Annotated in this window: 63 protein-coding genes and 1 pseudogene (1 of these 64 cut by a window edge); 27 read left to right on the top strand and 37 right to left on the bottom strand. The window is 56.2% G+C overall.

Annotation, left to right across the window (positions count from 1 at the left end):
* Positions 1-120, bottom strand: partial view of a cysteine--tRNA ligase gene (gene cysS / locus C7476_RS06575; RefSeq protein ID WP_114429110.1) — the 5' portion only. Its footprint begins 1,329 nt before the window's first position; 120 of the gene's 1,449 nt are visible here — the first part of the coding sequence; its start codon is at positions 118-120; its stop codon lies off the left edge, out of view.
* A gap of 375 nt (positions 121-495) precedes the next feature.
* Between cysS and C7476_RS06570 the strand changes: the two genes are divergently transcribed.
* Positions 496-663, top strand: a complete 168-nt coding sequence (locus C7476_RS06570) for a transcriptional regulator (protein WP_112527813.1) — start codon at positions 496-498, stop codon at positions 661-663.
* Here the strand turns inward: C7476_RS06570 and C7476_RS06565 are convergent.
* Together C7476_RS06565 and C7476_RS06560 are read right to left on the bottom strand one after the other, a co-directional pair.
* Positions 640-1,254: a LysE/ArgO family amino acid transporter gene (locus tag C7476_RS06565; protein WP_114429109.1), complete on the bottom strand. Its 615-nt coding sequence runs from the start codon at positions 1,252-1,254 to the stop codon at positions 640-642. The genes C7476_RS06570 and C7476_RS06565 overlap by 24 nt on opposite strands.
* 35 nt (positions 1,255-1,289) lie before the next feature.
* Positions 1,290-2,054 (bottom strand): SOS response-associated peptidase, encoded by a 765-nt coding sequence (locus C7476_RS06560; RefSeq protein WP_114429108.1) that lies wholly within the window; start codon positions 2,052-2,054, stop codon positions 1,290-1,292.
* Between the two features lie 102 nt (positions 2,055-2,156).
* On the opposite strand from C7476_RS06560, the gene C7476_RS06555 reads away from it, so the two are divergent.
* The 7 genes from C7476_RS06555 to C7476_RS06525 all read left to right on the top strand — a co-directional run bounded on the left by C7476_RS06555 (position 2,157) and on the right by C7476_RS06525 (position 6,478).
* Positions 2,157-2,588 (top strand): NUDIX hydrolase, encoded by a 432-nt coding sequence (locus tag C7476_RS06555; protein ID WP_114429107.1) that lies wholly within the window; start codon positions 2,157-2,159, stop codon positions 2,586-2,588.
* 80 nt (positions 2,589-2,668) lie between these two features.
* Positions 2,669-3,037: a TIGR02301 family protein gene (locus C7476_RS06550; protein WP_114429106.1), complete on the top strand. Its 369-nt coding sequence runs from the start codon at positions 2,669-2,671 to the stop codon at positions 3,035-3,037.
* Between the two features lie 102 nt (positions 3,038-3,139).
* A complete protein-coding gene (locus C7476_RS06545) occupies positions 3,140-3,397 on the top strand; it encodes a hypothetical protein (RefSeq protein WP_114429105.1) in 258 nt (85 codons plus the stop codon).
* A gap of 13 nt (positions 3,398-3,410) precedes the next feature.
* The gene (locus C7476_RS06540) at positions 3,411-4,220 is read left to right on the top strand and encodes a dihydrolipoyllysine-residue succinyltransferase component of 2-oxoglutarate dehydrogenase complex (RefSeq protein WP_114429104.1); all 810 of its coding nucleotides are present in this window, start codon (positions 3,411-3,413) and stop codon (positions 4,218-4,220) included.
* A 100-nt stretch (positions 4,221-4,320) separates the two neighbouring features.
* A complete protein-coding gene (locus C7476_RS06535; RefSeq protein ID WP_114429103.1) occupies positions 4,321-4,779 on the top strand; it encodes a carboxymuconolactone decarboxylase family protein in 459 nt (152 codons plus the stop codon).
* Between the two features lie 58 nt (positions 4,780-4,837).
* Positions 4,838-5,635 carry a sigma-70 family RNA polymerase sigma factor gene (locus C7476_RS06530; protein WP_425373958.1) on the top strand — a complete coding sequence of 266 codons (798 nt, stop codon included), beginning with the start codon at positions 4,838-4,840 and terminating at the stop codon, positions 5,633-5,635.
* A 54-nt stretch (positions 5,636-5,689) separates the two neighbouring features.
* Positions 5,690-6,478, top strand: coding sequence for a PhzF family phenazine biosynthesis protein (locus tag C7476_RS06525; RefSeq protein WP_245426183.1), 789 nt, complete (start codon positions 5,690-5,692; stop codon positions 6,476-6,478).
* Here C7476_RS06525 and C7476_RS06520 read toward each other — a convergent pair.
* Positions 6,466-7,800, bottom strand: a complete 1,335-nt coding sequence (locus C7476_RS06520; protein ID WP_114429100.1) for a dihydroorotase — start codon at positions 7,798-7,800, stop codon at positions 6,466-6,468. The two genes, C7476_RS06525 and C7476_RS06520, sit on opposite strands and share 13 nt — an antisense overlap.
* Before the next feature lie 76 nt (positions 7,801-7,876).
* Here C7476_RS06520 and ygfZ point away from each other — a divergent pair, with 76 nt between their 5' ends.
* Genes ygfZ through C7476_RS06495 form a run of 5 tightly spaced genes read left to right on the top strand, consistent with a single transcriptional unit; the run spans position 7,877 to position 11,386 of the window.
* Positions 7,877-8,728, top strand: coding sequence for a CAF17-like 4Fe-4S cluster assembly/insertion protein YgfZ (gene ygfZ, locus C7476_RS06515; RefSeq protein WP_114429099.1), 852 nt, complete (start codon positions 7,877-7,879; stop codon positions 8,726-8,728).
* Between the two features lie 12 nt (positions 8,729-8,740).
* Positions 8,741-9,385 (top strand): YfbR-like 5'-deoxynucleotidase, encoded by a 645-nt coding sequence (locus C7476_RS06510; RefSeq protein ID WP_114429098.1) that lies wholly within the window; start codon positions 8,741-8,743, stop codon positions 9,383-9,385.
* A gap of 4 nt (positions 9,386-9,389) precedes the next feature.
* A complete protein-coding gene (locus C7476_RS06505; protein WP_114429097.1) occupies positions 9,390-9,905 on the top strand; it encodes a tyrosine phosphatase family protein in 516 nt (171 codons plus the stop codon).
* 2 nt (positions 9,906-9,907) lie between these two features.
* On the top strand, positions 9,908-10,864 hold the full coding sequence (locus C7476_RS06500; RefSeq protein WP_114429096.1) for an NUDIX hydrolase: 957 nt from the start codon (positions 9,908-9,910) through the stop codon (positions 10,862-10,864).
* Positions 10,865-10,873: 9 nt separating this feature from the next.
* Positions 10,874-11,386: a cupin domain-containing protein gene (locus tag C7476_RS06495; RefSeq protein ID WP_114429095.1), complete on the top strand. Its 513-nt coding sequence runs from the start codon at positions 10,874-10,876 to the stop codon at positions 11,384-11,386.
* 3 nt (positions 11,387-11,389) lie between these two features.
* Here C7476_RS06495 and panB read toward each other — a convergent pair whose 3' ends face one another.
* From panB to C7476_RS27810, 6 genes are all read right to left on the bottom strand, one after another.
* A complete protein-coding gene (panB, locus tag C7476_RS06490; RefSeq protein WP_114429094.1) occupies positions 11,390-12,205 on the bottom strand; it encodes a 3-methyl-2-oxobutanoate hydroxymethyltransferase in 816 nt (271 codons plus the stop codon).
* A 22-nt stretch (positions 12,206-12,227) separates the two neighbouring features.
* Positions 12,228-13,073: a pantoate--beta-alanine ligase gene (gene panC, locus C7476_RS06485; protein WP_114429093.1), complete on the bottom strand. Its 846-nt coding sequence runs from the start codon at positions 13,071-13,073 to the stop codon at positions 12,228-12,230.
* On the bottom strand, positions 13,070-13,933 hold the full coding sequence (gene nadC, locus C7476_RS06480) for a carboxylating nicotinate-nucleotide diphosphorylase (RefSeq protein ID WP_114429436.1): 864 nt from the start codon (positions 13,931-13,933) through the stop codon (positions 13,070-13,072). Before nadC ends, panC begins: the two co-directional genes overlap by 4 nt.
* An 11-nt stretch (positions 13,934-13,944) precedes the next feature.
* Positions 13,945-15,504: an L-aspartate oxidase gene (locus tag C7476_RS06475; protein WP_114429092.1), complete on the bottom strand. Its 1,560-nt coding sequence runs from the start codon at positions 15,502-15,504 to the stop codon at positions 13,945-13,947.
* Between the two features lie 14 nt (positions 15,505-15,518).
* Positions 15,519-16,592, bottom strand: coding sequence for a quinolinate synthase NadA (gene nadA / locus C7476_RS06470; RefSeq protein ID WP_114429091.1), 1,074 nt, complete (start codon positions 16,590-16,592; stop codon positions 15,519-15,521).
* A gap of 230 nt (positions 16,593-16,822) precedes the next feature.
* A complete protein-coding gene (locus C7476_RS27810; protein WP_147274625.1) occupies positions 16,823-17,041 on the bottom strand; it encodes a hypothetical protein in 219 nt (72 codons plus the stop codon).
* A 135-nt stretch (positions 17,042-17,176) separates the two neighbouring features.
* Here C7476_RS27810 and C7476_RS06465 point away from each other — a divergent pair, with 135 nt between their 5' ends.
* Positions 17,177-18,415, top strand: a complete 1,239-nt coding sequence (locus C7476_RS06465; RefSeq protein WP_114429090.1) for an MFS transporter — start codon at positions 17,177-17,179, stop codon at positions 18,413-18,415.
* Between the two features lie 56 nt (positions 18,416-18,471).
* On the opposite strand, the gene C7476_RS06460 is transcribed toward C7476_RS06465, so the two are convergent.
* The 12 genes from C7476_RS06460 to rpoZ all read right to left on the bottom strand — a co-directional run bounded on the left by C7476_RS06460 (position 18,472) and on the right by rpoZ (position 28,695).
* Positions 18,472-18,759, bottom strand: coding sequence for a PTS sugar transporter subunit IIB (locus C7476_RS06460; protein WP_112551247.1), 288 nt, complete (start codon positions 18,757-18,759; stop codon positions 18,472-18,474).
* A 30-nt stretch (positions 18,760-18,789) separates the two neighbouring features.
* A complete protein-coding gene (locus C7476_RS06455; protein WP_114429089.1) occupies positions 18,790-19,251 on the bottom strand; it encodes a PTS sugar transporter subunit IIA in 462 nt (153 codons plus the stop codon).
* Between the two features lie 20 nt (positions 19,252-19,271).
* Complete coding sequence (locus tag C7476_RS06450) at positions 19,272-20,678, bottom strand: PTS galactitol transporter subunit IIC (RefSeq protein ID WP_114429088.1); 1,407 nt, start codon at positions 20,676-20,678, stop codon at positions 19,272-19,274.
* A gap of 183 nt (positions 20,679-20,861) precedes the next feature.
* Positions 20,862-21,611 (bottom strand): DNA repair protein RecO, encoded by a 750-nt coding sequence (recO, locus tag C7476_RS06445; RefSeq protein ID WP_114429087.1) that lies wholly within the window; start codon positions 21,609-21,611, stop codon positions 20,862-20,864.
* 155 nt (positions 21,612-21,766) lie between these two features.
* Positions 21,767-22,708, bottom strand: a complete 942-nt coding sequence (gene era, locus C7476_RS06440; RefSeq protein WP_114429086.1) for a GTPase Era — start codon at positions 22,706-22,708, stop codon at positions 21,767-21,769.
* Positions 22,708-23,418: a ribonuclease III gene (rnc, locus tag C7476_RS06435; protein WP_114429085.1), complete on the bottom strand. Its 711-nt coding sequence runs from the start codon at positions 23,416-23,418 to the stop codon at positions 22,708-22,710. Before rnc ends, era begins: the two co-directional genes overlap by 1 nt.
* 7 nt (positions 23,419-23,425) lie before the next feature.
* Complete coding sequence (gene lepB / locus C7476_RS06430; protein WP_114429084.1) at positions 23,426-24,208, bottom strand: signal peptidase I; 783 nt, start codon at positions 24,206-24,208, stop codon at positions 23,426-23,428.
* A gap of 78 nt (positions 24,209-24,286) precedes the next feature.
* Positions 24,287-24,691 carry a holo-ACP synthase gene (acpS, locus tag C7476_RS06425; protein WP_114429083.1) on the bottom strand — a complete coding sequence of 135 codons (405 nt, stop codon included), beginning with the start codon at positions 24,689-24,691 and terminating at the stop codon, positions 24,287-24,289.
* Complete coding sequence (locus C7476_RS06420; RefSeq protein WP_114429082.1) at positions 24,688-25,251, bottom strand: DUF2062 domain-containing protein; 564 nt, start codon at positions 25,249-25,251, stop codon at positions 24,688-24,690. Before C7476_RS06420 ends, acpS begins: the two co-directional genes overlap by 4 nt.
* A 76-nt stretch (positions 25,252-25,327) precedes the next feature.
* Positions 25,328-25,906: an orotate phosphoribosyltransferase gene (gene pyrE, locus C7476_RS06415; RefSeq protein ID WP_114429081.1), complete on the bottom strand. Its 579-nt coding sequence runs from the start codon at positions 25,904-25,906 to the stop codon at positions 25,328-25,330.
* Between the two features lie 9 nt (positions 25,907-25,915).
* Complete coding sequence (locus C7476_RS06410; RefSeq protein WP_112551241.1) at positions 25,916-28,135, bottom strand: RelA/SpoT family protein; 2,220 nt, start codon at positions 28,133-28,135, stop codon at positions 25,916-25,918.
* Between the two features lie 161 nt (positions 28,136-28,296).
* Positions 28,297-28,695, bottom strand: a complete 399-nt coding sequence (gene rpoZ / locus C7476_RS06405; RefSeq protein WP_114429080.1) for a DNA-directed RNA polymerase subunit omega — start codon at positions 28,693-28,695, stop codon at positions 28,297-28,299.
* Positions 28,696-28,994: 299 nt separating this feature from the next.
* Between rpoZ and C7476_RS06400 the strand changes: the two genes are divergently transcribed.
* Both C7476_RS06400 and C7476_RS06395 read left to right on the top strand, forming a co-directional pair.
* Entirely contained in the window at positions 28,995-29,570 is a 576-nt protein-coding gene (locus tag C7476_RS06400) for a LabA-like NYN domain-containing protein (RefSeq protein ID WP_112527748.1), read from the top strand.
* Positions 29,567-30,235: a uracil-DNA glycosylase gene (locus tag C7476_RS06395; protein ID WP_425373952.1), complete on the top strand. Its 669-nt coding sequence runs from the start codon at positions 29,567-29,569 to the stop codon at positions 30,233-30,235. Before C7476_RS06400 ends, C7476_RS06395 begins: the two co-directional genes overlap by 4 nt.
* Positions 30,236-30,329: 94 nt before the next feature.
* Here C7476_RS06395 and smpB read toward each other — a convergent pair whose 3' ends face one another.
* The 4 genes from smpB to C7476_RS06370 form a co-directional block, all read right to left on the bottom strand.
* Complete coding sequence (gene smpB / locus C7476_RS06390) at positions 30,330-30,818, bottom strand: SsrA-binding protein SmpB (RefSeq protein WP_112527746.1); 489 nt, start codon at positions 30,816-30,818, stop codon at positions 30,330-30,332.
* A 76-nt stretch (positions 30,819-30,894) separates the two neighbouring features.
* Positions 30,895-31,776, bottom strand: a complete 882-nt coding sequence (dapA, locus tag C7476_RS06385; RefSeq protein ID WP_114429079.1) for a 4-hydroxy-tetrahydrodipicolinate synthase — start codon at positions 31,774-31,776, stop codon at positions 30,895-30,897.
* A gap of 1,150 nt (positions 31,777-32,926) precedes the next feature.
* On the bottom strand, positions 32,927-34,813 hold the full coding sequence (locus tag C7476_RS06375; RefSeq protein WP_114429077.1) for a calcium-binding protein: 1,887 nt from the start codon (positions 34,811-34,813) through the stop codon (positions 32,927-32,929).
* 263 nt (positions 34,814-35,076) lie between these two features.
* On the bottom strand, positions 35,077-35,361 hold the full coding sequence (locus C7476_RS06370) for a GIY-YIG nuclease family protein (RefSeq protein WP_114429076.1): 285 nt from the start codon (positions 35,359-35,361) through the stop codon (positions 35,077-35,079).
* Between the two features lie 1,073 nt (positions 35,362-36,434).
* Here C7476_RS06370 and C7476_RS06360 point away from each other — a divergent pair.
* Both C7476_RS06360 and C7476_RS06355 read left to right on the top strand, forming a co-directional pair.
* Complete coding sequence (locus C7476_RS06360; protein WP_114429074.1) at positions 36,435-38,555, top strand: lytic transglycosylase domain-containing protein; 2,121 nt, start codon at positions 36,435-36,437, stop codon at positions 38,553-38,555.
* A gap of 4 nt (positions 38,556-38,559) precedes the next feature.
* The gene (locus C7476_RS06355; protein ID WP_114429073.1) at positions 38,560-39,444 is read left to right on the top strand and encodes an alpha/beta fold hydrolase; all 885 of its coding nucleotides are present in this window, start codon (positions 38,560-38,562) and stop codon (positions 39,442-39,444) included.
* 46 nt (positions 39,445-39,490) lie between these two features.
* Here C7476_RS06355 and C7476_RS06350 read toward each other — a convergent pair whose 3' ends face one another.
* The 3 genes from C7476_RS06350 to C7476_RS06340 all read right to left on the bottom strand — a co-directional run bounded on the left by C7476_RS06350 (position 39,491) and on the right by C7476_RS06340 (position 42,397).
* On the bottom strand, positions 39,491-40,150 hold the full coding sequence (locus C7476_RS06350; protein WP_114429072.1) for a hypothetical protein: 660 nt from the start codon (positions 40,148-40,150) through the stop codon (positions 39,491-39,493).
* A 279-nt stretch (positions 40,151-40,429) separates the two neighbouring features.
* Positions 40,430-41,095: a BON domain-containing protein gene (locus tag C7476_RS06345; RefSeq protein WP_114429071.1), complete on the bottom strand. Its 666-nt coding sequence runs from the start codon at positions 41,093-41,095 to the stop codon at positions 40,430-40,432.
* A gap of 171 nt (positions 41,096-41,266) precedes the next feature.
* The gene (locus C7476_RS06340; RefSeq protein ID WP_114429070.1) at positions 41,267-42,397 is read right to left on the bottom strand and encodes a porin; all 1,131 of its coding nucleotides are present in this window, start codon (positions 42,395-42,397) and stop codon (positions 41,267-41,269) included.
* Here C7476_RS06340 and C7476_RS06335 point away from each other — a divergent pair.
* The 3 genes from C7476_RS06335 (at position 42,390) to C7476_RS06325 (ending at position 44,234) form a co-directional block, all read left to right on the top strand.
* Positions 42,390-42,803: a hypothetical protein gene (locus C7476_RS06335; protein WP_114429069.1), complete on the top strand. Its 414-nt coding sequence runs from the start codon at positions 42,390-42,392 to the stop codon at positions 42,801-42,803. The genes C7476_RS06340 and C7476_RS06335 overlap by 8 nt on opposite strands.
* Positions 42,800-43,129 (top strand): DMT family transporter, encoded by a 330-nt coding sequence (locus tag C7476_RS06330; protein ID WP_114429068.1) that lies wholly within the window; start codon positions 42,800-42,802, stop codon positions 43,127-43,129. The genes C7476_RS06335 and C7476_RS06330 overlap by 4 nt, the downstream gene beginning before the upstream one ends.
* Before the next feature lie 82 nt (positions 43,130-43,211).
* Entirely contained in the window at positions 43,212-44,234 is a 1,023-nt protein-coding gene (locus C7476_RS06325) for a porin (protein ID WP_114429067.1), read from the top strand.
* A 17-nt stretch (positions 44,235-44,251) separates the two neighbouring features.
* On the opposite strand, the gene C7476_RS28100 is transcribed toward C7476_RS06325, so the two are convergent.
* Entirely contained in the window at positions 44,252-44,422 is a 171-nt protein-coding gene (locus tag C7476_RS28100; RefSeq protein WP_181872368.1) for a hypothetical protein, read from the bottom strand.
* On the opposite strand from C7476_RS28100, the gene C7476_RS06320 reads away from it, so the two are divergent.
* Both C7476_RS06320 and C7476_RS06310 read left to right on the top strand, forming a co-directional pair.
* Positions 44,415-45,449, top strand: a complete 1,035-nt coding sequence (locus C7476_RS06320) for a porin (RefSeq protein ID WP_114429066.1) — start codon at positions 44,415-44,417, stop codon at positions 45,447-45,449. The two genes, C7476_RS28100 and C7476_RS06320, sit on opposite strands and share 8 nt — an antisense overlap.
* Positions 45,450-45,915: 466 nt before the next feature.
* Positions 45,916-46,719, top strand: a pseudogene (locus C7476_RS06310) (tyrosine-type recombinase/integrase); the annotation flags it as partial.
* Positions 46,720-46,917: 198 nt separating this feature from the next.
* Here the strand turns inward: C7476_RS06310 and C7476_RS06305 are convergent.
* On the bottom strand, positions 46,918-48,096 hold the full coding sequence (locus C7476_RS06305; RefSeq protein WP_114429433.1) for a GAF domain-containing sensor histidine kinase: 1,179 nt from the start codon (positions 48,094-48,096) through the stop codon (positions 46,918-46,920).
* Positions 48,097-48,391: 295 nt separating this feature from the next.
* Between C7476_RS06305 and C7476_RS06300 the strand changes: the two genes are divergently transcribed.
* Positions 48,392-48,721, top strand: a complete 330-nt coding sequence (locus C7476_RS06300; protein ID WP_114429063.1) for a hypothetical protein — start codon at positions 48,392-48,394, stop codon at positions 48,719-48,721.
* A gap of 16 nt (positions 48,722-48,737) precedes the next feature.
* On the opposite strand, the gene C7476_RS06295 is transcribed toward C7476_RS06300, so the two are convergent.
* The 3 genes from C7476_RS06295 to C7476_RS06285 form a co-directional block, all read right to left on the bottom strand.
* Complete coding sequence (locus tag C7476_RS06295; RefSeq protein ID WP_147274624.1) at positions 48,738-49,241, bottom strand: DUF2380 domain-containing protein; 504 nt, start codon at positions 49,239-49,241, stop codon at positions 48,738-48,740.
* Between the two features lie 408 nt (positions 49,242-49,649).
* Positions 49,650-49,811: a hypothetical protein gene (locus tag C7476_RS28095; RefSeq protein WP_181872367.1), complete on the bottom strand. Its 162-nt coding sequence runs from the start codon at positions 49,809-49,811 to the stop codon at positions 49,650-49,652.
* Between the two features lie 148 nt (positions 49,812-49,959).
* The gene (locus C7476_RS06285) at positions 49,960-50,700 is read right to left on the bottom strand and encodes a cation efflux transmembrane domain-containing protein (RefSeq protein ID WP_114429060.1); all 741 of its coding nucleotides are present in this window, start codon (positions 50,698-50,700) and stop codon (positions 49,960-49,962) included.
* A gap of 65 nt (positions 50,701-50,765) precedes the next feature.
* Here C7476_RS06285 and C7476_RS06280 point away from each other — a divergent pair, with 65 nt between their 5' ends.
* Entirely contained in the window at positions 50,766-51,191 is a 426-nt protein-coding gene (locus C7476_RS06280) for a MerR family transcriptional regulator (protein ID WP_114429059.1), read from the top strand.
* A gap of 78 nt (positions 51,192-51,269) precedes the next feature.
* Positions 51,270-51,593: a YnfA family protein gene (locus tag C7476_RS06275; protein ID WP_114429058.1), complete on the top strand. Its 324-nt coding sequence runs from the start codon at positions 51,270-51,272 to the stop codon at positions 51,591-51,593.
* Between the two features lie 126 nt (positions 51,594-51,719).
* On the opposite strand, the gene C7476_RS06270 is transcribed toward C7476_RS06275, so the two are convergent.
* The gene (locus C7476_RS06270) at positions 51,720-52,679 is read right to left on the bottom strand and encodes a dienelactone hydrolase family protein (RefSeq protein ID WP_114429057.1); all 960 of its coding nucleotides are present in this window, start codon (positions 52,677-52,679) and stop codon (positions 51,720-51,722) included.
* 202 nt (positions 52,680-52,881) lie between these two features.
* Positions 52,882-53,472 (bottom strand): sulfocyanin-like copper-binding protein, encoded by a 591-nt coding sequence (locus C7476_RS06265; RefSeq protein ID WP_114429056.1) that lies wholly within the window; start codon positions 53,470-53,472, stop codon positions 52,882-52,884.
* Between the two features lie 304 nt (positions 53,473-53,776).
* Between C7476_RS06265 and C7476_RS06260 the strand changes: the two genes are divergently transcribed.
* Complete coding sequence (locus C7476_RS06260; RefSeq protein ID WP_114429055.1) at positions 53,777-54,556, top strand: class I SAM-dependent methyltransferase; 780 nt, start codon at positions 53,777-53,779, stop codon at positions 54,554-54,556.
* On the opposite strand, the gene C7476_RS06255 is transcribed toward C7476_RS06260, so the two are convergent.
* Positions 54,553-55,197, bottom strand: a complete 645-nt coding sequence (locus C7476_RS06255) for a 3'-5' exonuclease (protein ID WP_114429054.1) — start codon at positions 55,195-55,197, stop codon at positions 54,553-54,555. The genes C7476_RS06260 and C7476_RS06255 overlap by 4 nt on opposite strands.
* Positions 55,198-55,363: the final 166 nt, after the last annotated feature.

Below are 55,363 nucleotides of genomic sequence, written 5' to 3'. Positions count from 1 at the left end.
GTGCGCATAGTCATAGACGGTGGGGCCGCAGACATACATGCGCACATTATCCGGATCGATCGGCACAAAGGTCTCCTTCGTGCGCGTGAGCGTGTTGTACAGCTTCAGTTTCTGCGGCATGTCCTGGATCTCAAAATTCGGGGTTCATCGTCAAAACGCATATCATCGCGCTGGTCTGGCGACCGGTGCGTTTCGCATCTTTATCAGGATTTTTGAGACGAAAACGGCCGGGCCAGCGAGCGCTAGCTGATAATAATCCGACAGGTAATAATAATCGTTACGGGCGACGTTTTCATGCGGGCATTTATGATCGAGTGCGGGCAAATCGTCAAGCGCTCGCGCCAAAGAGGCGGTGTTGCATTTTTGCCGACTTTGCGATGGTTAATCCAAATTAACCGAATAGCCCTAAATCCTCCCGGAAAGTGCCTTTTTTCCGGCCAATTTGAACGGGAATCCTGATGCCTTAGACTTTAGGGGAATAAAAGGACCAAACCCATGACCGATGCACAGCAAACGGCAAAGCCGCGCGAAAGCGCCCGTGCCGACCATCTTACCTCACAATACCGCGCGATCGGGCCAGCCGCGATCCTCGCAGCCGTTCTAAGTACTGTTCGCCAACGCCCGCAATTGAAGTTTGCTTCAATTGTTCAGGAAACGGACTAACAGACTTAAACCAATGCCGGCCATGACGAGGCCGATCAAAACGTCAAGTACGCGCCACGCGGCCGGCTTCGCAAAAATCGGCTGCAATAGCCTCGCGCCATAGCCGAGGCCGAAGAACCAAATGAAGGACGCAAGTGCCGCGCCTGCGCCGTAGGCCGCACGGTTCCAACCTTCAAAGCGTGCCGACAGGCCGCCAAGCAGAACTACGGTATCAAGATAGACATGCGGGTTGAGAAAGGTCAGCGCCAGAACGGTGCCGATCGCAACCTTAAAATTGCCGTTGCCGGTGTTCGCAGCTTTCAGTACCTCGGGGTGGAGCGCGCGCCGAAAGGCAATTGAAGCATACCAGAACAAGAATGCGGCACCGCCTAGTGTCACGACCGAGATGAGTGTGGGTGACTGTGCGATCAGGGTCCCAAGGCCAGCGACGCCTGCCGTAATCAACAGGGCGTCGGACAGAGCGCAAATAAGGCTCAAGAGGAAGACATGCTCTCGCAGCAGTCCTTGCCGCAATATGAAAGCATTCTGCGCGCCGATAGCGATAATAAGGGACGCGCCAAGAAGGAAACCGGAGAGAGCGGCTGAAAACATCGGGTAGATATCCTGGAGAATAGTGGATTTGGGATCTAGAACAGTTTCATCTGGTTGTCAGGCTCTGGCGATTTGCCGCGTGTTGTTTTCTTCGGCTCTACCATGGTCTCGATGAACCTTTCCTGGATTTCCGGACCTGTATTGGAAAACTTGTTGACCTTGTCCGAGACAGGGATAGCCTCGAAGAAATCAGCCTGCGCCGGCTTCATGAGTTCGGCGACATGGCGCGGTTCCTGCGTCTTGCAATCGAGCCAACGCGCAAAATCTTTCTGTTCTATGATAACGGGCATGCGATCATGGATGAAACGCAAATCCTCGCTGGCGTTTGTCGTCAGGATTGCGCCCGTGTCCATTTCGGAGCCTTCTGCATTTGCCCACGGTTCGTAGAGACCCGCAAATGCAACGATTCCGCCGTTGCGGGGCCGGACCCAGTAGGCTTGCGACTTCCTCTTGCCGTCCCGCCGCCACTCGTAGAATCCCGAGGCAGGGATCAGTGCGCGGCGGTGACGCATCGCCACTTTGAACGATGTTTTCTCGATTGCTGTTTCGGAGCGCGCATTGATCATAAGTGGATAATTGGCGGTGTCTTTCACCCAGCCAGGAATAAAGCCCCACCGCACCAGAAGCGCTCTGCGATCGGGTCGGTTGCTGCCCGGCGGCGGTGTCTCGCCGGCCACCACCATGAGGATTGGCTGTGTCGGCGCGATATTATAGCGCGGAGGAAAAGGCTCGAGCTCCATGAGGGCGAGATACGCTTCAACGTCTTCAGGTGTTTCGGTGAGCGAAAAACGTGCGCACATATAGTCAATGCCCGATTTGTTTTGGAGTGGCGATCATCCGCATTTGCGATGCAGGGTCAAGGTGGCCTTGTCAAAACTTCTCTTACCACCTACCCCTGACGTATGGACCAGATTCCCCTCTCCGTCACTGTCGATGGCGTCTCGGCCGTTTGTATACGCGATCAGGCATTCTTGCTGGTTGAGAGAGCACGTGAGCCGTCAAAGGGCTGGCTGGCATTCCCCGGCGGGCGACGCGAGGAAGGCGAGACCCCGCAAGAAGCAGCAATACGCGAACTGCATGAAGAAACAGGCATAACGGCAACAGAAGTAACATACCTCACGACCGTCACCTTCGATTACTCGACACCGGAGTTTCCAGCGCCGAAAGCCTTCCGCCTGGCCGTCTTTCTGGCACTTGATCCAATGGGAGAAGCAATCGCTGCAGATGATGCAGCGGCCGTGCATTGGCTCCGGGTGGAGGAAATGACCGAATTCGACGTGACCGCGAGCGTTCTCGATGTCGTAAACGAATTGGCACTCGGATTTAAAAGCTGAGGGTATTAACCACAGACGCCTTGAAGATGCCAAGCTTTCGGGCAACAACCTTTTCGGGGAACTAGTCTCGGGGTTGTCGCGTGCGGCGTACAATAGTCATCACAGCGTTTTTGACGGCAATCGCCACGGCAGTGCCTGCTTATGCGGTCGACCCGCTTTACGAAACCAAGCTCCTGCGGCTGGCCGAGGTTCTCGGATCGATCCATTCGCTGCGTAATCTTTGCGGCGAAAGAAGCAACCAGTGGCGGGATCGAATGGATTCGCTGCTCCTGGCAGAGAATCCGGACCCGACACGCCGGGCCAAGTTGATCGCCAGTTTCAACCGCGGATACCGTACATTCAACGAAACTTATTCCACCTGCACGAGCCAGGCGATTGCGGCGATTGACCGCTACCAAATCGAAGGAACAAGGCTTTCTTCGGAGATCGTATCGGGCTATGGAAATTAACCAGGCTTTAACTGTTGAAGCCAATGAACCGCATTTTAAACAAAACGTATGGTATTGTTTAGCGGTAGTTTAAGAATTGGCTTCGGCCAAGGATGGTATATCATGAACATGACATCAACAGACCTTGATAGGTTGGTTGCAGAAGAAAAAAAGCTGGTTGCAATCGAATATCAGAATGAAGTCTGGGCTGATGGCACGCTTGAAGGTATCGAGCCTGAAATTATGGCTGAAGCTGCTTTTGCCACCGCATTGACCGAACTGATCCGTGATAACGGCGAACTGTCCGCATTGGCCTTGCTCGATGGCTTGCGTGAACGTATTTCTGCGGGTGAATTTTCATCGAATCGCATTCTGCAATAATTGGTGATCCTGCATGCCTGAAAAGCGCTTTTCCGCTTCCGCGATCGCCGGAACCTTTTTCCTAGCGGCGGCGGTTTGTGCTTTCTCCGTTCCGACTTTCGCTGTCGGCATCGATACGCCGATGCAGCTCGCCTTGAGCGAGATCAAGAAAGAAGAACTGCCCAAAGCCGCCGAACCTGCGAAGCCCGGTGCCGAACAGAAACCAGCTGGCGAAACGCAGACCCAACCCTCCTCTCCCGAAAAGCCCGACGCAACACCGGAGCAGCCTGCGCAGGCACCGGCAGCAACGGATGATGATGGCGCTGCTGCGCAAAGCAATAATCCTGCCATGCCGAATGCCAAGGAAGGCGCAGCAACGCCTCAGGTCGAATACGACGTCGCCAAACTGCCCTTCCCGGTGCAGAAAATGCGCGAGCTCATTCTGACTGCGGCCAAGTCCGGATCAATTGAAGCGCTCCGTCCACTGATCGGTTCAGGCGATGATGTCACGATGCTTTCGCTGACGGATATCGATGGCGATCCATTGGCCTATCTGAAAAGCCTCGCCGGCGATCCAGATGGCCATGAAATTCTCGCCATTCTGGTCGATGTGCTTGAGTCCGGTTATGTGCACCTCGATGCCGGCACGGCAGACGAACTTTACGTCTGGCCCTATTTCTTCGCCTACCCGCTCGACAAGCTCGATGCCAAGCAAAAGGTCGAACTCTTCCAGATCGTCACCGCAGGCGATTACGACGAGATGAAGCAATTCGGCACTTATGTATTCTATCGCCTTGGCATCACGCCAAAGGGGCGCTGGCGGTTTTTCGTCACCGGCGACTGATCTTACAAAGATTCATAAAAAAGTTTGCCGGGATGTCACGTTCGGCGGAGCTGTCTCGTCTTGTGTACAGGCAACTGAATGCCACATAAGGAGATAGACAATGAAACCAAGATTGAACCTCTACAATTTCCAAGAACTCATCAAGCCGATGCTCAAGATGGAAGAGAGCGTCGTCAGCAGCGGACTGGAAATAAGCCTTATCGAGCTCGTCAAGATGCGGGCTTCGCAGATCAACGGCTGCGCCTTCTGCCTCGACATGCATTCGAAGGACGCTCGTAAGAAGGGCGAGACCGAGCAGCGCCTCTATTTGCTAAACGCATGGCGGGAATCGCCGCTCTATAGCGAACGCGAACGCGCAGCACTCGCCTGGACGGAAGCCCTGACGCTGATATCCAAGACCCATGCTCCGGACAGCGTCTATGACGTGCTGAAGCAGAACTTTACCGAAGAGGAGATCGTCAAGCTTTCCATGTTGATCGTAACCATCAATGGGTGGAATCGCCTGGCTATCGGCTTCCGCTCTGTCCATCCGGTAGAGAAAAACAGTGCCGCAGCCTGACAATAGCGCCGAGACGTTCAATCGCCTCAGACCGCGCCTGACTCGCATTGCCTACCGCATGCTAGGGTCAGTCGCGGAGGCGGAGGATATCGTCCAGGAGGGCTTCATTCGCTGGCATCAGGCTGACCGGTCTGATGTCCGCAGCGAGGAAGCTTTCCTCGTGCGTACCATCACGCGGCTTTGTCTCGATCATCTGAAGTCCGCGCGCGTTCGGCGAGAGACCTATGTCGGAAACTGGTTGCCGGAACCGATATTTGATCCGAGCGAGGACGAATCCGACAGCGATATTACCTTGACCTTGATGATGGCGCTGGAACGATTGTCGCCTCTGGAACGCGCAGCGTTTCTGCTGCATGACGTGTTCGGCCAAGATTTCAATCAGATTTCCGAAGCGATTAGTCGAGATCCAGCAACATGCAGACAGCTCGCGAGCCGCGCCCGCAGCCACGTCCAGAAAGCAAAACTGCGCTTTCCGGTTTCGGATGAGCAAGGCAAGAATATCGCCGCTGCCTTTTTCAAGGCATCCCGCAGTGGCGACATGCAGGCCCTGCAGTCCTTGTTGGCAGACGATGTCGTGCTCTACGCCGATGGCGGCGGAATTCGCTTCGCTGCGATCGATCCGATCCATTCAATGGCAAATGTCTGCCTGTTCTTCGGTGAGGTTTCGCGCCGGGCAGCCTATAGTTTACCGCCATTGGTGCACGAAGGACTCATCGACGGCCTGCCCGGGTTTGTAACGGCGGAAAGTGACGGCATTCCGCAAACCACTGCGCTTGAAATTGAGGACGGCAAGATCAAGGCCATCTACGTCGTGCGGAATCCTGAAAAACTTCGTCATCTCGACTTTGCGCATTGACCCTTGGCTGGCGTTCGCTAGCGTGGCGACCATCACCCTCCAAGGATCTTATCTATGCAATCATTGACGATGTATCAGGTGGACGCATTTACCACCGAACTCTTTAGCGGCAATCCTGCCGCAGTGCTTGTCCTTGATGATTGGTTGCCAGTAGAGACAATGCAGGCGATTGCCAGCGAGAACAATCTGGCCGAGACCGCCTTCGTGAAGCCCAATGCGAGTTGCTGGGATCTGCGCTGGTTCACGCCAGTGCACGAGGCCAACTTCTGCGGACATGCGACGCTCGCGACGGCGCATGTCCTTGCAAACGAGTTTGGCATAGAGGGCGAACTAGTATTTCAGACCAGGGTCGGCGCTTTGCGTGTCGACAGGAAGAACTCAGCATACCAGCTTGATTTTCCAAGTTTTCCGCCGGAACCGATTGACGAAATTCTTCCACTGCTGAACGAAATCACTGGAGGCGACCATTTGTCGGCATTTCAGAACTTCGAAAACGTCTTTGTTGTGTTGAAGAATGAGCAAGCGGTCCTCGACTTCATTCCGGATTTGCCGAAGATCACACAGATCGACCCATTTGGGTTCGTGATTACGGCAAGAGGCGACGAACATGACTTTGTTTCGCGTTATTTTGTTCCGCATGCGGGCATTCCGGAAGATCCGGTGACTGGCTCGATCCATGCGACACTCGTGCCCTATTGGGCAGGAGAACTGGGTAAACCCAGGCTTTCGGCGTTCCAGCGCTCGAAGCGCGGCGGACATCTGCTTTGTGAGCTCGAAGGTGACCGCGTGCTGATTACGGGGTCGGCCATCACCTTTATGAAGGCTCAGATTTATTTGCCCTGAAGCGCCTCGCCGAACAAGATAGGCTCGCCTTGGCCTGGTGTGACGATCTCACCTTCCCACATGACCTTGTTGCCGCGGATGATGGTGCCAACAGGCCAGCCGGTTACCGTCCTCCCGTCATAAGGCGTCCAGCCAGCCTTTGACCCGACCAGCGCGTTGGTGATGGTTTCGCGCCGTTTCAAGTCGACGACAGTCAAATCGGCATCGTAGCCGACCGCAATACGTCCCTTGCGAGCCATGCCGAACAGGCGGTTGGGGCCATGCGAGCTCAAATCAACAAAACGCTCGATCGACATACGGCCGGCGTTTACGTGGTCGAGCATGATCGGCACCAGCGTCTGCACACCCGTCATGCCGGATGGCGACGCCGGATAGGGCTTTGATTTTTCTCCCAGTGTGTGCGGCGCATGATCGGACCCGAGCACGTCGACAATCCCCTGCCCGATGCCCTTCCAGACGCCGTCGCGATGACGCGCGTCGCGTACCGGGGGGTTCATCTGCAGCAATGTTCCAAGCGCCGCGTATTGGCTGGCATCGAGGGTCAAATGATGCGGCGTTGCCTCGCAACTCGCTACGTCCTTGTGATCGCCGAGGAAATCGATCTCCTCCGCAGTCGAAATGTGTAGAACATGGATGCGCGCCCCAGTTTCTCGCGCGATGCGGACGAGACGCTGAGTACATTGCAGCGCCGCAACCTCGTCGCGCCAGATTGGGTGCGAAGACGGGTCGCCCGGAACGCGCAAGCCTTCGCGTTCGCGCAGGCGGAATTCGTCCTCCGAATGAAAAGCGGCACGGCGGCGGGTGTTTTTCAGGATAGAACGCACCCCCTCATCGTCCTCGACAAGGAGATCACCAGTAGAAGAGCCCATGAACACCTTGATGCCTGCAGCGCCAGGCAAACGTTCGAGCTCGGCGACATCATCTGCATTGTCGCGCGTACCGCCTACCCAGAACGCGAAGTCGCAATGCATGCGGTGGCGGCCACGCCGAACCTTGTCCTCCAGCGTTTCAGCAGTGGTTGTCAGCGGGTTGGTATTCGGCATTTCAAAGACCGCTGTGACCCCGCCGAGTACAGCGGAGCGCGAACCACTCTCCAGATCTTCCTTGTGTTCAAGGCCCGGTTCGCGAAAATGCACCTGGCTATCGACGACGCCCGGAAGGATATGCAAGCCAGTGGCGTCAATGATCTCGGCGGCTGAAGCGCTGCCAAGATTGCCGATGGCAGCAATGCGGCCGTTGGCGATGCCAATATCACGCAAGCCAACACCGTCCTGGTTGACGACAATCCCGCTCCTGAAAATCGTGTCGAACGTCTGAGCCATTTGCTTTCCACTCCAGCCTTGCGAACGCGTCCCTTGCGGATTACGTAACAGGGACAGGAAAGGCAAGGGTGATCGAATGCCACGGCTAAGTTTAAGTGGAAGAGCAGTCCTGAACGTTACGGGCGAGGATGCCGAAGATTTCCTGCAAAATCTCATCACCACCGATCTCGACACGCTGGAGCACGGCGATCTAAAACCTGGTGCCTTGCTCAATCCGCAAGGCAAGATCCTGTTCGAGTTTCTCGTTTCACGGAACGGCGGTGGCCTGCGGCTTGATACACTGCAGACCTCTGCAGATGATTTGTTGAAGAGGCTGACGCTCTATAAACTGCGCGCCAAAGTGCATATAGCCGTGGATTCAGAGTCACTTGTTCATGTTTCCTGGGAAAATGAGTCCGGCGCTTCAGAAGCAGATTCAACTGTACGTGACCGACGCTTTCCCCAAGCGCTCAACGTTGTGCGATGTTATGAGGGTGAGCCTTCATCAGACGTTCCAGAAACAATGTGGACTGCGCTGCGCATCGCTCATGGGGTGGCGGAAGCCCCACTGGATTATACTCTCGGCGATGCCTTTCCCCATGATGTTAATCTGGATCAGACCGGCGGCGTTTCTTTCAGAAAGGGCTGTTTTGTCGGTCAGGAAGTTGTCTCGCGCATGCAGCATCGTGGAACCGCGCGAAGACGTATCCTGATTGTGACGGGAGCCTCGGACCTGCCGGCTACTGGTACATCCATAACTGCCAACGAACGCGAGATTGGCACCCTCGGCAGCGTTGCAGGATCATCTGGCCTTGGCCTCGTCCGGATCGACCGCGTAAAAGATGCATTGGATAGCGGCATACCCATTCTGGCAGGAGATATTCCGATCCACCTTGCCATTCCGCCCGAACACCGGTTTACATTCCCCGAGGCGAAGCAAGAGGCCTGATCGGGGAATAGGATGCTGCGACCGGCAAAGCCGCAACCGAGCAATTTGAAGAAAACAGAATTTCGCGCCTGGCAGCGCATGCTCTCAGGGCGGCGACTGGATTTGCTTGACCCCTCGCCGCTCGATATTGAAATCGAAGACATCGCGCAAGGGCTGTCGCGTGTTGCACGCTGGAATGGTCAGACGGTTGGTGAGCACGCATTTTCGGTAGCGCAGCATTCGCTGCTGGTGGAAGAAATCTTCGGGAGGATCGCCCCGGAGGCGACGACGGAACAGCGCCTTATCACTCTCCTGCATGATGCACCGGAATATGTGATCGGCGACATGATTTCACCGTTCAAAGCCGTTGTCGGTGGGGATTATAAAAGCGTCGAATTGAGGCTGCAACACGCTATTCATCTGCGCTTTTCGCTCGCGCCCGTCGTTCACCAAACTTTACGTGCCCTGATCAAGCGGGCGGATGCGATTGCCGCCTATTATGAGGCGACGCGCCTTGCAGGGTTTGCGGAGAAAGAAGCGGTGCAGTTTTTCGGGCGTCCCCGCGGAATTAATCCAGAAGGTCTCGACTTGACGGCACTCGCGACCCAGAATGCACAAAATGCTTTTCTGCTGCGTTTTGCTATACTTAATGAGTCACAGGCACAGAGCCGGGGATAAGAACATGCCGCATATCGTTGTCTCTCCCTTGTCGCGTCTCGCTGAGTCTGTAACCCGTTTTGGCGCGCGTGATATGATCACGCTTATCAATGCCGATACGGTCGTGCCTCGCCCCGTAGAGATTCTGGAAGAGCGCCATCTGTTTCTTGGATTCAACGATATTCTTGAGCCTGCGGAAGGCATGACCCACCCTGTGTCCGAACATATCACGCAGCTGATCGCGTTTGGCCGACTTTGGGACCGCCAGGCACCCTTGCTCATCCATTGCTACGCTGGAATCTCGCGCTCGACCGCTGCAGCCTATATCACCGCAATTGCGCTTAACCCGGAGCTTGATGAAGAGCTCCTGGCGCAGAAATTGCGCCAGAATGCACCGTCTGCCACACCCAATGGCAGACTTGTAGCGCTCGCCGATGATATCCTCGTTCGCAACGGCAGAATGGTGGATGCCATCAACGCGATCGGTCGCGGTGAAGAGGCCTTTGAGGGCACGCCATTCATTCTTCCGCTGACGGTGTAGACGTGACGGGCACACCCAATGCCGTTGAAATCAATCTGAGCGCCGCCATTGTCGCCGTCGCCAATAATGATCCGCTGATCTTGACCACACCTTCCAGCGATGACAACGAGCGCGACGAACTGCCCTTCGGCCCGTTCAATCCGCTGTTGCATCGAACCTTCGAGACCGGACTGCGTGAGTGGGTGGCGGAGCAGACGCCTTTACGTCTTGGGTATGTTGAACAGCTCTACACCTTCGGTGATCGTGGCCGCCACAAAACCGCTGAAGATCGCGACCTGCACATCGTTTCAGTCGGTTATCTAGCGCTCACGCGCATAACCGATGACGGAGATTCGCTTCGCAGATCCGGCGCTCGCTGGCGCAGCTGGTACTCGTTCTTGCCTTGGGAAGACTGGCGCGTCGGCAAGCCCGCCATGATCGATGAAACGATCCGCCCCGCTCTGCATGCCTGGGCCGACAAGAGTGGGCTTCCCGCGCGGCTAAGCCGTTTCCGGCTCGCATTTGGAGACGATGGAATTATGTGGGATGAAGAGAGGGTGCTTGAACGTTATGAACTCCTGTACGAAGCGGGACTGATAGAGGAGGCAGCGCGCGATGGACGGGCGGAAGGCACGCATCTTTCGCGTGTCCTGGGACTTTCGATGAGTTTTGACCACCGGCGCATTCTTGCGACCGCCATCTCGCGGCTGCGCGCCAAGCTGAAATACAGGCCTGTGGTATTCGAGTTAATGCCCCCCACCTTTACCTTGACCGCACTGCAGGAGACTGTAGAGGCGATTTCTGGTCGCCACCTGCACAAGCAGAATTTCCGCAGATTGGTCGAGACAACAGAACTGGTCGAACCAACCGGCGCAGAACAAACGCAGGCGCGAGGCAGGCCGGCAGCGCTTTATCGGTTCCGGCACGATGTGCTCGAAGAGCGCAGCGTGGCGGGATTGCGCGTTGGTGGCAGGGGATAGGAGGAAGGGATGAACGACAAGCCGACATCGCTCAATGCCGAAGGAATATCCGAACCATTCGCATCGGAAAATGTTCCGTTGGAGGAATGGTCGAAAGGTACGCGCTATGGCACCAAATTTCGCTATCTCTCAGGATTTGGGGGAGCGAACCACGTTGGTGTGGCCCTGGAAGAACTCGCGCCGGGCAAAGAATCCAACATGAACCATTATCACATGCTCGAGGAAGAGCAGGCGTTTATCCTCGAAGGTGAGATGACGCTGCGGCTAGGCGACAAGACATATTTGATGAAGGCGGGGGATCACGTCTGCTTTCCGGCTGGCCAGAAAGTCGGACATTCATTTTACAACCACAGCGACACGCCCTGCCGGTTCATCATGATCGGCGAGAAAAACCCGAACGAAGTCGTTGTCTATCCCGAAACCGGACGCGTTGGTGTGAGATTACTGAGTGAAGGCTACGATAAAGCCGCCACTATGGAATACTGGCAAGGCGCCGATACCGAACAAAAGCCGCGCAACTAGCATCTACTTCGGCAGATAAACGTTCTCATCGCCCGGGAATTTTCGCGAACGGACGTCATCCGCGTAGGCTTTGACAGCTTCGTCGATAGCCGTACCGACGGCGCCATAGACCTTTACGAATTTGGGCGGCTTCGGGTTGTAGCCGAGCATGTCCTCAAGCACGAGGATCTGACCGTCACATTCGACTGACCCGCCAATTCCAATCGTGGGAATGGCGATCTCACGTGAAATCTCAGCCGCAAGCGGTTCCACAATTCCCTCAAGCACCACTGAAAAGGCTCCTGCGTCGCTGACCCCCTTTGCATCGGCCTTGATCAGCGGCCATAGCGCCGTGTCGCGACCTTGTGTCTTGAAGCCACCGAGCGTGTTGACGGATTGCGGCGTCAATCCGATATGCGCCATCACCGGTATGCCGCGCTCGATCAGGAAGCGGATGGTGTCAGCCATGCGCACGCCACCCTCCAGCTTGACTGCCCCGCAACCGGTCTCCTGCATGACGCGAGCAGCATTGCGGAACGCAATCTCGGGGCTCTCCTCGTAAGAGCCAAACGGCATATCGACCACGACCATCGCCCGCTTTGAGCCACGCACCACGGCACGGCCATGGGCGATCATAAGATCGAGTGACACACCGAGCGTTGATTCCATGGCGTAAAGAACCATGGCGAGACTGTCGCCAACGAGGAGAATATCAGCATGCTGATCGACGATGCGCGCAGTGTTGGCATGGTAGGAGGTCAACGCAACGATCGGCTCGCCGCCCTTGCGAATACGTATTTCCGGTGCGGTAACGCGGCGAGTGACGATTTCCTGACTCATTGCTCCTGCTCCCTCTTCCCGTTCAGCCGACAACGCGCTGGTCGATCAGACGCACCTTGCCGAAGCGGACTGTCAACAAAATGACGACTGGCTGTTTGAATTTTCCCGAAACCGGATCAAGCGTCCGCGCATCGCGGATGTCGACGGATTCGATCTCGCCACGCTTTTCGGTTTCCAGAACTGCGCGAATGGCATTGCGAATGGCCGATACCGAGCGCTGACCGCGGCCGACCAATTCCTCCGCATGCAACAGCGATTTCGCCAGGATGACAGCAGCCTTGCGGTCGGCAGGGGTCAGCATGGCATTGCGTGACGAACACGCGACGCCGTCATCTTCACGTACGGTGGCCACTCCGGTTATCTCGATCGGCATGTCGAGGTCGGCCACCATCCGGCGGACGATCGTCAATTGCTGGTAATCCTTCTCGCCGAAAAACGCATGGTCCGGCTGAACTATATTAAACAGTTTGGTGACGACAGTTGTAACGCCGCGAAAATGCCCGGGGCGTATCTTGCCGATCAGTATCCGCGACAGCACCGGGTTATCAACGATCGTATTGGCGCCTTGGCGGTAAATTTCCGCAACATCCGGCGTAAATACGTAATCGACACCCTCGGCCTCGAGCTTGGCAAGGTCACCTGCCATGTCGCGCGGATAGGAGGACAGGTCCTCATTCGGCCCGAACTGCGTCGGGTTGACGAAAATCGAAACAACAGTGACGTCGCAGGCATTTTTCGAATTGTGGACGAGTGTCAGATGCCCAATGTGCAAATAACCCATCGTTGGCACGAGACCGATGGATTTGCCTTTGAGGCGTTCAGATTTGAGGGCAGCGCGCAGTTCTGCAATGGTGGCGATGACCTTCATTTGATTTCGATGTCCAGTCCAATGTCCAGCGTTGGTGCTGCCATGGTAATTTTCGATGTCGAGATATAATCGACACCGGTTTCTGCAATCGCCTTGATCGTGTCAAACGCTATATTGCCGGATGCTTCCAGTTTCGCTCGGCCACCATTGATTTTCACCGCCTTTTCAAGCAGTTCCGGCGCCATATTATCAAGAAGAATCACGTCGGCAGCGACGGAAAGCGCCTCTTCAAACTGCTTGAGGCCGTCGACTTCCACCTCGATCTTGACGAGATGTCCGGCATAGGCGCGTGCGGCGAGAATGGCCTTTGCGACTCCGCCTGCCACTGCGATGTGATTATCCTTGATCAGGATAGCATCATCGAGCCCGAAACGATGATTGGAGCCGCCACCGCATTTCACCGCATATTTGGCGAAGGCCCGCATGCCGGGAATGGTCTTGCGTGTATCGCAGACCTTGGCGTTGGTGTGGGCAATCAAATCGGCGAATTTTGCGGTATAGCTTGCAATGCCGCTCAGATGCATGAGGAAATTGAGCGCGACGCGTTCGGCAGAGAGCATGGCACGGGCGTTGCCTTCGATGCGCGCAATGTCGTCACCCGGCTTGACCCTCGCGCCATCCCTGGCCAGCGTGGTAATTTTCAACTTCGGGTCCATCAACGCAAAGGCGGTGCAGGCAAAACCAATACCGCAGATCGCACCGGCTTCGCGACTGGAAAGCACTGCGTTGGCGACTGCATCCTCCGGCAGGGTGGCGTTTGTCGTGATATCCCCTGCCCGGCCAAGGTCTTCGAGCATGGCGGCACGTACGGCATCCTCGATCAGTAATTGCGGAAGAGACGGCGGGAAGGCTTTTTGCATATCTTCAGCCATCAGGCCAACTCCATCATTTCACTCACAGAAGCTTCGGCATCGGACAGTGTCAGAAATGTCCTGTGCTGCAACTCAGCACGTTTCTCTGGAAAGTCCGTGCGGAAATGGCCGCCGCGACTTTCCTCGCGTTGCAAAGCGCTGACGGCGACCAGCTTTGCCGTCGCCAATACATTCCGAAAGGCAGCATCACGATTGGCTTTGTCCAACTCAAGAATAGTCTTCAACCCTTGAAGCATGCCTCTGCGGTCACGGATAACGCCAAAACTGGCACTCATCGTCTTGCGGAGTGTGGTCATCGCTGCCGTATCCGCTTCGGCGGCCAAGTCGTCCCGATCGACCGAGCCTTTTGACCAATCTTCCGTATAATTCGCGTCACCCTTGCCGATCTTGGCGGCAATGCGCGCGGAGAACACGACGGCTTCAAGCAATGAATTGGACGCTAGCCGGTTTGCCCCGTGCGCTCCAGTCGAAGTGCATTCCCCGCAAGCCCAGAGCCCATCGATCGAGGTGCGCCCGTCGGCGTCTGTCAGAATGCCGCCCATGAAATAGTGCGCGGCAGGTATAACAGGTATGGGGTCGATAACCGGATCGATGCCGGCATCGCGGCAATACTTGTAGACCGTCGGAAACTCCTCGGCGAACGAGGCACCCACGGCCTTGGTGCAGTCGAGCCAGGCACCGCGACCAGCCATGACTTCAGCATAGATCCCGCGCGCCACGACATCGCGGGGACCAAGTTCCGCATCAGGATCCAGCTTGAGCATAAACCGTTCACCGGCTCGATTGATCAGCGTCGCACCGTGACCGCGGAGGGCCTCCGTCGCCAAGGGTGCCGGGTCTTTGTTCACATCCAGCGCTGTCGGGTGAAACTGCACGAACTCCATATCTGCCATCATCGCACCAGCCCGCGCTGCCATGCCGATACCCTCGCCGCGTGCCTCGGAAGGATTGGTGGTAACCGCATAGAGATGGCCGATGCCGCCGGTGGCGATCACAACCGCTTGTGAAGCCAGTTTTACCTGCGTGCCGCGCCCTGCTTCTGTTCGCGCGATGACACCGGTTACCGCGCCTTTCTCAATCATCAGGTCTTCGACCACATACCCTTCCATCACCCTGATAGATGGCGTGTTTTCAACCGTTTTCACCAGAGCCTGCATGATCGCACGCCCCGCCATATCGCCGCGTACCCTGACGATACGGCTTTCCGAATGCGCCGCTTCGCGCGATACCTGCAGCCTGCCTTCGAGATCGCGGTCGAACGGGACGCCGTAGCCGAGAAGATCGTGGACACGGGACGCCGCCTCGCTCGCCATCAACCGCGCAATGCTCTCATCGACGATACCGTCACCCGCGGCGACCGTGTCGGCGACATGCTTTTCCTTCGTATCGCCTTCCGAGACGGCAGCAGCAATACCCGCCTGCGCCCAGGCCGAGGATGCACCGCGGCCAATGGGTGCCGCCGCAAGCACAGTGACTGGCCGAGGAGCAAGTTTCAGTGCACAAAAAAGTCCGGCAAGTCCGCCACCGATGATGATGACGGGATCGGAATGAGTGGACATCAGCTTTTCTCGTCTCAGTTCTTCAGGTTGACCATACGCTCTACAGCGAGCCGCGCCTTTTCGGCGATCAGCGGATCGACGTGAATTTCTTCACGCATGTAGACCAGGCTTTCAAGAATGTTCGGCAATGTGATGCGCTTCATGTGCGGGCAAAGATTGCACGGCTTGATGAACTTTACGTCCGGTACTTCAGATTCGATATTGGAGGCCATGGAGCACTCTGTGACGAGCAGCACCTTGGCCGGACGATTGTCCTTCACATAGTCGATCATGCCTCGCGTCGAGCCGGTATAGTCGGCGATTGCCACCACTTCAGGCGGACATTCAGGATGAGCAATGATCTGGATATCCGGATCGGCTGCCCGATATGCGAGCAACTCATCCGCCGTGAACCGCTCGTGCACCTCGCAATGGCCTTTCCACGTCAATATCTTGACGTTGGTCTGTGCGGCGACATTCTGCGCGAGGAATTCGTCCGGAATGCACAAAACCCGATCGACGCCGAAGCTTTCGACAACCTGGACTGCATTGGCCGATGTGCAGCATATATCGCTTTCCGCCTTCACTTCAGCGGAAGTATTCACGTAGGTGACAATCGGCACTCCCGGATAGGTCTCGCGCAGCAAGCGTACATCAGCCCCGGTAATGGACTCGGCCAGCGAGCAGCCAGCGCGCATGTCCGGGATCAGCACAGTTTTGTGCGGATTGAGAAGTTTGGACGTCTCCGCCATGAAGTGTACACCGCATTGAACGATGATCTCTGCGTCCACGCGTGTCGCCTCTTTGGCGAGCTGCAGGGAGTCACCGACGATATCGGCCACGCAGTGAAAAATCTCCGGGGTTTGATAGTTGTGGGCGAGGATGACGGCGTTGCGCTGTTTCTTCAGACGGTTGATCGCAGCCACATAAGGTGCGTAGACCGGCCATTCGATCCGCGGGATATGGTGAGCGACACGTTCGTACAGATGCTCGGTTTCGGCAGCGATCTCCGGTGTATAGGAAAGATCCGGCATCTTGAGAACGCCAAAACGTTTCGCTGCAGTTTGACCGGACACACGGTCGGTCTTGATGCGGGCAGCGCTGGTCATATCCACTTCCTCCTGGACATTCTTTCACTCGGCAAGTTGGCCGAGTTTTGGTCGCTGGCCATTTATACTCACTTTGAGCATATTTATGACCAAAAGAAAAACGGCAGGGCCGTCGCGAAATACATAGGGGATTATTTTGCTGGCTTCAAGGTTGATAATCGAGCTTTTTGTGACTCACTGGCGGGAAGGATACGCTAGGTGCGGCCTTGACGACCTTTCCATCCCTGGAATTACCCTCCCCTGGACTGACGATAATCGTTGTAGCGGCGCTCTTGCAAATAGCGTCTCTGCGGGCTGTCGCCACCGATACGCGGTGTGCAATCGGTAAACACCGTTGCATCGCGATCACTTGGCCGATCGCACCAAACGAGTGGACTGACATTGCCGGAGTTGGCGCAACCGCCAAGTGTAATAGCGCCCAGCACCAGAATCGGTAGAACTATTCGCATAAAAATCAATCCTTTACTTACTCCAGGTCAGGACCCGAGCTACTCATCAAACTCATTTATGTACCAATCAACTCAATTCAATTGATTGGGATCACAAATGAGATAATCCTGCGGCTCCTGTAAAAGGAGACAGCCATGCCGCAGAACGAAGCAAGTGTCGTCGAAAAGTCCGGCGTGCCATGGCTCATCATCATTGCCGGCTGTCTCATTGCGCTTTTGACATTCGGGCCCCGCTCCGCGATGGGATTCTTCCAGCTGCCGATGCTTGCTGAGAAAGGTTGGGACAGAAGTACGTTCGGCATGGCCATGGCGCTGCAGAATCTGTTCTGGGGTGCCGGACAGCCATTCTTTGGCGCGATCGCCGACAAGTATGGCACGTGGCGCGTGCTGCTTCTGTCCGCGCTATTCTATTCGAGCGGCCTGGTTATGATGGCTTGGGCCACCTCGCCGGGCATTCTCTATCTCGGCGGCGGGGTCCTCGTGGGCCTTGGCATTGCCGCGGGTTCCTTTGGCGTCATTCTATCGGCCTTTGCGCGTAATGTTTCGGCAGCCAGCCGGACCTTCGTCTTCGGTATCGGCACAGCGGCAGGCTCCGCAGGCATGTTCGTCTTTGCACCGATTAGTCAAGGCCTCATCGATCGGTTTGGCTGGTCGGATGCGCTGGTCTATCTCGGCCTGGCAATGTTGATCGTTCCGGTCCTTGCCGTACCTCTGCGCGGCAATTCCTCAAGCGGCAGAACCAAGGAGGCTCAATACAAGCAGTCGATTGGCCAGGCATTGAAGGAAGCATTGGCACACAAGAGCTATCTGTTACTGACGACGGGCTTCTTCGTCTGCGGATTTCAGGTGGCGTTTATCACCGCACATTTTCCTGCGTATCTGGGCGACATTGGCATCGATGCTACCTACGCGGTACTGGCGCTGGCACTTATCGGATTTTTCAACATCATCGGTTCACTTGCATCGGGCGTGATCAGCCAACGCTATTCCAAGCCGAAATTTCTGGCGTTTCTCTACGTTGGTCGTTCGATATTGGTCACGGCCTTTTTACTTCTTCCGCAAACAGGAACTTCCGTCATTGTATTCGCGATCCTCATGGGATTGATGTGGCTTTCGACCGTACCACCGACAAATTCACTCGTGGCCATCATGTTTGGCACGCGCTATCTCGGCATGCTGGGCGGCATCGTGTTTTTCTCGCACCAGATCGGCTCGTTCCTGGGTGTCTGGCTCGGCGGCTACCTCTATGACCACTTCGGCAGTTATGATCCGGTCTGGTGGCTTGGAGTCGCACTGGGCATATTTGCGGCGATCGTCCATTGGCCGATTGAAGAGACTGCCGCGGCGCGCCCTGCCCTCCAGCCGGCGGAATAGACAAATCTGCCGTTCAAGCTAACGAACGGCGGATTTGTTGGTGCAGGTTTCCGGCCTCAGTCTCTCAGAACAGCTTCAATCTTGTCGAGCGCTTCCGCTTTACCGATGCCTGTCAGAAAAGCCAGTGTGGTGATGACAGGCTTGCCAAGATCCTTTGGCAGCTGTGCTGTTGTAACGACGAGATCGACATCATCGATCTGTCCTGCCACTTCCGTTGTCTTGCACTGCCTTGAATTGAAGCGGATACCACGCTCCTTCATTGCATCTTCGACCGCATGCGCAACCACTGTCGACGTGGCAATACCCGTTCCGCATGCAAAAAGCACGGTTTTCTGCCGAGTCATAAGTTCCCTCCCTAATTTTTTAATGCAAACCTATCGCAGAAGGCGGGACACGTCTTCCACCGATTTGGATAGAATCAGCGCCGAAATAATTTCAGGTGACTGAATTGTGCCTGCGATCTCCTGCAACATTTCAATTTGCTTGTCCTTGTCATTGAGGGCCATCAGGAAAACCACGCTGACCTGCAGCTTCTCATCCGGATCTTCCATATTGGAAAACGACACCGGTTCCACCAGCGTTGCCAGTGCCAAACCGGGCCTCAGAACATGTTCAGGATCCGTGTGTGGAACCGCTACGTTGTTATCACCGCCGAGCGGCAGGCCCGTAGGCAACATGACCTCACGGGCGATTACAGCATCGGCGAAGCTTGGTTTGACATATCCCAGCGCTGACAATCGATCTGCCAAGATGCGGATGACATCCTGGTCTGTCGCGGCCTTGAGCCCGAGGACAATCGCCCCGGGATCAAGATAGCTCATCAAGGCTTGCGCCATTCATCTACTCCACTGGTGCTCTAGTCGGTTTCATCTGTCCCGAGATCATCGGCACCTGCTGCACGCTCCCACGCCGCTGTGTTGCGTCGATAGGCCCAGAAGGCTCCGGCAATAACAATTGCCAGCACCGCAAGCCCTGCAGCGCCGAGATTCTGGATAAGAGCGATAACGACATAGGGTATCCACAGGAAGCCATCGACAACGCTGGTGATCTGCACTGCATTTGCGGGCATCTGGAAGCCAGACGACTGGGCCGCGGCGGTGAAGAGCGGCGCAAGGGCATTTGCGACGTAAAAGCCGACAGCCAGAGTGACAGTACCGACGATCACCATGCGGAAGACATTGCCTTTGAGAAGTGGCGCAGTCATGGCGACAAGGAACGGAATGACTGCGAGATCAGCAAACAGGATGACGCGGTTTCCAGGCAAAATGATCGACAAAATGATCGCGATCGGCACAAGAATAAGCGATGACGAGATTGCTGCGGGGTGGCCGATAAGGATGGCGGAATCGAGCCCCACCAGCAGTTCGCGGTCGCCGGTACGTTTACGCACGAATTCCTGCGCGGCATCGGAAACAGGTAAAAGGCCTTCCATCAGGATTTTCACCATGCGTGGCAGCAGCAGCATGACAGCTGCCAGTGTCATGCCGGTCTGGAGCACTTTCGTGAGCACTACGCCGAAATCACCAGCATTGTAATAGGCGATGATGCCAAGCACGAGACCGATGATCAGACCGAGAATGACCGGCTCACCGAAAACACCAAAACGCCGTTCGAAGGTTTCGGTGTTGAGCTCGATCTTGTTGATGCCGGGGATGCGATCGATGATCCAATTGAGCACGATCGCAATCGGAAGAATTTGCGCGGATGCCAGATGCGGCACGGAAATACCCGGGATTCCATAGAATTTTTGTACTGCCCTGGCGGACCAATCCGCAAACAGCAGGCAGAGCGCAACCATCAGCGCCGCAACGATCAAGCCGTAAGTGAGGCTGTTGGTTGCTGCGACGGCGAGCGAGCCTATAAATGCAAAATGCCAGAAGTTCCAAACATCGACATTCAACGTGCGGGTAAGGCGCGTCAACAGCAACGCTATATTGACCACAATGGCGATCGGGATGACCCACAGACCTACGGACGATCCAAAGGCGATCGCTGCGGCCGATGGCCAACCAACATCCACAATGTCGCGATGAATGCCAGTATTGGTGACGATCGCCTTGGCGACATCGCCAATCGACGTGAGCATCAGCCCGAGAACCAGATTGATACCGATGAAGGCGACGCCGATTGTAACGGCAGCCCGGAACGCCCTGCCCGGTCTCGCCCCCAAAACCAGCGCAATGATGAAAATTACAATTGGCAACAGAACGGTCGGTCCCATCGCGTCGACGGCGGCTTTCAAGCCGGTCAAGATAGTATCCATTCAATTCCTCCCCCGCAGTCCTCCTCGACCGCACATCACAGAACATTTGTATTCTGCAATGCATCAATGTGTATTCATATGCAATTTGCTAAGTCAACGCATGACTTTCGACAGAACACGGTTTGGCGAAATTCAGACCCAAAAGTTGCAGCTTTTCAACAAGTTTTAGATGAATTGGTTGGTCTAGGAGGGGCAAATTGCCGAATTCGACAATGATCTGGCAACAGCATTCAGAAAGCCGTCGCGTGCTTCAGGCGGCCTTTGTGCCCTGGGTTCCCAGACATGCCGGGTGAAGAAGAAGCTGGTCAGCCGGAACGCAGCGACGATTTCGGCAAGCGATGCAGCGCGCACGCTCGAGTTGACCATGAATGGTGGCATGGCGAGCAGCTTGTCCGCCCACGGCGCTCCCGCATCGCGTGAGACTGCACGTCCGGATTTCGGCGATACATAGGTCAGGTTCTGATCGGTGCCCGTGGAGGCGCAGCGTTTCAGATCCAGACCGAAACCCAGTTCCTCGAGCATCATCACTTCGAAGCGCACAAGCAGTTCGCCAGCGATCAATGTATCTTCGCAATGTTCGAGGATGATTGCCAGCGTTTCAAACAAATTCTGATGCGGATCGCGCTCGGGGAGCAACCGCAGATGCGACGCCGCGAGCTGCAGTCCGTAAAGCGCCACCGGCTGTTCGATCAATCGCGCAGCGGAAAAACTGACAGGCTCGACCTGCATCATGCCGAGATGTTCATCTATGCGCGCACGCCAGATGACGTCCACGCGATTACCCGCCTGCAACAGCGGTTGCATGCGACGAGAACGCCCACCCCGCACCAGTCCCATGTGGCGGCCGTGTTCGCGCGTCATCAATTCAAGGATAGCACTGGTTTCCCCGTGCCGCCTTGTTCCAAGGATGATACCTTCGTCACGCCATTCCATTTAGAGACCCTTGCCAATCCACCCCGATGGCGATCTGATGCAGTTTTCTGCGCTCCCGGTGCTCACGGACCAATAAGTCCGCTGCGCTCCGGTTCTCGAAAATCACACCAACTGACTCATCGGGCTGAATTCTCAATAGTCTCTCAAGACTGGCGCTATGAGTTGGGGAATTCAAGGCCCATTTCGCGGTAACGCTCAGGGTCATTGCCCCAGTTGTCGCGAACCTTGACGAAAAGGAAGAGATGCACCTTCTGCTCGAGGATTTCCATCAATTCCTTGCGCGCGGCCTGGCCGATGGCTTTGATTGCTTGCCCCTCGTGTCCCAGAACAATTTTCTTCTGGCTGTCGCGCTCGACATAGATCACCTGCTGAATGCGAACAGAGCCGTCCTTCTTTTCTTCCCAGCTCTCAGTCTCGATGTGCGACGAATAAGGCAGTTCATTGTGCAAGCGCAGATAGAGCTTTTCGCGGGTGATTTCTGCTGCAAGCATCCGCATGGGCATGTCGGAGATCTGATCCTCCGGGTAATACCACGGACCTTCTGGCAAATTGTCGGCAAGGTATTTCAACAGATCCTTGCACCCATAACCCTTCAGCGCTGAAATCATGAAGGTCTTGTCGAAGTTGACCTTTTCATTGGCCTTTTGTGCCAGTTCCAAAAGCTTCGGCGCCTCGATACGATCCACCTTGTTGAGGACGAGGATTACCTTGCGTTTCTTCTCATGGAGACTGCCGAGAATGGCTTCGGCCTCTTCGTCGATCCCTTGCTCGACATCGATGAGCACCAGAATGAGATCGGCGTCCTTGGCACCGCCCCAGGCAGTCGTGACCATTGCGCGGTCCAGACGGCGTTTTGGTTTGAAGATACCGGGTGTATCGACCAGCACCATCTGCGTCTGCTCGTGAATGACGATACCGCGCACAAGTGCACGCGTCGTCTGCACCTTATGGGTAACGATCGACACCTTGCTTCCGACCAGCTGGTTGACCAGCGTTGACTTGCCGGCATTCGGCGCGCCAATCAAAGCGATAAAGCCCGAGCGGGTAGGAACATCGGGCTTTGCATCAGCTTCTGTTGTCTGTTCTTGTTCGGTCATTATGGTTCTTCTTCCTGCGTTTTCTTACGAACGCCTTGACGATAAAGCAACGCAACCGCGGCTTCCTGTTCGGCAATGCGCTTCGAACGGCCCATGCCGGTCGCGGGATCGAAGCCTTTGACGTCGACCTTCACCGTAAACTGTGGATCGTGATCGGGGCCTGTGCGGTCGACCACGCTGTAAAATGGCTGAGCGCCATTCTGCTGGTGCGCCCATTCCTGCAATTCCGTTTTCGGATCGCGCTGCGCCGAATTGATCTCGCGCGAGCGGGCATCCCAATAGTGCTCGATAAAAGGTTGCGCCGCTTCCAGTCCGCCGTCCAGATAAATCGTGGCGATCAGCGATTCAACCACGTCGGCGCGCAAGCTTTTAAGCCGTTTGTCCGCAAGGCCCTTCACGTCGGAGCCAGTACGAATGAACTCATGCAGACCAATCTCGTCAGCAACTGACGCACAGGTATCGGCGTTGACGAGGGAATTCAGCCGCAAGGACAGTTCTCCTTCCGTCGCGGTTGGATAGGCCCTGAATAGCAGTTCGGCGATCACCAAGCCGAGAACGCGATCGCCCAGGAACTCGAGGCGTTCATAGTCGGACCCGGCTGACGGGCGTGCGCTTGCATGTGTCAGTGCACGCTCCAGACGACCGAGATCGCGAAAAGTATGCCTGGTTTTTTCCTCCAGTCGGCGAACGGCGTCGGCGGACAGGCTCATTGGCTCATCAATTGTTCTGGACGGAGTTTGGAGCGCCGTTGACGCTATGCAGAAGGCGGCCGAAGCGAACGTCCGAGGGCCAGCGCCAAATCTCTAACGGACTTGCTTTATCGGCGATCGAGAAGAAGATGAGGTTGGCGCGGCCAACGAAATTCTCAAGCGGCACATAGCCCACGTCAAAACGGCTATCGCTCGAATTGTCCCGGTTGTCGCCCATCATGAAGTAGTTTCCCGCTGGAACGATAAACTCCCGCGTGTCATCGCCGAGGCCATTCGGCGTCAGATCAAGCGTATCGTAGGTGATGCCGTTCGGCAGCGTTTCACGATAAACGTCGACGGGCCGGTTGACTTCCGTCACGTCGGGATTGTCGATCTGGCCAACCTTCTCGCGCGGTACGGCCATGTCATTGATGTAGAGCACACCACCACGCATCTGGACCTTGTCACCCGGCAGTCCGATAACGCGCTTGATGAAGTCCAGCGACGTGTCATTGGGCTTGCGGAACACGGCGATATCACCACGTTTTGGCTCTCCGCTCCAGATGCGGCCCGAAAACAGATCTGGTGCAAAGGGAATTGAATATTTGGAGTAACCGTAGGAGAATTTCGAGACGAACAGATAATCGCCTTCAAGCAAGGTCGGCCTCATCGAGCCCGATGGGATGTTGAAGGGCTGAAACAGCAACGTCCGGATGACCAGGGCGAGCAGCAGCGCCTGCACGATGACGCTGATCGTCTCACCAAGACCACCAGAATTCTTCACAACAGCTTTGTCGCTCACGTGTCTCATATCTCCAAAAATCAATGTGCCCCCTCTTAACCGCTGAACGCGCGGGGGGCAATGCCGCTCAATGCCGTTTGATTACGGCTATTCTTCGATTCTCTGCGCTTCGATAATCACAAATGCTTGTGCAAGGGGAAAATCATCGGTGATGGTCAAATGAATTCGTGTGGAACAGCCGGCGGGAGTGATTGCCGAGAGCCGTTCCGCCGCTCCATTTGTAAGTTGCATGGTGGGTGCACCGCTGGGCAGGTTGACGACGCCCATGTCGCGCCAGAACACACCGCGTGACAGACCTGTGCCCAGAGCCTTGGCGCAGGCCTCCTTCGCAGCAAAGCGTTTGGCATAAGAAGCTGCACGCTCTTTGCGGCGGTCAGACTTGGCCTGTTCAATCGGAGTGTATACCCGCTGCACAAAGCGACTGCCGTGCCGTTCGAGCGTCTTTTCGATACGCCTGATATCGATCAAATCGCTGCCGATTCCAATGATCATGTCGGCTCAATCGCCTTTTCCAGGCGGAATGCAGCCTTGTGCCGCCGATGCTGGAACTTTGCAACTGTCCAGCGTACCGGAAAATAGATAAGGAGCGCTGCGACGAGACCGAGCGGAACGGCTCCGATCAGCATGGGCTTGATCAATGGTTGCCACAGAACGAGAAAATCCAGATGCCTGAGCATTGCGCCGAGATGCGGAGGCAAGGGTTCCCCAGTCAGACTGCCACTCAGAACGAAACGCCCGACTTCCAGCGTCGCGGCCCAGATGAAAGGCAGTATCAAAGGATTGCCCAGAGTTGTCCCGATAACTGCCGCGGCAACGTTGCCTCCGATCAACCAGGCTATGGTCAGGGCAACAGCGATATGGATGCCGAGAAGCGGAATGAATGCAGCGAAGATGCCGCATGCAAAACCAGTCGCGATAGCGTGGGGTGTCGCTCGAAGTCTTAGGACGCGCTTGCCGAAATAGCGTAAAGACCGACCGACCGAACGGCGGGGCCAAAGTGCCACGCGCAGCCGTTCCCGCAGGCAAGGTTCTTTACGCCTCTTGAAAAGCATTTCTATTCAAGTCCCTCTGCACCAAAGCAACCTATACTTTGAATGTGTCAAATGCGCTTTGGTTCATTTAGTTCATTCAGATGTTGCGACTACCGGGCTTAACAGGCGGAATTGCGGCAAGTTCAGGCGGAAGGTCGTCAGCAGGATAGGCCGGCACTTCATATTCCGCCAGCGCTATCAACGGCACTCCCACATCACTTTTTCCAGCGGACCGGTCGATAATGCACGCTGCTGCCAGCACATTCGCGCCCAATTCCTGCAGGCAAGTCACAGTTTCACGGATCGAAAGCCCTGTCGTCACGATATCTTCAACAATGACGACGCGCGCGCCCTTGGCAATATCAAAGCGACGAAGCTTGAAAATACCATTTTCACGCTCGACCCAGATCGCGGGAACACCCAGATGCCGTGATGTCTCGTAGGCAGGAATGATACCACCGATGGCAGGACCAACCACATAATCAATCTGGTCAAGTCCGGCGCCGTTGATTTTTTCCGCGAGGCCGCGGCAGACACGTTCCGTCTTGTCAGCATGCATGAAGACGCGGGCTTTCTGCAAGAAGATCGGGCTGCGCAAACCTGATGTCAGGATGAAATGGCCCTCCAAGACCGCCCCTGCTTCGCGAAACACTTCCAGAACCTCGTTTGTATTCATTCCGCCTCTCTATCCGCTAACGCGCTGCGCATCGCTGACGCATTTGCTCTCTTTAAGTTTTGATAATATCCGGTTGAGATGTTTGAGATTCCACACTTCGAGATCAACGATCATCTGCGTGAAATCCGGGGCTGTACGGACCATCGAAAGATTATGGATGTTTGTCTCGTTCTCAGCAATGATCTGCGCAATTTCAGCTAGCGATCCCGGCGCATTGATCGCCGAAATGTTTATGCGGGCCGGGAAACGATCGCGGCGGCTCTCATCTATATCCCACCGAACATCGATCCAACGCTCCGGCTGATCATCATAAGCCATCAGCGCCGAGGACTGGATCGGATAGATTGTCATTCCTGCGCCCGGCTGAAGAATTCCGACGATCCGATCGCCGGGAACCGCGCCTTCAGGCGAGAAGTGCACGGGCATATCCGGGCTAGCGCCTCGGATCGGCAGGGCGTTCGGTCCGCCCGGTTCCAGACCAGCGGCCTCCGCACCTTCCGGCATTTTGAAGATCATTCCGGAAGTGTTGCGGAAATTCACCCAACCTTCCTCGCGGTCGGGAGCACTCGGCTTGGGCTTGGCGTCCTGATACTCCGGATAGACCGCTTTCATCACGTCGGACGATGGCAATTCACCACGGCCGACTGCAGCCAGAACATCGTCGATCTCCTTGCGCGCCAGCCGTGGCAGACCCTTTTTCAATTCGTCGCGCGAATAGACTTTCCCTGCCCGCTCGAACGCCCGCTCAAGTATCTGCATGCCGAGACCTGAATACTGCTTGCGCACAGCCAGTCGTGTGGCGCGGCGAATGGCAGCCCGCGCCTTGCCCGTGACAACGATCGATTCCCACGCGGCGGGTGGTGTTTGTGCCTTGGAGCGGATGATCTCCACTTCATCGCCGTTATGCAGAACGGTCATCAGTGGCATGATGCGGCCATTGACCTTGGCGCCCACGCAGCTGTCACCAATATTTGTGTGTACAGCGTAGGCAAAATCGATGGGTGTGGCGCCGCGCGGCAGCGCGATCAGGCGGCCCTTCGGCGTGAAGCAAAAAACCTGATCCTGAAATAATTCGAGCTTGGTATGCTCGAGAAATTCTTCCGGATTGTCGCCTTCCGCCAACGCCTCGATAGTCTGGCGCAACCAAGCATAGGCGTTGGTTTCGGTCGAAATGACGTGGGGATTCTGTGCACTGCCGCGATCCTTGTAGATCGAATGCGCTGCGACGCCATATTCGGCAATGTCGTTCATCTCGCGGGTACGGATCTGCAGTTCGACGCGCTGGCGCGATGGCCCAACGATGGTCGTATGAATTGAACGGTAATCGTTCTGCTTCGGTGTCGAAATGTAGTCCTTGAACCGGCCCGGAACCATCGACCAGGTCGTGTGGATGATACCGAGGGCGTTGTAGCAATCGGCAACCGTATCGACGACGACCCGAAACCCGAAAATGTCCGATAGCTGCTCGAAGGAAAGGCCCTTGCTCTCCATCTTGCGGAACACCGACCATGCTTTCTTCTGCCGGCTTTTCACGCTGGCCTTGACGCCGTGTTTTTCGAACAGGCTGGAAAGATCGGTTTCGATTTGCTTCAGCGTCGCCTTATTTTTCTCCATCAACTCCGCGAGCCGATTGGTGACTGCGTTGAAAGCTTCAGGATTAATGTACCGGAATGCGAGCTGCTCCAGCTCCTCACGCATGTCCTGCATACCCATGCGGCCCGCCAGCGGAGCATAGATATCCATCGTCTCCTCGGAAATGCGCAGGCGCTTGTCTTCGGGCACGTGGTGAAGCGTGCGCATATTGTGCAGGCGATCTGCGAGCTTGACGAGCAAGACGCGCACATCATCAGAGATCGCCAACAGCAGTTTACGCAGATTCTCAGCCTGAACAGCCTTTTTCGAGACAAGATCGAGCTTTTTCAGCTTGGTCAGCCCCTCGACAAGTTTCCCTATATCAGGGCCGAACAATGTGTCGATTTCCTGCCGTGTCGCCGAGGTATCCTCGATAGTATCGTGCAACAAGGCGATGGCGATTGTCGCCTCGTCGAGGTGCATGTCTGTCAGGATGGCAGCGACTTCCAGCGGGTGGGAAAAATACGGATCGCCCGATGCACGCTTCTGGTGGCCATGCTTCTGCATGGCATAAACATAGGCCTTGTTGAGCAACGCCTCGTTGACGTCAGGCTTGTAACGCTGCACACGCTCGACAAGCTCATACTGACGCATCATGGATGGGGGTCTCCGGAGTTACACACAAACAGAATTTGGTCGAAGATAGAATTGTTATGCCGCCTATATGGTTATTGCGTTACCAACACGCAAAAATAATGCGCCGCAGAGACTGCGACGCATCAAAAGAGATTTGATGTAGAGACGTTTAAACAGGTCTCTTAGTAGTCGTCGCTCTTCTCGGGGGCTACCAGCCCTTCGATACCCGCCAACAATTCTTCTTCCGACATCGAATCGAAGGAAACATTGTCGTCGACATCGGTCTCGACAGTCTCGGTCACATCGCTATCAGCAGTAACCTGCGGCACAGCGGCTGCTTCCGGCTCATCGACTTCCACATGCTTCTGCAGTGAATGAATAAGATCTTCCTTTAGATCGCCGGGCGAAAGTGTTTCTTCTGCGATTTCACGCAGAGCAACCACCGGGTTTTTATCATTATCGCGATCTATGGTGATCGCTGCACCTTGCGAAATAAGGCGCGCGCGGTGACTGGCAAGCAGAACCAGCTCAAAACGGTTCTCAACCTTGTCGACGCAATCTTCAACAGTGACGCGGGCCATAAACTGCCCCTTTCATTTTTAACTGAATTAGCGGATTAATGGGGACATAACGTGCTTGCGCGCAAAAAACAAGCAAAAGCGCTGCAAGTTCGCGGTACATGGAACGAATCCAGTGTGGTACCTCACCGATTGTTGAGCACTTATGTCCAAAAACATATACAAATCTTCAATCGAGGTCTTGGCTTTTGGCGCAACCCGACGTAATTAAATATTCAACTTTCGTATAAGATCAGATCGGGCTTTGTTATTCTCCAGCTGATTTGAAATTGAAGCTCAGATTTTTGAAATGGAACGTTATTATGTTTGATCCCCGCGAAAAAATCGTCCTGTTTATCGACGGTGCAAATCTCTACGCAGCGTCCAAGGTACTCGGATTTGATATAGATTACCGCAAACTGCTCTCAGCCTTCCAGAAACGCGGCTATCTGTTGCGTGCGTATTACTACACCGCGCTGGTCGAAGACCAAGAGTATTCTTCAATTCGGCCCCTGATCGATTGGCTCGACTATAATGGTTATAAGGTCGTGACCAAGCCTGCAAAAGAATTCACGGATTCTGCCGGCCGCCGCAAGATCAAGGGCAATATGGATATCGAACTTGCTGTCGATGCCATGCAACTCACCGATACCGTCGATCATTTCGTTATCTTTTCCGGCGACGGCGACTTCCGCTCGCTGGTCGAGGCGCTGCAGCGAAAAGGCCGCAAGGTCAGCGTCGTTTCGACGCTGTCGACGCAGCCGCCGATGATTTCGGACGAATTGCGCCGCCAGGCCGATCATTTCATCGATCTGACATCGCTCCGGGCCGAGATCGGGCGTGAGCCATCCGAACGGGCGCCGCGGCCGCGGGTTGAAGAAGAACAGGTCGATTATTGATCGCAACGGGTTTGAGCGTCGACCCCTCTCCCGATTGCCCCATATGTGTCCGCCTGCATGATTTCATCGCCGAATGGCGGATGAAGGAGCCAGGCTGGCACAACGCGCCTGTACCGACCTTCCTGCCCGTCAATGGCGTTCAATCGGTCAGGCTGCTCATCGTTGGTCTGGCGCCCGGCCTGCGTGGTGCCAACCGTACGGGCCGGCCCTTCACCGGCGATTATGCCGGCGATCTTCTCTATAACACATTGAATGAATATGGTTTTTCGCGCGGTACATTCGCAGCGCGCCCCGATGATGGCCTGCAACTGATCGATACGGCCATCACCAATGCGGTTCGCTGCGTTCCGCCGGAAAACAAGCCGGTTGGCGGCGAAATCAGCAATTGCCGGCGGTTTTTGACCCCGACCATCGAACAATTCACCAATTTGCGCGCCATTGTCACCCTCGGAACCATCGCGCACCAATCGACGATCCGGGCCTTTGGCCAGCCCGTGGCGAAGTTTCCCTTCAACCATGGCGGGCAATCCGACATCGGCAATGTCCGGATCTTTTCGAGCTATCACTGCTCGCGCTACAACACCAATACCGGCCGGTTGACGACGGAGATGTTCAAGGGTGTGTTTGCAGAGGTCAGAGGCTATCTTGATGATATTGCTGGGTAATTTTTAATCCCCTCTCTTGTGATTTCTAGCACTTAGCAAACGCTAAGATGCTGAAATCACCTTCTCTCCCGCAAGGGGGAGAGATAAAGCGGAGCTAGCCGCGCTCTTTCATCAACCGTGATTTCTCGCGGTTCCAGTCGCGCTGCTTTTCGGTTTCGCGCTTGTCATGCAACTTCTTGCCGCGCGCAACGGCGATCTCCAGCTTGGCCCGGCCCTGGTCGTTGAAGTAGAGCTTCAGCGGCACGACCGTCATCCCCTCACGATCCACGGACTGCGCCAGCCGCGACATTTCCCGCTTTGAAATCAACAGCTTGCGATGGCGCCGGGGCTCGTGGTTGAAGCGGTTGGCCTGCAGATATTCCGGAATATAGGAGTTGATCAGCCAGAATTCGCCATTCTCGAAACTGGCATAGCTCTCGGCAATATTCGACTGGTTGCGGCGCAGCGACTTGACCTCGGTGCCCTGCAAAACGATGCCAGCCTCCAGCGTGTCGAGAATCTCGAAATTGAAGCGCGCTTTACGGTTTTCCGCAATGATTTTGCGAACCGTGATGGGTTTTGACGCAGTTTTTGGCTTGTTCATGCAATTTATATGGGATTCCTGAGGTTCTTTCGCAATTCCTGACGGAAAACCGCTTCACACTTTTCCTGGAATTGCTCTAATTCACCAGACCGGCATGCCGCATCGCCTGATCGATACGATCGGCGGTATGGGCCTCGACCTGCACCATCGGCGAACGGAGCGCGTTCTGCATCTTGCCAAGCTTCGCCAGCGCATATTTCGGCCCGGACGGGTTGGGCTCAAGGAACAGCGCCTTGTGCAATGGCATCAATTTATCCTGCAATAACAATGCCTTGTCATACTCACCAGCCAGCGTTGCCGCCTGAAATTCCGCGCAAAGCCGCGGCGCGACATTGGACGTCACCGAGATGCAGCCATGGCCGCCATGCGCGTTGAAGCCGAGCGCCGTCGCATCCTCGCCGGAGAGCTGGATGAAATCCTTGCCGCAGGTAATGCGCTGTTCCGAGACGCGCTCAATCTTGCCAGTCGCGTCCTTGACGCCAGCTATGTTCTTGAAATCATTGGCAAGTTGGCCCATCGTCTCTGGCGTCATATCGATGATCGACCGGCCCGGAATGTTATAGATGATGATCGGCAGCGACACGGCTTCGGCGATCGCCGCGTAATGGGCGTAGAGACCGCGCTGGCTCGGCTTGTTGTAGTAGGGTGTGACGACGAGAATGGCATCGGCACCGGCCTTTTCAGAAAACTCAGCCAATTCAATGGCTTCGCGCGTATTGTTGGAGCCCGCGCCCGCAATCACCGGCACGCGCCCGGCGGCCTCCTCGATGCAGACCTCGACGACGCGCCTGTGTTCCGCATGGGACAGGGTCGGAGACTCACCGGTGGTGCCGACTGGGACCAACCCATTGGTTCCATTGTCTATTTGCCAGGAAACGAAGCCACGAAAGGCTTTCTCGTCGAAGGCGCCGTCCTGATCGAAGGGCGTGACGAGAGCGGTGATTGAGCCTTTCAGCATGGGAAACTCCGAAATAATAATGATCAGCCCCGAGACCCTGTCCGGTCACGAGGTGGCGCACCATAGTCGCGCGGGCTTTTGGTTACAAGTTCCTTTTGGTGATGGAAATCATCAACTTGAGACAACTAAAATTCCCGCGCCGGTTGAAATTCCTGCGCCCGAATCGCGGTTTCTTGCATGAGAATCGCCAATGTTTGTGTGAGTTCGGGATGAATTCGTAGCATTTGCGCATACAGATCAGGACCTGAGCGTCGCAAACATGCCAATTTCAGCCTCAAGATCAGATTTTGGGCGAAAATTAAAGAAACGATCGTTCAATTAAACACTGGTTCATATGAGAACGCTTTTCGCGAATTCATGCAACTTGACGTAGTTGTTGGGTAGAGGCGGGATTTTTTTAACGCACAATATGCCCGAGTAACGATTTTGCCTTCTCAAGAACAGCGTGCGGTGCGTTCAAGTAATGGCTTTCTGCGCCTGAAACGCCCTTGCGTGGATAAGTCCGGACTTATCCACGTTTCTGCGACTTTGATCAAAGCGCCACCTCTCTCCGTCATCCTAAAGTACCCCCCTCTCCGTCATCCCAAGCACCTCCCTCTCCGAAATTCGCGGAGTACCCCCTCTCCGTCATCCTCGTCCTCGGGTTAAACCCGAGGATGACCCGAGGACCCACGGCAAAGGAGCACGTCATCGCCATCGGTTCCACGGGATCCAGCGAAGTATCAGGGTCAAGCACCTCCATTGAGGAGGAGTCATTCCAGAATGCCTCAAGGAGCCGGAGATCATTGTGCTCCTTTGCCGTGGGTCCTCGGGTCAAGCCCGAGGATGACGGAGAAGGAGGAGCTTCGGGATGAGGGAGAGATGGGATGACACGGAAGGAGGCGGCGCGGACCTGTCCGCGCCGCCTCCTCCGCGCGCGTCCCTCCCCGAGGACGTGCAACCCCGTCCGTTCGCCGGCTTCACATATTTGCGAGGACGAAGCCGGCTGAGCCAACTGTTTTCAAGCATCTCCGCCCGTACAGGATCGTGGGCGAAATTTCCCCGCACGGACGAACATTGCCATGCCTTGCGGCAGACCGGTGTGCACTTATTCGTAGTGGGAGCACAGCGTGGCGTGTGCCCACGCCATGCTCCCTTCAGAGCGCAAGGGTTACAGCACGAAATCGGCCGCCGACCAACCGGTCAGATCGTTGACCAGCACAGCCAGATCGGCAAAACCGTTGCCGTTAGTGTCGAGTTCCATTCGGTCAATGCCCGAAGTTCCTGACGCGACAACACGCACCTCCCCGGCGACCCCGGTGAAACTGCCGGTGACGAAGGTTGCCGTCCCGGCAAAGGCCGACAGGTCGATCTGGTCCTGACCTCGCGTGAAATCCAGGATTCTGTCGAGCGTCGCGTCGGCGCCAGCCGGACTGCCCGAGATGGCAGTATAGACAAATTTGTCACTGCCGCTGCCGCCGGTCAGAAGGTCCCGGCCGTCGCCGCCTCGAAGCATATCATTGCCGCCGCCACCAGAAATCGTATCATTGCCACCGCCGCCCCTGATGTCGTTGGCGGCAACGGAGCCGGTCAGCGTGTCGTTAAAGCCACTGCCGATGAGATTTTCGATTGCGGTCAGCGTGTCGCCCTCGGCATGGCCGCCAGTTTGCGCACCTATTGACGAAAGATTGACAGTCACGCCCTCGTTGGAACTCACATAGCTGGCCGTATCGGTTCCGGCACCACCATCGAGAGTGTCAGCACCACCTTTGCCTTCGAGGACGTCATTGCCGCCGAGAGTCGACAGGGCGGTGTCAAGGCTATTTCCCGTAACGTTGTCAGCAGAGGAAGTAGTGATGAATTTATTGCCAACACCACCAACTTCAGTAATGCCAACACCTCCAACTTCAGTAATGCCAACACCACCTTCAGTTTGAAGAAAGATGGCGAGGGAAATGCCCGCTGCTATCAAACCATATTCAATAGCGGTTGCCATAATAACAATCTCGCCTTCCGCAGGCTGGGTCGGGTCGTTCAATTGCAAGTTGAAGATGCCGGGCGACGGAGTTACAGCACTGAAATCTATTACTTCGTTGGTGCCTCCACCCGTATTGAAGGAGCCATGGTAGACCGGGCTGTTCGTATTGGCGTCGATGAAAGTCGCATTGGTGAGCGCAAGCGTATCATTGCCCTCGCCCCCGAAGACGTTGTTGACGCCAGTTCCGACAACGATCCTATCGTTGCCAGCACCGCCGCTGACTGTACTGCCGCCGCCATCGAGGGCGAACGCCGCGGCCAGCCCCGACCCGCCATTGCCCCCACCGACGACGAACGTATCATCGCCCGCACCGCCGATGATCGTATCGTTGCCGCCGCCGCCATCGATGGTAAGCGCGGTCGTCAGCGCCGAGCCGTCGAATGTGTCAGCGTCGGTCGTGCCCGTGATCTTTTCGATGGAAACCAGCGTGTCGCCCTCCGCATCGCCGCCGGTGCCGCTCCATCCGCCCGCCGCATCGGCCGTAAGGTCGATGAATGCAGCGCTGGAAGAATAATCGGCGATATCAAAGCCATTGCCGCCGTCGAGATAATCGGCCCCGGCACCGCCGATCAGGATATCGTTACCGTCCCGGCCGTAGATACTGTCGTTGCCGGCAAGCCCGGCAATGATATTGGCGGCGCTCGTCCCTTTCAGAATGTCATTGAAATTAGAACCGATGAGATTTTCGAAATCCGCAGTGATGACGTCGCCCGTCGCATGGCCTCCGCTTGCCAAGGTAACGAGGCCAAGCAGATTTGGGGTCAGGTCGACATTGACGCCGGCATTCGAAGACACATAGCCGAGTGTATCATTGCCGGTCCCGCCGGACAGAAGATCGGCAAGCCCCTTGCCCTCGACATAATCATCACCGGCCCCGCCAGCGAGTATATTGACCAGCGCATCGCCCTCGAGCACTTGGTCTTGCGGGCCGTCGATATGAATTTTCAAAAGATTAAGCAGATCTATGATGACAGAGATGATTATCCTCCCCGAGTATTGCTGCGTGAGGTCGGTCGTCATGGCCAAGACCTGTCAACGCAGCAAATGCGCCTACACAATACGCCTTATACGTCTAATCAAAAAGTAATATATTATTAAATCAAATATAACTCTTGGTATTTGCAAATAAATACTACGTAGATCAAAAGGATTATAGAAGGGTAGTAAGTGGCATCCGCGCAAAACGTAGTGCGCGCAAATGACGGTGGCACCAACTGCCGTCCTCATTGGACCTGCCCCCGAAGAGATGGGGTCAAGCCCGAGGATGACCGAGAGGTGAGCGGCTAGTAGAGTGTGTCGTAGAGATCTTCCCAATCCGGATTCAACCGTTCAATCAGATCAATCTTCCACTGCCGGTACCAGCGCTTTAAAGATTTCTCTCGTTGGATGGCGTCCACGATAAGGGCATGTTCCTCGTACCAGACGAGTCGTGTGCAGCCGTATTTCCAGGCAAATCCGGGTGTATGCCCTTCCTTGTGCTCATAAATGCGACCCGGAAGATCGGACGTCACGCCGATATAAAGTGTTCCATTCTTGCGGTTGCCAAGGATGTAGACATAGCCACTCATGCAGCATAATTCCGGAAAGTTCGCCAGCGCTTAATCTGCTTCGCCAATATTGTTCTTGTAAATTGGACGAAAGGCTAACGCGGTTGAATCAAGGCGAGCGCCTACCGACCTCAGTCGCGCTCGTGCGCGGCACCAACCTTTCCGTCATCCCAAAGCACCACTTCTCCGTCATCCTCGGGCTTGACCCGAGGACCCACCTTTCCGTTATCGTCGTGCCAAGCGCTACCTTGCCGTCCTCGGGCCAGCACCATCTCTCCGTCATCCCAAGCACCACCCCTCCGTCATCCTCGGGCTTGACCCGAGGACCCACCTTTCCGTTATCGTCGTGCCAAGCGCTACCTTGCCGTCCCGGGGCCAACCACCACCTCTCCATCATCCCAAGCACCACCTCTCCGTCATCCTCGGGCTTGACCCGAGGACCCATCTTTCCGTTATCGTCGTGCCAAGCGCTACCTTGCCGTCCCGGGGCCAACCACCACCTCTCCATCATCCCGAGCACCACCTTTCCGTCATCCTCGGGCTTGACCCGAGGACCCATCTTTTCTTCGGAGAGATCATTTCTTCCGCGGGATTCGAGATCTTGATGAGAGTAGAATGGGTCCTCGGGTCAAGCCCGAGGATGACGGAAAGGCTTGAGTCAAGCCCGAGGATGACGGCAAGGTGGTGGATGGCGGAAAGGTGATGGAGAGGTTGTGGTTGGCGGAAAGGTGACGGAAAGGTTGTGCCTGGTGCGAGGGTGACGGACGGAAAAGTGGTGCATAACGGAGAGGGAGTAGCTAGCTAGGGCCGCCCGTCACAACCCCGTTACCCCTCAAATCCCGCCTTTCCGTAACCCTTCGTTAAGAGTGCTTTCATACGTCCGCCATTATTATGCTATTGTCTTCGGATCAGGGGCCCCCAAGCGACTTCATGCGAATGCACCCTGATGGACATCTGGTGCGATTTTCTCCGCTTCCGGTGCTCATGGACGAAAATGTCCACTGCGCGCCGGACCTCGAAAACCGCACCAGCTGCCTCATCAAGCTGCATTCTCAAAAAAGTCGCCGATCCGCTTCAACATAACCGGTAGTTTTATGCTGAGAACTTCTGTTTTGCGTCATGTTCTTCTTGGCCTCACCGTTGCGCTGCCAGCGGGTTTGAGTGCGTCGGCTGCGCACGCCCAAAATCCTGTGCCTTCGGCGGCGGTCCCTACCCCAACGCTGAAGCCTTTCGCCTCGACGCAAACCCGCGTCAGCCCGGCCATCCAGGCGGCGATGCATCCGGACCCCGTGACGACGGCGGGCATTGCGCAGCCGTCCAAGCCTACGGCCATTGCCGGGAGCCTGAAGAGCGGGCTTGATGCCATCGCTTCGGGCGACGTGCGGCGGGCAATCGGCATCCGCAACGGCCTGCCTTCACAGGCGCTCGACCGGCATATATTGACCTGGGCGATCGGCCTTTCCAATGCGCCGGGCGTGCCTAGTTCCGAGATTGCGCAGGCCGCCGCAGAACTGCCGGGCTGGCCGGGGATGGCGACTTTCCGCAGCAATTCCGAACGGGCGCTTTACAAGGAAAATCCGGCGCCTTCGGTGGTCATAAGTGCCTTTGGCAATACCGCGCCGCAGACGACGGAAGGCGTGGTGATCCTCGCCCGCGCCTATGTGGCCAGCGGCAACCCGCGTGCGGCACGGCAAATCCTCGGGCCATTCTGGCGCACGAAGAAGCTCGATGACGCGCAGGAGAGCATGATCCTCAAGGAGTTCTCCGGCGTCATTTCGCGCGAGGATCACCTGACGCGCATGCTGACCATGCTCTATGAGGGCAAGGTGAAATCCGCCGGGCGCGTGGCCAAGCTTGCCGGTGCGACATCGCTGTATCAGGCTTTTGCCGCCGTGCTGCAGAAGGCGCCCGATGCCGGTAAGAAGCTGGCGCAGGTGGATGGATCATGGGCGCAGAACGCCGCCTATATCTTCGCCAAGGCGCAATATTTGCGGCGGCAGGAGAAATACAAGGAAGCGGCGGACACAATGGCTGCGGCGCCGCGCGATGCGGCTTCGCTGGTCGATCCGGATGCGTGGTGGACCGAGCGGCGGGTGCTTTCGCGCGAGCTTCTTGATATTGGCGATGCCAAGCGCGCCTACCGCGTTGCCGCCTCGCATAGCGCCGAAACACCGGCCGTTGCGGCGGATGCGGAGTTTCACGCGGGCTGGGTGGCACTCAGGGCGCTGAACGATGCGAAAACGGCGCAGAAGCATTTTGCCCGGATCGCCGAGATTTCGTCGCGGCCCATGTCGGCCTCGCGCGCCTATTACTGGCTCGGACGCGCGGCGGAAGCAGGCAGTGCGGGGAGCGCCAGCGAATATTATACGCGGGCTTCCCGCTACGGCACCACGTTTTACGGGCAGCTTGCGGCGGCGAAGCTCGGGCAATCCAGCCTGCAACTGCCCTACCCCAAGCCGACGGATGCGGAGCGGACGCGCTTTGCACAGCGCGAGGCTGTGCGGGCGATCCAGCGGCTCGAGGATACGGGTTACGATTCGCGCGCGGCGATGCTTTATACGAGCCTGGCGCAGGAACTCGACAGTCCGGGCGAACTGGCGCTGCTGGCGGTGATGGCCGAGCGCAAGGGCAATCATTACGTCGCCCTGCGCGTCGGCAAGGCTGCGGCGCAGCGCGGTATCGATGTAGGCGCGCTGTCGCATCCGATCGGCGCTATTCCGGGCAATGCGAATATTTCCGGCTCCGGCACGGCCCTCGCCTATGCCATCGCCAGGCAGGAGAGCGAGTTCAATCCTTCTGCCGTATCCAGCGCCGGGGCGCGCGGCCTCTTGCAGCTTTTGCCCGGGACGGCGAAGGGCGTCGCCACCCGCGCCGGCATGAGCTATTCGAAGGACCGGTTGACGACCGATGCGGCCTATAACGCGACGCTCGGCGCGAAATTCCTCGGCGAGCAGATCTCGAAGTTCGATGGTTCGTATGTGCTTACCTTTGCCGGCTACAATGCCGGCCCGACCCGCGCCAATGAGTGGGTGGCGAAATATGGCGATCCGCGCGGCAAGTCGCTCGACGAGGTGGTCGACTGGATCGAGCGCATTCCCTATACCGAGACACGCAATTACGTGCAGCGGGTGATGGAAAACTACGAGGTCTACAAGGCGCGGCTTACCGGAAAAGCGCAGATCGAAAGCGATCTGACCGCCGGACGGCGCGGCTGATCGCTTGGCCTTTCGCGAGATTACCTACGATGCGCCGGATGGATTGAAGCTTTACGCGCGGGTGTACGAACCGGCGCGTGATACGAAGAGCCTGCCGCTGGTGTGCCTGCCCGGCCTGACGCGCAACGCCAGGGATTTCCATGAACTGGCGCTGGTGCTTTCCGAGCACCCGGAAACACCGCGGCGCGTGGTCAGCTTCGACTATCGCGGGCGCGGGCTATCCGCCTATGATCCCGATTTCACGCATTATAATATAGGCACTGAAGCCGGCGATGTGATTGCGGGGCTCGGGGTGTTCGGGATCGATCGCGCGGTGTTTCTCGGCACGTCGCGCGGCGGGCTGATCATCCACATCCTCGCAACGATTGCGCCGCAGCTCCTGGCCGGCGTGATCTTCAACGATATCGGCCCGGAGATCGCGCCGGCGGGATTATTGCAGATCAGCCAGTATCTGAGCAATCCGCGCATGCCGAAGAACTGGACGGAAGCGGCGGAGATCCAGCGGGCCGTGCATGGCGCCGCATTCCCGGCGCTGAGGGATGCGGACTGGGAGCGCTTCGCCCATGCGATTTACCGCGAGATCGATGGAACCATCCGCCCGGACTACGACCCGAACCTCGTGAAAACGCTGGAAGGCGTTGATTTCACGCAGAAATTGCCGGATCTATGGGCGCAGTTCGATTTGTTGGCCGAACTGCCGCTGCTGGTCATCCGCGGGGAAAACACGCCGCTGCTGGCACCGAAAACGGTGGAGGAAATGACACGCAGGCATCCAGCGCTGCAGGTGATCAACGTGGCGGGCCAAGGCCACGCACCGATGCTGGAAACCGGACGCTTGCCCGAGCTGATCGCAGCGTTTGCCGCCGGGGTGGATCTTCGGGCGGTTTAGGTTGCTGATTTGCCGGATGGCAATGCCACAAAGGAAAATAGGATGCTCAGCCGCTTTTGCCGGTTCTCGCTGGCTTCGCTGCGGTCTTTTTCGGCGCGGCCTTGGGCTTCGCCGCAGGCTTGACCAGGCTCGTGGCCTGCTTGACCCAGCCCTCGCGATGCGCGCGGCCGGGAAAGCCGATTTCCTCGCTGACCCAAGCGGCTTCGTCGGAAGTCCAGCCGGCGATCTGGTCGTAGTGGAAAATGCCGGCCGCGAAGAGTTTCGATTCAATCACCGCACCAATGCCATCGATGTCGGTCAACTTGTCGGGCTTGCCGCGGCGTGCAGTCTTGAGTAACGCCGGGCGGTTCTTGTCATCCTGCCTTGGGCTTCGCACGATCTTCGCCTCGGCCTTTGCCTGGCTTTTCTTTGGCGCGGCCGTCTTGCGTCCCGATCTGCTGCGGCCCGCACCCGCAGGGTCTGGCGCGGGAACCGGTTCCGCCGGCGGAATCATGGCGGCGGCTTCTCTGGCAGATTTTTTCACATCATCATTCGCAGGTGTACCGAGCAGCGGCAGGGACGCAAGCCGCGCATCGGCGGCCTTCGTCGAGCTCTCAGAAACAGAATCTCTTTTTGCCGTGAACCTCTTGGAAACATTGCCTAAAATCGCGCCGATGATAAAGGCGGCGGCAATGAGGAACAGCGACGATAAAATGAACATCACCATGATAGTTATCCCACCTTCGCTATCGAAGTCAGGCCTGGGTCGACCAGCCGACATAGAAACCGACAAGAACAGCAATCAGAAGAAAGAGCCAGAGCTCGCTGATCAGATACCACATGCCGTTGTCCTCCCAATGGCTTAGAGCCCATTTTGAAACTCTACTGCGGCGGTCATCTGACGCTGTTTTCTGCGCTTCCGGTGCTCACGTACTTAATGTACGCTCCGCTCCGGTTCTCGAAAACCGCGCCATATGTCTCGCTGCAGCGACTTTCACAACAGGCTCTAATTGTTGCTGGCGCTGGCCGGCACTTCCAATTTCACCTCGCCCGGCTTGCCATTGCCCGGCAACGCCGTATGCAAGGCAGCATTCAGGCTATCATAGCCATTCGAATTGGCAGCGGTACCCCTGATGTTGTAGGTTTCACCCGAAATTTCCACTTCACCATTGGTCAATTGCGCCGCTTGCACCAGCGCGAAATCGACAAGATCGAAGAAGCCCGGCGGTGCGCCGCGCGCCACAGCCATTTCATCCAGAATTTCGATGCCGGGCATGGCACGTTCCGCGGCGGCGAGGATCCTGGCGCGGGCGTCGCCATAGGGAACATTGCCCGAAAGCAGGATACCTTCATCGGATTTGGTGACCGCGAAGGAAAAAGGCACAGCCAGGGACAAAAGTGTCGCCTGATTGTCGACGACGCGAACGCCTCTCGTTGCGCTCACAATTTTCAGCGCCTCGGCGAGCGCTTCCTCGGACGGTGCAATTCCCTTGAGGACCAGATCGCGGCCATCGATTTCGGCACTCGCCCATGGATTGCCGGTATCGAGCGCATTGTTGGCTGCATCGGTGAGCTCACGGTCGATCGGATCTGTCAAAAACCACATGGCCAAGGCCGTCAGCAGCGCAACGGTGATTACGCCTGGCCAGAACCAGCTTTTGATTATGTGCATATATTCAATACTCTCTCGTCTTACCCGCAATCATGTCTGCCCGCTATTTATGGCCATTTCAACACAGGGGTGTGTCCGCGTGCCACAAACATCATACAGCACCGGATTTTCGGCAAAAGAAAACCCGGCAGCTTGCGCTGCCGGGTCCAAACCAACCAATCCGATGAAGGATTAGAAGTTGCGCTGGAAGCGGATGATGCCGCCGAATGCGTCGTCTTGACCGCCGTTGAACTCGGAAGCGGCCAGACGGGCACCGTCAAACTTGGTGTAGTTGATTTCTGGCGTGATCGTGAAGCCAGGAACCAGCTCGTAAGCTACGTTAAGAGCGAAAGCGTATGTGCCTTCTTCTTCCCAAGCAGCCTGACCGTTGATGGTTGCCTTGTCGGTAGCCTTGACGGAGATACCGCCCCAAGCTGCCCAATCGCCTTCCCATGTACCGAACCAGTTGCGGTTGTCGAGATCGACCGAGCCGTCGACCGGATCGAAGCTGTCATCATAATTTGACTGATAACCACCCATGATCCAAGCGGAGAACATCTCGTTGAACTTCACGTCCAAACGCAACTTGCCGGCGAACTCTTCAACGTTGGAGTCGTAACCGACAACAGCCGAAACGCCGCCCCAACCCTGTGTGAACTTCGCACCAGCAAGAACGTGTGGCATGTAGTCTTCGATGACATAGTTGCCGCCGAGTACGGTAACGTCATCCGAACCCTGTTCAGCACCGATCATTGCGGAGAAACCGTTGCCGCCCGTGAAGGTGTAGCTGACCTGGTTGCTCTGGCCGGACTGGTAGTTGATCACGTCGTCGTTGATGATCGCGCCAGCATAATCTGTCCACGAACCGAAGAGTTCGTCAGCAGTACCGATGCGGAAGCCACCGAGTTCGATCCATGCCTGCGGAAGCGAACCACCGCTGTCGGCACCATCGTCATACTGAAAACGGCCCTGGATGTAGGAACGCAGAGTGCCAAGTTCGGTTTCCGAACGAGCGTCGAAACGAATTTCTGCACGTGTGCGCTTGTGCCAGGTCTCGTCACGATCGCCATCATCGTTCACGCGGCCGAGATTAGCACCGGTATAAGGATTGTCGCCGGCCTGGGCATCATAACGGACATAGCCGCTGATCTTCAGGCAGGTCTCGGTCCCCGGAATGTAAAAGAAGCCAGCGCCGTAAGCGTCGCAAACGCGAACGTATTCGACGGGCTCTGGTTCAGCGACGACGACTGCATCTGCAGCGCGTGCCCCTGATACTGCAACGAGAGCTGCAGCGGAGCCGATGAGAAGGCTCTTGATGTTCATTTCTGACCTCCAGTCAAAGTTAAAAATGGGTCTGGGCATTCCAATTTGGCTGAAGGACAACCTGTCCCCATCCCCTAAGTCCAAGAAGAAATGCGATGAACGCCCTTCCTCTCGACAGACCATACTCGCCAGCGCCGGGGTTTCAACCACGAATGTCCGCATCGGCCCCTTGCGAGGGCTCTATGCCAAGCCGCTGTTGCACAAAAGCCACGAAATCGCCTCGGGTCCTGCAATATCTTTACCCCTCATTAATATTGGTAACCCGGTTTTTAATAAAATCTTGCCGGAACGTGGCGGGATTGGAACGGCGAACACCCCGGGAATCGGCCATTACAGCGGTGTTGCCGGCCAATCGCTGAATCGAATCAATGATTTCCTGCTCTCTCCGAATGGTGATTTGACATGACATATCTCTACCTCCTTATCGCCATAGTCTGCGAAGTAGTGGCAACCTCCGCCCTTAAACAGGCCGATGGATTCACCAGACTTTGGCCATCGCTGGTTTGCATTGCCGGCTATGGAGCGGCGTTTTACCTGCTATCGATTCTGGTGAAGACCATGCCCGTCGGCATTGTCTATGCGATCTGGTCCGGCGCGGGAATCGTGCTGATCGCAGCCGTCGGCTGGTTCTGGTTCAAGCAATCGCTGGATATTGCTGCGATCGTCGGGCTGATCCTGATTGTCGCCGGCGTGCTCATCGTCAATCTCTTCTCCAGCTCGGTCGGGCACTAGAGCGGGTTTTTGCTGGCCAAATTGGTGCGCCAGCAACGCATTTTCCAGGAGCCTCCCGTCGAATCTTGACTGGAGGTCAGAAATGAACATCAAGAGCCTACTTCTCGGCTCCGCTGCAGCCCTCGTTGCAGTAACCGGCGCCCGCGCTGCAGACGCAGTCGTCGTCGCCGAACCCGAACCTGTCGAATACGTCAAAGTGTGCGATGCTTACGGTGCGGGATTCTATTATATTCCGGGGACCGAAACCTGCCTGAAGATCAGCGGTTATGTCCGCGCCGATATCAGTGCGGGCGACAACGCCTATACCGGCGAAGAACGTGACACCTATGACTGGCGCGCGCGTGCCCTTCTCCGCTTCGATGCCCGTTCGGAAACGGAACTAGGTACATTGAAGTCCTTCGCCGAGCTTCGCTACAACTTCAAGAATGGCGCGGACGCTGAAACCGTCGACCTGAACCAGGCAACCATCGAGCTTGGCGGCTTCCGTGTCGGTGCAGCCGACTCGCAATTCACGAGCTGGACCGGTTACCTCGGCGACATCATCAACGACGACGTGGTCGCTGAAGGCAGCTATGGCACCAACCAGATCAGTTATACATTCACCGGCGGCAATGGTTTCTCTGCGTTCATAGGGGCAGAGCAGGGTAATGGCGACAACCTGATCAATGACTATCTTCCTCACATCGTTGGCGGTGCGAAATTTGAACAAGCTTGGGGTTCGGTCTCAGGCGTCGTTGGCTACGACTCCAATGCGGAAGAATGGGCTGGTAAGCTCCGCGTCGATGCCAAATTCAGCGATACGATTTCAGCCTGGGTTCTGGGCGGATACAAATCTAACGACGGAACTGATTTCTACGGTACCTGGAATGGTGATTTCGCTGTCTGGGGCGGTATTGCCGCCAAGGTTACGGACACCGCAGCTGTCAATGCACAGGTCGGCTATGAAGAAGAAGGCACATACGCTTTCGCTCTTAACGTAGCTTACGAGCTGGTTCCTGGCTTCACGATCACGCCGGAAATCAACTACACCAAGTTTGACGGTGCTCGCGCGGTCGATACCGACGACGCATTTGGCGGCATCCTCCGCTTCCAGCGCAACTTCTAATCCTTTGATTGGCTGACTCAAACCAATGCCGGGCGTTCCGGCATTGGTTTTTCTTCACAAAAATACTCAGCAAGAGCATTCGGCCTTCGTTGTTTTGAATTGCGGGTATCGGCGAAGACCTTTGTCCCCCTCACCAGATTGAAACACCCAAGCCATTTTTTATTTGATTGGAGATCGGAAATGAACATCAAGAGCCTGCTTCTTGGCTCCGCTGCAGCTCTCGTTGCAGTATCCGGCGCGCGTGCCGCAGATGCGGTCGTCGTTGCTGAACCAGAACCTGTTGAATATGTTCGCATTTGCGACGCATATGGCGCCGGCTTCTTCTACATCCCCGGGACCGAAACCTGCCTGAAGGTCAGTGGTTATGTCCGCGCGGATATCCGCGGCGGCGACGATGCTTATACGGGTGTCGAGCGCGACACCTATGACTGGCGTGCCCGTGCAGTTACCCGCTTCGATGCCCGTTCGGAAACCGAGCTCGGCACATTGCGCTCCTATGCCGAACTTCGCTACAATTTCAACAATGGCGCTGACAAGGAAACGGTTGATCTGAACCAGGCAACCATCGAGCTTGGCGGTTTCCGTGTTGGTGCGGCCGACTCGCAGTTCACGTCCTGGACCGGCTATCTCGGCGGCGTCATGTCCGATGACGTTATCGCCGAAGGTAGCTACGGCACCAACCAGATCAGCTATACCTATTCCTCCGATAATGGCTTCTCGGCATTTGTCGGTGCGGAACAGGGCAAGGGTGTGTACCTGATCGATGACTATCTCCCGCATATTCTTGGTGGTGCGAAGTTCAAGCAGGGCTGGGGTTCGGTTACCGGTGTTGTCGGTTACGACTCCAAGGCTGAAGAATGGGCCGGCAAGGCTCGTCTGGACGTAACGGTCACAGAGGCTATCTCGGCTTGGGTCATGGGCGGATACAAGTCTAATGATGTCAAAGACTTCTACGGTACGTGGAATGGCGATTACGCTGTCTGGGGCGGTATTGCTGCCAAGGTTACAGACAAGGCAACTGTCAATGCACAGGTTGGCTATGAAGACGAAGGCACAGTCGCTGCGGCTTTGAACGTGGCTTACACGCTGGTTCCAGGTTTCGTTATCACACCGGAAGTCAACTACACCAAGTTCGATGAAGCTCGCCAGGCCCGTACGCCCGGCGCCAATGAAGATGCCTTTCAGGGTATCGTCCGCTTCCAGCGCAACTTCTGATCAACTAACAACCAACGCCGGGCTTTTTCCGGCGTTGGCCTTCCCCTCAAACCATATTCACCATTCAATTTTTAGCGTTCGTAGAGCAACGCACAGACATTTAGCGAGAGAGGATTTTCAAACCGGTCGTGGACCGAGGAGATGGTGACATGTTTGGACAACAACCAGCGAGGTTGGACGTTGATGAAGCCGGTGACGGTTTTATCAAACGGAAGTCTATTAGTCTAAAGTGGCATGGGTTTCCGGATTGCGCTTTCGGAAAAGACGGGTACAACTCGTCGGATATTGTACCGAATATTTTTCCGATGTTTGTTTTATCGATTAGAGCGCAATCATTATGACGATTTCAGCCTTGGGTGTCGCCCCCTCCCCGCCCGAAACGGCGTTCCCGGTCCGGTTCCAATACGATCTCAGCTATGCTTCGGCGGATCACGGGATCAAGCGATTGGTCAAGGAGCATTCTCTCAACAATCTGACCGCGCAATATATCAGTATTCTCTGGGATGAAGGTTCACATAAAACCAATGTCCGGTCTTTCCTTGGAGAAATCTGCGAAATATTGAGCGGCGAGCGTTTCAGCGTTTTCACGCAGGAAATGCTCGATTCTGTGATCGGCACGCTACGCGAGCGCGGCAATAGCAATGCAACCATCAATCGAAAGATGGCTGCCTTGAGCAAGCTGCTGCGGAAGGCGTGCAAAATGGGCGACATTTACAATTTGCCGGAGTTCCGGCGCCAAAAGGAACGGCAGGGGCGTATCCGTTTCCTTGAAGCGGAAGAAGAACAGCGGCTTTTCTCGGCGATCCGCATGCGCTGCGAAGACAGCTACAGGTTGAGCGTGTTTCTGGTCGATACGGGGTGCCGGCTTGGCGAAGCGATCGGCCTCAACTGGAACGATCTGCAGGATTCGCGATCGACCTTCTGGCTGACGAAGTCTGGCCGCAGCCGCACGGTTCCTTTGACCAGCCGGGTGAAGGAGGTCGTCCAGATCCCGCATGGCCGGTTGAAAGGCCCTTTCGCCATGCACACGCAAGTTCGTTTTCGCGCGATCTGGAACGAAGCCAAGGCGGAAGTCGGGCTTGGGACAGACGATCAGGTGGTCCCGCATATTCTGCGCCACACCTGCGCCTCGCGGCTGGTGCGCGGCGGTATCGATATCAGGCGCGTACAGATCTGGCTCGGTCATCAGACGCTGTCGATGACGATGCGCTACGCCCACCTTGCGACCAATGATCTTGACAGCTGCGTGGCTGTGCTCGAACGCCATTAGGGTTTGTAGGCTCATGGCAAGGCAGCTCGCAAACGGCGCTCTTTTGTGCTCCGGTGTTCACGTACCACAATGTACGCTGCGCTCCGGTGCTCGAAAAACCACCTTTTCGACCGACATGAATCTCGACCGCCCCTAAAGCACAGTTCCGTTTGCCATCTGCAAACAGAACTGGCTCTGAATGAACAAGATTTGTATTACCTATTGGACCAGCGGCATGCGGAAGGTGAACCGCGTTTCTTCCGGAGTCGAGGAAACCTCCAGCGTCCCGCCATGCACGCGCGCGATTTCCGAGGCGATATAAAGCCCGAGCCCCAGCCCCTGCTGGCCGGCCCGCGCTTCGCGCCGGAAGAACGGCAGGAATAATTGCGCCATTGCTTCCGGCGGGATTGGGTCGCCGGTGTTGGAGACCCACAACTCAAAGACGCCATCATCAATCGATGCGTTGACGCGAATGGGACCATCCTCAGAACCGTGCATCAGGGCATTGCCGAGGAGATTCGACAGGAGCTGGCCGATCCTGCCCCGGTCGCATTTCAGTGGATCTTCGAAATCGAGATGCGCCTCGACAACGTGGCCTGTCCGAACGGAAGCCAATTCATCGATGACCTGAACCAGTGTCGGCTTCAACGGTTCCGCATCGTCGAGTTCCAGCACAACGCCATCCCCTAGCCGGGCGCGCGCCAGGTCGAGCACATTGTCGATCAGGCCCGACATGCGAACGACGCTGCCGCGGATCAGCTTGACGATGTCCGTCGCTTTCTCATCCAGTTGCGAGCGAAGCAGCATGCGCGTTCCAGAATCGATCGACGCTACCGGATTGCGCAGATCGTGGCCAAGCACGGCGACGAATTGCTCGCGGAATTCGGAAATCTTGCGCTCGTCGAGAAGAGCCGCTTCCGTTCTCGCCAGACGCTCATTCGCATGCAGATGAAGGGCGATCAGTTCGGCAAACAGTTTGAACATGCCAATCGTCTCGGGATTGTTGAGGCGTGCCGGCCGTGGATCGATGGCACAAAGCGTGCCGAAAAACGAACCATCCGGGAGGATGACAGGCATCGAAATATAGCTCTGGAAGCCGTAGATCGCCGGCGTGTGATGATTGGAATAAACTGGATCGTTCGAGACTTCGTCGATGACCACCGCCTCGCGGCTTTCGCGGATTTCATCGCAGATGGTGGTTTTCAGCTTCAGTTCATCGCCAGGCTTGAGGCCAAATTCGATCGCATCCAGAACCTGGCAGGCGATCCAGCGATCTTCCGTTACTCGCGCTACGGCGGCAAAGCCCATGCCGGTACTGCGGCAAACGACATCGAGGATCATCGGTACCGCATCAATCCGGCCGATCGCATCGATGTCGGCCTGAAAGTCATTGGTCATAAAGGCTTCCGATATTGCAATCGCACCCAGGGTCCGAGACATAGCCGTTTTTGAGCGTGAGAAAAAGTGACATTGGCGTGTCGGGACCGCAAAGGCCGGCTCAGGGCCGGGACATGTTAATGGGCAAAGTACTTTCCATGAGATGGTGCCACTATCCAAGAAAAACTATGCCATATAACCTTCTTTCCGATTTAGCCTCATAATACATCTGCATTACGGGCATCTAACCTTGACGATTAATTGACGTTGCGTCACTCATCTGTAAGGATTTCGTCCGGCACATCGGAGACCTTGCATGGCACTATGGTTGGATATACTTCGCGAGAAAAACGACCTTGCGGGGCAGCTGAGCGAAAAGATACCAAGGTTCCTCGCCTATGAGCGCCTGACACTGGATCAGGCAACGCGGCTGCACATCTTTCTGGAAAATCACGCGGAAGAAATGCGAAACCTGGCCAGGGAGATCGGCGCAGTCGACCTTGTCGAGGCATTGCATGAAGCCGCCGATGCGCTGGACAGTATATTCTCTGACCTTGCGGCGGCGGCCGAGCTGAAGGTTGCGGAGCTTCGCCAGAAAGAGGCTTATGTCAACGCGCCGCCCGCCCCGAAACTCGCCTACAGCTAAAGCGAGCGGACAGTAATCACCCGCCGAATTGGCAGCGGTTGACGATCTGTCCCGCCGAAAACTTCGCTGCGCGGCGCCAGGATTCGTCCGTATCGCCGCGGTAGGTGATCAATTCCCCGCAAACCGCGCGCTGGTCGTCGACATTGAGCACAGAATATTTGACCCAGCCGATCAATGTGCTGGTCTTTTCGACGATGCCGATAACGACAAAACGTGCTCCTGCCTGCCTTGCCTGCCGGGCAAGCGGTTCGAAGCCCGGGTCCGCTGCCGTGCATTGCGAGGCCTCGCAAGGCAGCGTGACGAGTTTTACCTTGCCGCTGGCAGCCAACTGATCGCGCAGAAAATCAGCGAGCGCCTTCAGCCTCCGCTTGTGCGCGTCGCTCTGATCGACCGGTTCACCGGAGGTGTCAAGAAAGTCAAAATTTGCCACTGCAACCGGCACTGTGGACTCGGCACGCGCCGGCAGAACAGCCATCACGGCGCCGAGCACCACCGCCGCAAACGAGGCATGGACTGTCATTTCATCATCCTTTTTTGGTGCCCAAAGAAGGATAGTTGAAACTGCAACGATGTCCAATCTAACGGCAACGTGGCCGTCGACAACTTCTCTTGCCTCTTGACATCCAACGTTCACATTGAATTGATAGGGGACGGCTCAGCGTCAAGAGGAGCATTCATGCACGACGATGATGAAGACGACAATATCATGCATTACACCACCCCGATGTGGTGCCATTTGCTCATCTTTGGCTTTGCTGTCTCGATCGCTGTCGGTATCTGTCAACTCTGTTCGTAACATCCTGCCTGCACGTTAAAATAAACGAGGCCCGACCCTCAGAAACTTGAGGGGACAAGGCCGCGCAGGGTCTCGATGGCCGCATGGGCATGGCGGACGACTCTGAATAGACAAAACTTGCTCTAAAGCCGTCTAGCGGTGTTTGCGCTGCGTCTGGAACACCAGGATCAGGACGACAGCAACAGCGAGCAGAATAGACAGATCACGCATAACCGTAACCTCCAAATGCGAACGGACCGCGCGTCGAAGCCGCGCAGGGCCATTTTGTCCGATGATCATTTCCGGCCGGTTCATATGAAGTCCAGCCAGCAACGAACCCCCTTGCGCAGACATTCGAAGATTAGCCGGATCGACATATGAAATCGATTGTAGGTTTGGTGCGGAAATATCAAAATCTTATAAAGAACCAGTGGTTTGGCTGGCGAAATAGCAGATTTACCTTTCACCCCACAGCAACCGGAGAAGCGTGGCGTTTTCCCTCGTGATACTCGCTCCACGCCTGTCGGAGGATTTGCACCGAAGATGTAAGGAAGATACCTGCCATGAGTGCTGCAACTGCCAGGTCAGGCCATGCGGTCGATGTGCCCCACACTCCAAAAGCCGCAGCCATAACCACAACGTTGCCGATCGCGTCATTGCGGGAGCAGAGCCAGACAGACCGAACATTCGCGTCGCCATCTTTATAAGGTCGCAGCAGGAGAACGGAGCCAAGGTTTGCAGCCAGCGCCAAGAAACCGATCACACCCATCACCTCGGCGCTCGGTAGTCCGAGGACAAAGACTTGATAGACGGTCGAACCAAAGACCCACACAGCCATGACGGAAAGCGAGAGTCCCTTGAACAGGGCGGCTGTCGCGCGGGTGCGCAGGCTTGCCCCGATCACGGCGAGGCTCAACCCATAGGTGACGGTGTCAGCCAGGAAATCCAGGGCATCCGCCTTTAGCGCTTGCGAACCCGCCAGCTGACCAGCAACCATCTCGGTCAGGAACATCGCCCCGTTGATGGCAATCACAGTCCAGAGTATTCGTTTGTAGCGCGGGTCTACACCGTCGAAGATTGGCACTCCACCGGAACAGCAAGTGTCTTCAACCTTGTCGAGGGCGGCTGCCTTGTCCACCGGAAGGACCAACGGGGCCGGTGCGCAAGAAGTGCTCGTTTCGTGGTTACAGCAATGTTCAGCCATGCAGTGCCTCCTTTATTGTTGGCAACCTAGTCCCTATAGTGACTAGAGGTTCAAGAGGTTTTTTCATGGATTTTTCGATTGGCGAACTCGCGCGGCGCACACAGGTAAAGGTGCCAACCATACGCTACTATGAACAGATTGGCCTCTTGGCACCCCCACCTCGCACGGAAGGGCAGCAAAGACGCTACGACAAGACGAGTGTAGCGCGACTTGCCTTCATCAGGCATGCGCGTGAGCTCGGCTTCAACATCGAGGCAATCCGCGCGCTTCTCTCGCTGCAGGACAATCCGGATCAATCTTGCAGCGTTGCCGACAGGATCGCATCAGTGCGCCTCGCTGAGGTCGAGGAACGCATTGCCAGCCTCAGCGCCCTGCGAGCGGAATTGCAACGGATGCTCGAGGAATGCGCCTGTGGCCGGGTCGCTGAATGCCGCGTAATCGAGACCTTGGCAGACAACAGCCACCGGCATGGCCGCTTAACTGACAACTGATCGGATGGCGATTGTCCGCAATGACAAACGGAGCAAGACCTCTAGCCCGCGCTGCGGAACCCACATAATGGGTGAGCCATGTTGACGATGCTCGTATATGCTGGCGCCGCCGTCGCGGAAATCGCCGGTTGCTTCTCCTTCTGGGCGTGGCTCAGGCTCGACAAGTCGGTGCTTTGGATCATACCCGGCATGGCCTCACTGTCGCTATTTGCGTACCTTCTTACTTTCGTTGATACCGCCGCGGCGGGACGCGCTTATGCGGCTTATGGCGGGGTTTACATCGTCGCCTCGATCTTATGGCTGTGGCTCGTCGAAAACAGCAAGCCTGATCGGTGGGACGTGACAGGGGCAATTATCTGCCTCGTGGGTGCCGCTGTTATTCTGCTCCCGACGAGAGCCTAGCCCGTAGTTAGGACATCGAAGGAGCTGCCCAACCGCTTGTGGCACGAAGCGGACGATGTTCATCCTTTGAAGAGAGGCTGCCGATATGGCAATACGTGGCGGGTCGGCAGGTTGACGTCATGCCACTTACTTTCGACCAAACACCTCGGACAAAATCACCTTCACCGCTGCCTGAGCCGCCGTGGTTGCCGTGTCATTGTACTGAGAGCTCGGGCCATATTCGACGCAGGTGTCGGCATAGCTGAAGGGACGGCCCGTCGCTGCATTCAACAACTTTCCATCCTCTTCCTTGCGCCAGCAATTTCGCGACGTCTGATTGTCTGGATCGGCAAAGCGTGCGGGATTGCGCGGACTGTCGAACCCATGCAGTGCGCCATCGTACTCGGTCATTGTTGCGTCGTTACCTGCCTTGGCCAGACGCTCTATATAGGAACGACAAGGAGCAGGTGGTGTCCAGTCGTCGTCAGCGCCGTGGAATTCGCGAATTGGTACGGCCGCAACCTTCAATTCGTCGACAAGCTGGAAATTGCAGGCAGGGTAAAAGGGCAGATGCGCTACGATTTGAGCCCTGGAAGGGCCGAATGATCGCTGAAACCGTATCATTGCCGAATACAAAGCCGTGTTGCCGCCGCGGGAGAATCCCATCAGTGCAACACGGGACGCGTCAATATCCGGGTGTTCGGCCAGTGCATCCGCAGCCCGGTATGCATCGTAGATCTGCGTAAACTGGCCGAACTGAGATTGATCGGTTGACGCTTGGGTGAGACCCCGGGCCGTGTAGCTGTCCAGGCTCAGTGTAGCTATACCTATACTGTTGAGAAACCTCGACCATCCCCACACTGCTCCACTCCCAGGACCATCGGTGCCGTGGAGCAAGATGACGACAGTAAGTTTGCCTTTGTCGTCCGGGCCGCTCAGAACACCCTTAAGCACGACAGGTATCCCTGCTTTCTGGTTGCCTTTAAGGAAATCCTCGTCCGATAAGGTGCGGGATTGGATTTCCAGTGTGTTCTCCAAAGCGAATGTGGCTGTGCCAAAAAATGACGCGAAGCTCAACACGACGAAAAAAGCACTTACCCTGATCATGACCGCAATCCTCGGAGAGTTATAAGTGAAAGTTACACGATGGGCGGGTTCTCCAGTATGTTGCCCATATATCGTGTGTTCGACATCGAAGATGCAGCTAGCTGGCGATAATTGAAGCAGTCAGCCTTGCCACTACGCGAAACCAGGCTGGCCGCCGGTCCATTTGTCGACAAGCCAGAAGGCAGCGGAGGGTGGCGCAGATCTACGGACGTCCCGCAGGCTGATCCTGCGGAAACTTGTCGTCATGGACGACCGCTACCGCTTGGTCGAGGTTGTTTCTCACCTCGAAACCGATCCAGTGACCGTCCATCAGATGTGTTTGCCTCGCACAGGCGAGGAAATATTTTCCGGCCTGCATAGCGACAAAGTTGATTTGCCTTCGCTCATTATATTTGATTCCCTCTGGCGGATCGGTATACGCCCCCCAGACAGCATCCTTGGCCGTCAACTTCACCGGCATTTCTGATTGAGCATAGACCCTGGTCACCATCAGGCTATGCGGGAAAGACAAGGAGCCATTGATGAACGTGATCTCTACTGACCAATCCGTTGGGACGATTATGGTAAGATTGCCGCCCCAGTATCCGTTGAAATCGATAATGTCGGTCCGGATGTTGTCCCTGCGATACCGTTCGACCTGATTCCAATCGGCAACAATCTCTATCGCCACGGTTTTTGCTGCGGGTACGTTCTTGATCCAGCTCGGTACGAAAGGCTCGCCGGCCAGTGCAATTCCAGGCAACAGTCCCAAAACGATGAAGGCGAGAAAGGCAATATGGGCACGGCACGCCATCGCGGAGCTCCTCCCGAGCGCGATATAGACCAATCCAACGAAAGTACTCTCAAATGAAGTGCCACACCAGCAAGCGCACATTAGCCGCAAACTTTGAGCCCTGAACCGTCATGTCCAATTCTGTGCTTCGAAGATCAAGCTCCTCGACGATAATGACCGCTGTTGGGCCCGAAGCAGACTAACCTGATCGTTAACCCAGAAGCCTTGCGCACTGTACGATGGCCTTGGTGGGCCAAGAGACGACTGTGCGGATTGGCGGTCAGTACCCCTTGTCGGAAAAGCACTCCTCCCTTACGATGTAACAATGTTACAATCAGTCAGTGGAGCGCCGGCCAATCCGGCCAATTCAGCAAGCCCTCGATTTTTTGAGAGCGCTGGCATCAGAACGGGGTCGCGGGTTCTCGATATCGGCTGTGGGAACGGTGACCTTAGCCGGTTCGTCGCGAGGCTGGCCGGGCCGCAGGGCGAGGTTGTTGCAGTTGACAGGAGCGAAGCGGCGCTGGCACTGGCACGTGCCGCAGGAGGTGAACCGGATGCGGCGCCGATCACTTATCACGCGGTCGATCTGGCGGACGATCTGCACGATCTAGGTCGCTTCGATGTGATCGTCGGACGCCGTGTTCTGATGTATCTCCCAGACGCTTCCGCCACGCTCGCTCGGCTGGTCGGACTTGCGAAGCCTGGGGCGATACTGGCCTTTCAGGAACACGCGCGCGCCAATCTTCCCTTCGGTCTTGCAGCCCTTCCTCTGCATCAACGTCTTTACGACTGGATATGGGACACAGTTGCGGCCGAGGGCGGCGATGTGACACTTGGTCTGCGCCTCGTTGAACAGATGCGCTCACAGGGGCTTTCGATCGCTCAGGCACGCAATGAAGGCGTTCTGATCCAGCCCGGTGAACCTTCCTTCCTCCCGACCCTCATGCGGATCATGCTGCCACGCTTGATCGAACATTCTGTTGCCTCGGCGGAAGAGGTTCAACCGGATACTCTCGCACAACGGATCGAGGATGAACATCGCGCTGTCGGCGGCACGATCGTCTGGGATCAGGCCTTTCTCGTGGCGGGACAGGTCACGGGCTAACCTGCAATGTCCGCGATTGGCGCCATTTGTGGTAGATCGAAAACTTCGGGCTGAAGTTTCCCCGCCTTCATTAGATGTCGCAACGTGTACGATATTGAGAGCGCGTCATCGAGCGCATCATGCCCCTGCAATGGAGGATGTTCGACACCGTAGTAGTCGGCCAGCTTGTTACTGGGCGTCTTCGCTAAATCTTCTATTGGCATCCCCGCTGCGACAAGAAGCTTGACAGCGTTGTCGAACCGCTGGGCGGGAATTGGCGGCTGTAGTCCTGCTACATAGCAACTGATAGCGATCATGTTTAGTTCGTCCTTGCCCCAAGACCAAAACCGCGCACCATCCGAGAAGCTGTCCAAGGCGGCGAGGCCATCCTGCAACGCTACGCCCTCGGAATCCATGTTGTGCTCGGTGATACCCGTCAGATTGGTGAAGTAGGGATCAAGCGGGTGCCTTTTGCCAAAACGATCGATAGGCCGAACGTACGATTTAAGCGTATCCAGGATTGGAAAATCGCCTTCAAGGCCGAGTTTGACGGCTCCGATTTGCGCAATGACAGGATCGGGATCGATGGCTGCGCACCAAAACCGACTTTGCGATCCCTGAATGCACAGAAACTCACAGTCGAACACGATTGCTGTCTTCATTATTGCTGCTCCATTCATCGAGTCGCAGAATATCGAGTTCGCGAAGCGTGGCAATGACAGCAATTGGCGCGAAGCATGTGTAATCGGGCGGTCCCCCCAGGGACGAGCTCCCACTACTATCCCGGCTTGACCGAGATGAAGGGAGATGACGATGTTTTATGCTGCT

The organism is Phyllobacterium bourgognense (genome assembly GCF_003337575.1).
GTDB classification, from domain to species: Bacteria; Pseudomonadota; Alphaproteobacteria; order Rhizobiales; family Rhizobiaceae; genus Phyllobacterium; species Phyllobacterium bourgognense.
Note: the sequence above shows the minus strand (reverse complement) of the source record. Positions and strands in the feature narration are given on the sequence as shown.

Coding starts and splice junctions, on each gene's coding strand:
- C7476_RS06570 (WP_112527813.1), top strand. CDS start 496: ATGACCGATGCACAGCAAACGGCAAAGCCGCGCGAAAGCGCCCGTGCC.
- C7476_RS06565 (WP_114429109.1), bottom strand. CDS start 1,254: ATGTTTTCAGCCGCTCTCTCCGGTTTCCTTCTTGGCGCGTCCCTTATT.
- C7476_RS06560 (WP_114429108.1), bottom strand. CDS start 2,054: ATGTGCGCACGTTTTTCGCTCACCGAAACACCTGAAGACGTTGAAGCG.
- C7476_RS06555 (WP_114429107.1), top strand. CDS start 2,157: ATGGACCAGATTCCCCTCTCCGTCACTGTCGATGGCGTCTCGGCCGTT.
- C7476_RS06545 (WP_114429105.1), top strand. CDS start 3,140: ATGAACATGACATCAACAGACCTTGATAGGTTGGTTGCAGAAGAAAAA.
- C7476_RS06540 (WP_114429104.1), top strand. CDS start 3,411: ATGCCTGAAAAGCGCTTTTCCGCTTCCGCGATCGCCGGAACCTTTTTC.
- C7476_RS06535 (WP_114429103.1), top strand. CDS start 4,321: ATGAAACCAAGATTGAACCTCTACAATTTCCAAGAACTCATCAAGCCG.
- C7476_RS06530 (WP_425373958.1), top strand. CDS start 4,838: ATGCTAGGGTCAGTCGCGGAGGCGGAGGATATCGTCCAGGAGGGCTTC.
- C7476_RS06525 (WP_245426183.1), top strand. CDS start 5,690: ATGCAATCATTGACGATGTATCAGGTGGACGCATTTACCACCGAACTC.
- C7476_RS06520 (WP_114429100.1), bottom strand. CDS start 7,800: ATGGCTCAGACGTTCGACACGATTTTCAGGAGCGGGATTGTCGTCAAC.
- ygfZ (WP_114429099.1), top strand. CDS start 7,877: ATGCCACGGCTAAGTTTAAGTGGAAGAGCAGTCCTGAACGTTACGGGC.
- C7476_RS06510 (WP_114429098.1), top strand. CDS start 8,741: ATGCTGCGACCGGCAAAGCCGCAACCGAGCAATTTGAAGAAAACAGAA.
- C7476_RS06505 (WP_114429097.1), top strand. CDS start 9,390: ATGCCGCATATCGTTGTCTCTCCCTTGTCGCGTCTCGCTGAGTCTGTA.
- C7476_RS06495 (WP_114429095.1), top strand. CDS start 10,874: ATGAACGACAAGCCGACATCGCTCAATGCCGAAGGAATATCCGAACCA.
- panB (WP_114429094.1), bottom strand. CDS start 12,205: ATGAGTCAGGAAATCGTCACTCGCCGCGTTACCGCACCGGAAATACGT.
- panC (WP_114429093.1), bottom strand. CDS start 13,073: ATGAAGGTCATCGCCACCATTGCAGAACTGCGCGCTGCCCTCAAATCT.
- nadC (WP_114429436.1), bottom strand. CDS start 13,933: ATGCAAAAAGCCTTCCCGCCGTCTCTTCCGCAATTACTGATCGAGGAT.
- C7476_RS06475 (WP_114429092.1), bottom strand. CDS start 15,504: ATGTCCACTCATTCCGATCCCGTCATCATCATCGGTGGCGGACTTGCC.
- nadA (WP_114429091.1), bottom strand. CDS start 16,592: ATGACCAGCGCTGCCCGCATCAAGACCGACCGTGTGTCCGGTCAAACT.
- C7476_RS27810 (WP_147274625.1), bottom strand. CDS start 17,041: ATGCGAATAGTTCTACCGATTCTGGTGCTGGGCGCTATTACACTTGGC.
- C7476_RS06465 (WP_114429090.1), top strand. CDS start 17,177: ATGCCGCAGAACGAAGCAAGTGTCGTCGAAAAGTCCGGCGTGCCATGG.
- C7476_RS06460 (WP_112551247.1), bottom strand. CDS start 18,759: ATGACTCGGCAGAAAACCGTGCTTTTTGCATGCGGAACGGGTATTGCC.
- C7476_RS06455 (WP_114429089.1), bottom strand. CDS start 19,251: ATGGCGCAAGCCTTGATGAGCTATCTTGATCCCGGGGCGATTGTCCTC.
- C7476_RS06450 (WP_114429088.1), bottom strand. CDS start 20,678: ATGGATACTATCTTGACCGGCTTGAAAGCCGCCGTCGACGCGATGGGA.
- recO (WP_114429087.1), bottom strand. CDS start 21,611: ATGGAATGGCGTGACGAAGGTATCATCCTTGGAACAAGGCGGCACGGG.
- era (WP_114429086.1), bottom strand. CDS start 22,708: ATGACCGAACAAGAACAGACAACAGAAGCTGATGCAAAGCCCGATGTT.
- rnc (WP_114429085.1), bottom strand. CDS start 23,418: ATGAGCCTGTCCGCCGACGCCGTTCGCCGACTGGAGGAAAAAACCAGG.
- lepB (WP_114429084.1), bottom strand. CDS start 24,208: ATGAGACACGTGAGCGACAAAGCTGTTGTGAAGAATTCTGGTGGTCTT.
- acpS (WP_114429083.1), bottom strand. CDS start 24,691: ATGATCATTGGAATCGGCAGCGATTTGATCGATATCAGGCGTATCGAA.
- C7476_RS06420 (WP_114429082.1), bottom strand. CDS start 25,251: ATGCTTTTCAAGAGGCGTAAAGAACCTTGCCTGCGGGAACGGCTGCGC.
- pyrE (WP_114429081.1), bottom strand. CDS start 25,906: ATGAATACAAACGAGGTTCTGGAAGTGTTTCGCGAAGCAGGGGCGGTC.
- C7476_RS06410 (WP_112551241.1), bottom strand. CDS start 28,135: ATGATGCGTCAGTATGAGCTTGTCGAGCGTGTGCAGCGTTACAAGCCT.
- rpoZ (WP_114429080.1), bottom strand. CDS start 28,695: ATGGCCCGCGTCACTGTTGAAGATTGCGTCGACAAGGTTGAGAACCGT.
- C7476_RS06400 (WP_112527748.1), top strand. CDS start 28,995: ATGTTTGATCCCCGCGAAAAAATCGTCCTGTTTATCGACGGTGCAAAT.
- smpB (WP_112527746.1), bottom strand. CDS start 30,818: ATGAACAAGCCAAAAACTGCGTCAAAACCCATCACGGTTCGCAAAATC.
- dapA (WP_114429079.1), bottom strand. CDS start 31,776: ATGCTGAAAGGCTCAATCACCGCTCTCGTCACGCCCTTCGATCAGGAC.
- C7476_RS06375 (WP_114429077.1), bottom strand. CDS start 34,813: ATGACGACCGACCTCACGCAGCAATACTCGGGGAGGATAATCATCTCT.
- C7476_RS06370 (WP_114429076.1), bottom strand. CDS start 35,361: ATGAGTGGCTATGTCTACATCCTTGGCAACCGCAAGAATGGAACACTT.
- C7476_RS06360 (WP_114429074.1), top strand. CDS start 36,435: ATGCTGAGAACTTCTGTTTTGCGTCATGTTCTTCTTGGCCTCACCGTT.
- C7476_RS06350 (WP_114429072.1), bottom strand. CDS start 40,150: ATGGTGATGTTCATTTTATCGTCGCTGTTCCTCATTGCCGCCGCCTTT.
- C7476_RS06345 (WP_114429071.1), bottom strand. CDS start 41,095: ATGCACATAATCAAAAGCTGGTTCTGGCCAGGCGTAATCACCGTTGCG.
- C7476_RS06335 (WP_114429069.1), top strand. CDS start 42,390: ATGTTCATTTCTGACCTCCAGTCAAAGTTAAAAATGGGTCTGGGCATT.
- C7476_RS06340 (WP_114429070.1), bottom strand. CDS start 42,397: ATGAACATCAAGAGCCTTCTCATCGGCTCCGCTGCAGCTCTCGTTGCA.
- C7476_RS06330 (WP_114429068.1), top strand. CDS start 42,800: ATGACATATCTCTACCTCCTTATCGCCATAGTCTGCGAAGTAGTGGCA.
- C7476_RS06325 (WP_114429067.1), top strand. CDS start 43,212: ATGAACATCAAGAGCCTACTTCTCGGCTCCGCTGCAGCCCTCGTTGCA.
- C7476_RS06320 (WP_114429066.1), top strand. CDS start 44,415: ATGAACATCAAGAGCCTGCTTCTTGGCTCCGCTGCAGCTCTCGTTGCA.
- C7476_RS28100 (WP_181872368.1), bottom strand. CDS start 44,422: ATGTTCATTTCCGATCTCCAATCAAATAAAAAATGGCTTGGGTGTTTC.
- C7476_RS06305 (WP_114429433.1), bottom strand. CDS start 48,096: ATGACCAATGACTTTCAGGCCGACATCGATGCGATCGGCCGGATTGAT.
- C7476_RS06300 (WP_114429063.1), top strand. CDS start 48,392: ATGGCACTATGGTTGGATATACTTCGCGAGAAAAACGACCTTGCGGGG.
- C7476_RS06295 (WP_147274624.1), bottom strand. CDS start 49,241: ATGACAGTCCATGCCTCGTTTGCGGCGGTGGTGCTCGGCGCCGTGATG.
- C7476_RS28095 (WP_181872367.1), bottom strand. CDS start 49,811: ATGAACCGGCCGGAAATGATCATCGGACAAAATGGCCCTGCGCGGCTT.
- C7476_RS06285 (WP_114429060.1), bottom strand. CDS start 50,700: ATGGCTGAACATTGCTGTAACCACGAAACGAGCACTTCTTGCGCACCG.
- C7476_RS06280 (WP_114429059.1), top strand. CDS start 50,766: ATGGATTTTTCGATTGGCGAACTCGCGCGGCGCACACAGGTAAAGGTG.
- C7476_RS06275 (WP_114429058.1), top strand. CDS start 51,270: ATGTTGACGATGCTCGTATATGCTGGCGCCGCCGTCGCGGAAATCGCC.
- C7476_RS06270 (WP_114429057.1), bottom strand. CDS start 52,679: ATGATCAGGGTAAGTGCTTTTTTCGTCGTGTTGAGCTTCGCGTCATTT.
- C7476_RS06265 (WP_114429056.1), bottom strand. CDS start 53,472: ATGGCGTGCCGTGCCCATATTGCCTTTCTCGCCTTCATCGTTTTGGGA.
- C7476_RS06260 (WP_114429055.1), top strand. CDS start 53,777: ATGTTACAATCAGTCAGTGGAGCGCCGGCCAATCCGGCCAATTCAGCA.
- C7476_RS06255 (WP_114429054.1), bottom strand. CDS start 55,197: ATGAAGACAGCAATCGTGTTCGACTGTGAGTTTCTGTGCATTCAGGGA.